The sequence below is a fragment of the bacterium genome (genome assembly GCA_009926305.1).
Classification (GTDB): Bacteria; Bdellovibrionota_C; UBA2361; order UBA2361; family RFPC01; genus RFPC01.
This window is the reverse complement of record RFPC01000009.1, coordinates 1-49,913: the sequence shown is the minus strand read 5'-3', so window position 1 is coordinate 49,913 and position 49,913 is coordinate 1. Positions and strand designations below refer to the sequence as shown.

Annotated in this window: 53 protein-coding genes; 29 read left to right on the top strand and 24 right to left on the bottom strand. The window is 46.3% G+C overall.

The window, feature by feature from the left end; genetic code table 11:
* Window positions 1-4: 4 nt before the first annotated feature.
* On the top strand, window positions 5-1,258 hold the full coding sequence (locus tag EBR25_03120) for a hypothetical protein (protein NBW39975.1): 1,254 nt from the start codon (window positions 5-7) through the stop codon (window positions 1,256-1,258).
* Here the strand turns inward: EBR25_03120 and EBR25_03115 are convergent.
* The 3 genes from EBR25_03115 to EBR25_03105 all read right to left on the bottom strand — a co-directional run bounded on the left by EBR25_03115 (window position 1,230) and on the right by EBR25_03105 (window position 4,828).
* Entirely contained in the window at window positions 1,230-2,600 is a 1,371-nt protein-coding gene (locus EBR25_03115) for a hypothetical protein (protein ID NBW39974.1), read from the bottom strand. The genes EBR25_03120 and EBR25_03115 overlap by 29 nt on opposite strands.
* A gap of 52 nt (window positions 2,601-2,652) precedes the next feature.
* The gene (locus EBR25_03110) at window positions 2,653-3,351 is read right to left on the bottom strand and encodes a response regulator (GenBank protein NBW39973.1); all 699 of its coding nucleotides are present in this window, start codon (window positions 3,349-3,351) and stop codon (window positions 2,653-2,655) included.
* Window positions 3,352-3,478: 127 nt separating this feature from the next.
* The gene (locus EBR25_03105) at window positions 3,479-4,828 is read right to left on the bottom strand and encodes a hypothetical protein (protein NBW39972.1); all 1,350 of its coding nucleotides are present in this window, start codon (window positions 4,826-4,828) and stop codon (window positions 3,479-3,481) included.
* A 268-nt stretch (window positions 4,829-5,096) separates the two neighbouring features.
* Between EBR25_03105 and EBR25_03100 the strand changes: the two genes are divergently transcribed.
* The 3 genes from EBR25_03100 to EBR25_03090 all read left to right on the top strand — a co-directional run bounded on the left by EBR25_03100 (window position 5,097) and on the right by EBR25_03090 (window position 6,687).
* Window positions 5,097-5,408: a hypothetical protein gene (locus EBR25_03100; GenBank protein NBW39971.1), complete on the top strand. Its 312-nt coding sequence runs from the start codon at window positions 5,097-5,099 to the stop codon at window positions 5,406-5,408.
* A 19-nt stretch (window positions 5,409-5,427) separates the two neighbouring features.
* Complete coding sequence (locus EBR25_03095) at window positions 5,428-5,754, top strand: hypothetical protein (protein NBW39970.1); 327 nt, start codon at window positions 5,428-5,430, stop codon at window positions 5,752-5,754.
* Window positions 5,755-5,820: 66 nt separating this feature from the next.
* Entirely contained in the window at window positions 5,821-6,687 is an 867-nt protein-coding gene (locus EBR25_03090; GenBank protein ID NBW39969.1) for an FHA domain-containing protein, read from the top strand.
* Here EBR25_03090 and EBR25_03085 read toward each other — a convergent pair.
* A complete protein-coding gene (locus EBR25_03085) occupies window positions 6,684-7,112 on the bottom strand; it encodes a peptide chain release factor-like protein (protein ID NBW39968.1) in 429 nt (142 codons plus the stop codon). The two genes, EBR25_03090 and EBR25_03085, sit on opposite strands and share 4 nt — an antisense overlap.
* A gap of 257 nt (window positions 7,113-7,369) precedes the next feature.
* Window positions 7,370-7,903 carry a Co2+/Mg2+ efflux protein ApaG gene (apaG, locus tag EBR25_03080; protein ID NBW39967.1) on the bottom strand — a complete coding sequence of 178 codons (534 nt, stop codon included), beginning with the start codon at window positions 7,901-7,903 and terminating at the stop codon, window positions 7,370-7,372.
* A gap of 80 nt (window positions 7,904-7,983) precedes the next feature.
* On the opposite strand from apaG, the gene EBR25_03075 reads away from it, so the two are divergent.
* Window positions 7,984-8,100, top strand: coding sequence for a 30S ribosomal protein THX (locus EBR25_03075; protein NBW39966.1), 117 nt, complete (start codon window positions 7,984-7,986; stop codon window positions 8,098-8,100).
* A 165-nt stretch (window positions 8,101-8,265) separates the two neighbouring features.
* On the opposite strand, the gene EBR25_03070 is transcribed toward EBR25_03075, so the two are convergent.
* Window positions 8,266-9,762, bottom strand: a complete 1,497-nt coding sequence (locus tag EBR25_03070; GenBank protein ID NBW39965.1) for an HDOD domain-containing protein — start codon at window positions 9,760-9,762, stop codon at window positions 8,266-8,268.
* Window positions 9,763-9,979: 217 nt separating this feature from the next.
* Here EBR25_03070 and EBR25_03065 point away from each other — a divergent pair, with 217 nt between their 5' ends.
* Together EBR25_03065 and EBR25_03060 are read left to right on the top strand one after the other, a co-directional pair.
* Window positions 9,980-10,528 carry a hypothetical protein gene (locus EBR25_03065; protein NBW39964.1) on the top strand — a complete coding sequence of 183 codons (549 nt, stop codon included), beginning with the start codon at window positions 9,980-9,982 and terminating at the stop codon, window positions 10,526-10,528.
* 186 nt (window positions 10,529-10,714) lie between these two features.
* Window positions 10,715-11,368 carry a DNA-3-methyladenine glycosylase 2 family protein gene (locus EBR25_03060; protein NBW39963.1) on the top strand — a complete coding sequence of 218 codons (654 nt, stop codon included), beginning with the start codon at window positions 10,715-10,717 and terminating at the stop codon, window positions 11,366-11,368.
* A 64-nt stretch (window positions 11,369-11,432) separates the two neighbouring features.
* Here the strand turns inward: EBR25_03060 and bioA are convergent, their stop codons facing one another.
* The 5 genes from bioA to EBR25_03035 form a co-directional block, all read right to left on the bottom strand.
* A complete protein-coding gene (bioA, locus tag EBR25_03055; GenBank protein ID NBW39962.1) occupies window positions 11,433-12,746 on the bottom strand; it encodes an adenosylmethionine--8-amino-7-oxononanoate transaminase in 1,314 nt (437 codons plus the stop codon).
* Between the two features lie 22 nt (window positions 12,747-12,768).
* Window positions 12,769-13,398: a dethiobiotin synthase gene (gene bioD / locus EBR25_03050; protein NBW39961.1), complete on the bottom strand. Its 630-nt coding sequence runs from the start codon at window positions 13,396-13,398 to the stop codon at window positions 12,769-12,771.
* Window positions 13,395-14,579: a pyridoxal phosphate-dependent aminotransferase family protein gene (locus tag EBR25_03045; GenBank protein ID NBW39960.1), complete on the bottom strand. Its 1,185-nt coding sequence runs from the start codon at window positions 14,577-14,579 to the stop codon at window positions 13,395-13,397. Before EBR25_03045 ends, bioD begins: the two co-directional genes overlap by 4 nt.
* A complete protein-coding gene (bioB, locus tag EBR25_03040) occupies window positions 14,569-15,570 on the bottom strand; it encodes a biotin synthase BioB (GenBank protein NBW39959.1) in 1,002 nt (333 codons plus the stop codon). Before bioB ends, EBR25_03045 begins: the two co-directional genes overlap by 11 nt.
* A 100-nt stretch (window positions 15,571-15,670) precedes the next feature.
* Window positions 15,671-16,876, bottom strand: a complete 1,206-nt coding sequence (locus tag EBR25_03035; GenBank protein NBW39958.1) for a hypothetical protein — start codon at window positions 16,874-16,876, stop codon at window positions 15,671-15,673.
* On the opposite strand from EBR25_03035, the gene EBR25_03030 reads away from it, so the two are divergent.
* Window positions 16,875-17,081: a hypothetical protein gene (locus EBR25_03030; protein NBW39957.1), complete on the top strand. Its 207-nt coding sequence runs from the start codon at window positions 16,875-16,877 to the stop codon at window positions 17,079-17,081. The two genes, EBR25_03035 and EBR25_03030, sit on opposite strands and share 2 nt — an antisense overlap.
* A 19-nt stretch (window positions 17,082-17,100) precedes the next feature.
* Window positions 17,101-17,316, top strand: coding sequence for a hypothetical protein (locus tag EBR25_03025; GenBank protein ID NBW39956.1), 216 nt, complete (start codon window positions 17,101-17,103; stop codon window positions 17,314-17,316).
* A gap of 272 nt (window positions 17,317-17,588) precedes the next feature.
* Here EBR25_03025 and EBR25_03020 read toward each other — a convergent pair whose 3' ends face one another.
* Window positions 17,589-18,101, bottom strand: coding sequence for a response regulator (locus EBR25_03020; GenBank protein NBW39955.1), 513 nt, complete (start codon window positions 18,099-18,101; stop codon window positions 17,589-17,591).
* A gap of 156 nt (window positions 18,102-18,257) precedes the next feature.
* Here EBR25_03020 and EBR25_03015 point away from each other — a divergent pair, with 156 nt between their 5' ends.
* The 4 genes from EBR25_03015 to EBR25_03000 are packed head-to-tail and all read left to right on the top strand — an operon-like array spanning window position 18,258 to window position 22,457.
* Complete coding sequence (locus EBR25_03015; protein NBW39954.1) at window positions 18,258-19,448, top strand: isovaleryl-CoA dehydrogenase; 1,191 nt, start codon at window positions 18,258-18,260, stop codon at window positions 19,446-19,448.
* Window positions 19,429-20,460: a tripartite tricarboxylate transporter substrate binding protein gene (locus EBR25_03010; protein NBW39953.1), complete on the top strand. Its 1,032-nt coding sequence runs from the start codon at window positions 19,429-19,431 to the stop codon at window positions 20,458-20,460. The genes EBR25_03015 and EBR25_03010 overlap by 20 nt, the downstream gene beginning before the upstream one ends.
* Before the next feature lie 42 nt (window positions 20,461-20,502).
* Entirely contained in the window at window positions 20,503-20,952 is a 450-nt protein-coding gene (locus EBR25_03005; GenBank protein NBW39952.1) for a hypothetical protein, read from the top strand.
* A complete protein-coding gene (locus EBR25_03000; GenBank protein NBW39951.1) occupies window positions 20,946-22,457 on the top strand; it encodes a C4-dicarboxylate ABC transporter permease in 1,512 nt (503 codons plus the stop codon). The genes EBR25_03005 and EBR25_03000 overlap by 7 nt, the downstream gene beginning before the upstream one ends.
* Window positions 22,458-22,464: 7 nt before the next feature.
* Here the strand turns inward: EBR25_03000 and EBR25_02995 are convergent, their stop codons facing one another.
* Window positions 22,465-23,454 carry a hypothetical protein gene (locus tag EBR25_02995; protein NBW39950.1) on the bottom strand — a complete coding sequence of 330 codons (990 nt, stop codon included), beginning with the start codon at window positions 23,452-23,454 and terminating at the stop codon, window positions 22,465-22,467.
* A gap of 130 nt (window positions 23,455-23,584) precedes the next feature.
* A complete protein-coding gene (locus tag EBR25_02990; protein NBW39949.1) occupies window positions 23,585-24,313 on the bottom strand; it encodes a methyltransferase domain-containing protein in 729 nt (242 codons plus the stop codon).
* Window positions 24,314-24,343: 30 nt separating this feature from the next.
* Here EBR25_02990 and EBR25_02985 point away from each other — a divergent pair, with 30 nt between their 5' ends.
* Entirely contained in the window at window positions 24,344-25,546 is a 1,203-nt protein-coding gene (locus tag EBR25_02985; GenBank protein ID NBW39948.1) for an aminotransferase class I/II-fold pyridoxal phosphate-dependent enzyme, read from the top strand.
* Between the two features lie 147 nt (window positions 25,547-25,693).
* Here the strand turns inward: EBR25_02985 and recA are convergent, their stop codons facing one another.
* Window positions 25,694-26,803: a recombinase RecA gene (recA, locus tag EBR25_02980; protein NBW39947.1), complete on the bottom strand. Its 1,110-nt coding sequence runs from the start codon at window positions 26,801-26,803 to the stop codon at window positions 25,694-25,696.
* 167 nt (window positions 26,804-26,970) lie between these two features.
* On the bottom strand, window positions 26,971-27,744 hold the full coding sequence (lexA, locus tag EBR25_02975) for a transcriptional repressor LexA (protein NBW39946.1): 774 nt from the start codon (window positions 27,742-27,744) through the stop codon (window positions 26,971-26,973).
* 226 nt (window positions 27,745-27,970) lie between these two features.
* On the opposite strand from lexA, the gene EBR25_02970 reads away from it, so the two are divergent.
* On the top strand, window positions 27,971-28,369 hold the full coding sequence (locus EBR25_02970) for a DNA-binding response regulator (protein ID NBW39945.1): 399 nt from the start codon (window positions 27,971-27,973) through the stop codon (window positions 28,367-28,369).
* A gap of 9 nt (window positions 28,370-28,378) precedes the next feature.
* On the opposite strand, the gene EBR25_02965 is transcribed toward EBR25_02970, so the two are convergent.
* Entirely contained in the window at window positions 28,379-29,326 is a 948-nt protein-coding gene (locus tag EBR25_02965; protein NBW39944.1) for a hypothetical protein, read from the bottom strand.
* Window positions 29,327-29,373: 47 nt separating this feature from the next.
* Window positions 29,374-30,588, bottom strand: a complete 1,215-nt coding sequence (locus tag EBR25_02960) for a hypothetical protein (protein ID NBW39943.1) — start codon at window positions 30,586-30,588, stop codon at window positions 29,374-29,376.
* Between the two features lie 211 nt (window positions 30,589-30,799).
* On the opposite strand from EBR25_02960, the gene EBR25_02955 reads away from it, so the two are divergent.
* Both EBR25_02955 and EBR25_02950 read left to right on the top strand, forming a co-directional pair.
* Window positions 30,800-31,387: a glutathione peroxidase gene (locus tag EBR25_02955; GenBank protein NBW39942.1), complete on the top strand. Its 588-nt coding sequence runs from the start codon at window positions 30,800-30,802 to the stop codon at window positions 31,385-31,387.
* 395 nt (window positions 31,388-31,782) lie between these two features.
* Window positions 31,783-32,535 carry a sigma-70 family RNA polymerase sigma factor gene (locus tag EBR25_02950; GenBank protein NBW39941.1) on the top strand — a complete coding sequence of 251 codons (753 nt, stop codon included), beginning with the start codon at window positions 31,783-31,785 and terminating at the stop codon, window positions 32,533-32,535.
* Window positions 32,536-32,592: 57 nt separating this feature from the next.
* Here EBR25_02950 and EBR25_02945 read toward each other — a convergent pair whose 3' ends face one another.
* From EBR25_02945 to EBR25_02935, 3 genes are all read right to left on the bottom strand, one after another.
* Window positions 32,593-33,066: an arsenate reductase ArsC gene (locus tag EBR25_02945; protein ID NBW39940.1), complete on the bottom strand. Its 474-nt coding sequence runs from the start codon at window positions 33,064-33,066 to the stop codon at window positions 32,593-32,595.
* A gap of 8 nt (window positions 33,067-33,074) precedes the next feature.
* Window positions 33,075-33,551: a glyoxalase/bleomycin resistance/dioxygenase family protein gene (locus EBR25_02940; protein ID NBW39939.1), complete on the bottom strand. Its 477-nt coding sequence runs from the start codon at window positions 33,549-33,551 to the stop codon at window positions 33,075-33,077.
* A 90-nt stretch (window positions 33,552-33,641) separates the two neighbouring features.
* Window positions 33,642-33,932: an oxidative damage protection protein gene (locus tag EBR25_02935; GenBank protein ID NBW39938.1), complete on the bottom strand. Its 291-nt coding sequence runs from the start codon at window positions 33,930-33,932 to the stop codon at window positions 33,642-33,644.
* Between the two features lie 228 nt (window positions 33,933-34,160).
* On the opposite strand from EBR25_02935, the gene EBR25_02930 reads away from it, so the two are divergent.
* The 6 genes from EBR25_02930 (at window position 34,161) to EBR25_02905 (ending at window position 39,465) form a co-directional block, all read left to right on the top strand.
* Window positions 34,161-34,844 (top strand): sigma-70 family RNA polymerase sigma factor, encoded by a 684-nt coding sequence (locus EBR25_02930; GenBank protein NBW39937.1) that lies wholly within the window; start codon window positions 34,161-34,163, stop codon window positions 34,842-34,844.
* 327 nt (window positions 34,845-35,171) lie between these two features.
* The gene (gene fliS, locus EBR25_02925; protein NBW39936.1) at window positions 35,172-35,636 is read left to right on the top strand and encodes a flagellar export chaperone FliS; all 465 of its coding nucleotides are present in this window, start codon (window positions 35,172-35,174) and stop codon (window positions 35,634-35,636) included.
* Between the two features lie 444 nt (window positions 35,637-36,080).
* Window positions 36,081-37,073 (top strand): hypothetical protein, encoded by a 993-nt coding sequence (locus EBR25_02920; protein NBW39935.1) that lies wholly within the window; start codon window positions 36,081-36,083, stop codon window positions 37,071-37,073.
* Entirely contained in the window at window positions 37,073-38,071 is a 999-nt protein-coding gene (locus EBR25_02915; GenBank protein ID NBW39934.1) for a hypothetical protein, read from the top strand. The genes EBR25_02920 and EBR25_02915 overlap by 1 nt, the downstream gene beginning before the upstream one ends.
* On the top strand, window positions 38,068-38,874 hold the full coding sequence (locus EBR25_02910) for a hypothetical protein (protein ID NBW39933.1): 807 nt from the start codon (window positions 38,068-38,070) through the stop codon (window positions 38,872-38,874). The genes EBR25_02915 and EBR25_02910 overlap by 4 nt, the downstream gene beginning before the upstream one ends.
* 36 nt (window positions 38,875-38,910) lie before the next feature.
* A complete protein-coding gene (locus tag EBR25_02905; GenBank protein NBW39932.1) occupies window positions 38,911-39,465 on the top strand; it encodes a hypothetical protein in 555 nt (184 codons plus the stop codon).
* A gap of 187 nt (window positions 39,466-39,652) precedes the next feature.
* Here EBR25_02905 and EBR25_02900 read toward each other — a convergent pair whose 3' ends face one another.
* Window positions 39,653-40,168 (bottom strand): hypothetical protein, encoded by a 516-nt coding sequence (locus EBR25_02900; GenBank protein NBW39931.1) that lies wholly within the window; start codon window positions 40,166-40,168, stop codon window positions 39,653-39,655.
* A 311-nt stretch (window positions 40,169-40,479) separates the two neighbouring features.
* On the opposite strand from EBR25_02900, the gene EBR25_02895 reads away from it, so the two are divergent.
* The 6 genes from EBR25_02895 to EBR25_02870 all read left to right on the top strand — a co-directional run bounded on the left by EBR25_02895 (window position 40,480) and on the right by EBR25_02870 (window position 47,734).
* Window positions 40,480-40,944: a hypothetical protein gene (locus tag EBR25_02895; protein ID NBW39930.1), complete on the top strand. Its 465-nt coding sequence runs from the start codon at window positions 40,480-40,482 to the stop codon at window positions 40,942-40,944.
* Between the two features lie 20 nt (window positions 40,945-40,964).
* Window positions 40,965-41,789 (top strand): molecular chaperone, encoded by an 825-nt coding sequence (locus tag EBR25_02890; GenBank protein NBW39929.1) that lies wholly within the window; start codon window positions 40,965-40,967, stop codon window positions 41,787-41,789.
* Between the two features lie 55 nt (window positions 41,790-41,844).
* Window positions 41,845-43,191 carry an AMIN domain-containing protein gene (locus tag EBR25_02885; protein NBW39928.1) on the top strand — a complete coding sequence of 449 codons (1,347 nt, stop codon included), beginning with the start codon at window positions 41,845-41,847 and terminating at the stop codon, window positions 43,189-43,191.
* An 8-nt stretch (window positions 43,192-43,199) separates the two neighbouring features.
* Window positions 43,200-45,749, top strand: coding sequence for a hypothetical protein (locus EBR25_02880; GenBank protein NBW39927.1), 2,550 nt, complete (start codon window positions 43,200-43,202; stop codon window positions 45,747-45,749).
* Between the two features lie 331 nt (window positions 45,750-46,080).
* Entirely contained in the window at window positions 46,081-46,701 is a 621-nt protein-coding gene (locus EBR25_02875) for a hypothetical protein (GenBank protein ID NBW39926.1), read from the top strand.
* 487 nt (window positions 46,702-47,188) lie between these two features.
* Window positions 47,189-47,734, top strand: a complete 546-nt coding sequence (locus EBR25_02870) for a DUF4402 domain-containing protein (protein NBW39925.1) — start codon at window positions 47,189-47,191, stop codon at window positions 47,732-47,734.
* Between the two features lie 55 nt (window positions 47,735-47,789).
* Here the strand turns inward: EBR25_02870 and EBR25_02865 are convergent, their stop codons facing one another.
* Complete coding sequence (locus EBR25_02865) at window positions 47,790-48,749, bottom strand: D-hexose-6-phosphate mutarotase (protein NBW39924.1); 960 nt, start codon at window positions 48,747-48,749, stop codon at window positions 47,790-47,792.
* A gap of 37 nt (window positions 48,750-48,786) precedes the next feature.
* Window positions 48,787-49,830, bottom strand: coding sequence for a protease modulator HflC (hflC, locus tag EBR25_02860; protein ID NBW39923.1), 1,044 nt, complete (start codon window positions 49,828-49,830; stop codon window positions 48,787-48,789).
* Window positions 49,831-49,913: the final 83 nt, after the last annotated feature.

Genomic DNA, 49,913 nt, shown 5'->3' with positions numbered 1-49,913 from the left:
AGATGTGTATAAGAGACAGATATATGCTTTAGGAAGAATCCTTGGATTGTCTGAGCCAGCACAAGAGCAGGAGAGAGAATCCATTCGTGAGACTCTTCAGCAAATATATAAAAGCCCGAATACAATTCCTACTGAGTTTCGCTCCAGTATTACGGAAGAAAGACAGGACGAAGATAATGATAACCGTTTATTTTCGGCTGAGGATAGTGATGCACTACGGAGTGCGGCTTTGATTGCATTGACTCAGTTTCCGGATGATAAGCTCAAGCCTCCAATTTTGACGCTCTTATCGATGTATGGGCAATTAGGGGAGAGCACGCTGAAACAGGGAATGTTGTCAACGATAAACGAGAGCGTGGAACAAACCCCCGACATATTGATGAAAGCAGCCCAAATAAGAAATTTGATAGATCACGTAACTACTCTATCTCTTTCTGATGGGAAGAGTCTCTGTAAAATGTTAGCAAGGCATGAGCCCGCAGTAGTAGAGAGTCAGCTTTGTGCCCTTTTGTCGCAGTGTGGGGGACAAGAAGGGGCTAAGCTTCTAGATATTTTCGTCGAAGTGTCCCAGAATCCGATCGAAACGCAGGAATATTTAGATCATCTCTTTCTGAATCATGCTTCGCTGGATTTACGATTCTACGTCGTTTCAAAGGGAATTAGTGAAAGCGCTTTATTAAAAGGACTTGAAAGTGGAATTGAGAGAGTGCGCGAGATTGCATCCAGTGCACTTGTTGCTCAAGAGATATCTCAGCAGGGCTTGCTCGGATTAATGAGCAGATTGCGTGGTTCTTATGATCCACATACCCAGTTAGCAAGTGCAGAAGTTTTACGGCAAGTTGAAGACACCACGATCATTTCGGAACAGTTAGTTTTAGCGCTTGAGCATCGAAACGACCTCGTAGCGAAGTACTGTGCTCAAGCATTGGCTTCTTCAACTGATTTATCGGAGGCCTTCAGTGTAGTAGAAGACACACTAAGAAATCCATATAAGGAAAATAAGGCTCCCTATCTCCATTTTTTGACTGCTCTTCATCCTGAGGAAGTTTTTATTCAAACCTCTATTCTTGAAACTGTCGGAATGGTAGTAAAGGATTCTTCATGTCACCTCAACCTTCGAAAAGAAGGTATTGTTTTTATTGCAAATCATGCTCAAGAATTTGATCGAGAGCGACTGTTACAAATACTTCGAGAGCAAGTAGGTCTCTCTCTTCAGCAGTTCATTGATACTATCTTGGAGGAGCATGAGGAGAGGTAGCCACCTCATACTCTTGCCATTTTTCTTTTCGCGTAGCGAGCGGAAGAACTATCTCAAAGCGGCTGCCTCGATGTATGGCGCTTTCTACATGAACACTACCGCCGTGGACCTGCGCTATATGTTTGACGATAGCAAGCCCTAGTCCAGACCCACCCATTTGACGTGATCGAGCTCGATCGACACGATAAAAGCGCTCAAAAATTCTTGGGAGGTCTTCCTCAGCGATCCCTATTCCACTATCTGAGACGGAGAATGATACGGTTTGTCCCGCTCGGCGCGCCTCCAGTAGAATCTCACTGTCGGGACTACTGTATTTAATAGCATTACTCAGCAGGTTCATGAGAGCCTGCTCCATGAGATTAAGATTAAGACTTACAAAGAGGTCGTGATCGAAGTTTACATTCAATCGAACTTGTTTTTCGTCTAGTTTAAATAGGCATCCCTGGTAGCAACGCTCAAATAGGGTGGCTACAAGAATGTCTTCCCGTGAGAGCTCATGGTCTCGTCCCTGTCGTTCAAGCCTCGAGAGCGCAAGAAGGTCCTCAATAATAGTGGAGAGTCTATCAGCTTGTCTCGATACAATAGCAAGAAAGCGCTCAGCATCTGCTCTATTAGCGAGTGCACCATTCAGGAGTGTTTCAACGAATCCTTTAATAGAGGTAATTGGTGTCTTTAATTCGTGGGAAACATTAGCGACAAACTCTTGGTGAATGGTCTCCAGTTTTCGAATGCGACTAATATCGCGGAATACAATTACCGCACCATTGCTTAATTTCTGTTTATTGAGCAGTGGGGTTCCATGGATGAAAAGAAGCCTCTGTTGATCGTCTTCCAGTCTTATCTCGTTTTCAATCTGACCCCCTGTTTCTAAGACTATTTTTGCAATTCTATGAAAGGCGTCCTCTTGAACCACTTCTTGTAGACGTAATCCAGGAGAAATATTATCTGGAAGATTCAGCATCTTTCTCGCTGAAGCATTTATAGAGAGGAGGGTATAATCCGCATTAACCGCTATTACCGCCTCGCTCATACTTGATAGCACCGCATCTTTCTCATCTCTTGCTTCTAAGGCCGATTTTAGCTCGTCTAAAAGTGGAGAATTCAGATGGGAGTCATCAGGATCTGTTTGTTCAGCAGTTTGCTCCATCGGTTCTGAAGAAAGACTCCTTTTCTCCTTTCTCCATAACAGGAAGAACATCAAGGAAAGAAGCGTGATGATTGATGCGGTAAGAGCAGGATTCGCATCCGCCGCAAAAATGACAAAGATGAAGATAGAGAGATGCAGTATTACTCCAGTAAGCACTGGGTTGCGTAGCCGAGATTGCATCTGAGGCCTTGCCATGTGGGATCCACTCTTCGTATTTGTGAAAGTTTTTCTTTCTTCCAAAGGAAACTTACTCCTTAAGCCGATAACCTATCCCTCGCACTGTTTCGATATAATCAGAGGATGGCCCTAACTTTTTTCTGAGCCCAGCTATTTGCACATCGATTGATCGCTCTGTTACAGGATAATTATCGCCATGTAAGTTCTCAACGAGTTGTTGGCGAGTGAACACCCAGCCAGGATTCTGTGATAAAAAGTGCAGGATTCGGAATTCGGTGCCCGTGAGCATGAGTCGCTTTTCATGTAAGTGTACCTCATGCTTTCGAGCGTCAATCTTTAAGCCGTGAACGAGAACAGATTGCTCGTCAGAGTTCGATTGCGGAGTTGGTGCTGACCCTCTCCGTCGGAGAATAGCTCGAGCTCGAGCGATGAGCACTTTGGGGCTGAAGGGTTTCGTGATGTAGTCATCAGCTCCCAACTCAAGTCCAGTGACGATGTCTGTCTCTTCACCCTTTGCGCTGATGATCAAGACCGGAATAGAGGATAGAGAACTATTTCCTTTCAATGTGCGACATACATCAAGACCATTCATTCCGGGCAACATCAGATCGAGACAGACAAGCTCTGGCGGATTCGTGGCCACAAGAGTTAGGGCTTCTTCGCCAGAGTCGGTTGCGATAACCGTAAACCCTTCTTGCTCGAGGTTGTATCTGATGAGCTCTCTCAGATCATCTTCATCTTCGACCACTAAAATCTTTTCTTTTGCCATCAATCATTTCCTACTGTAGTCAGCAGACACACCAACGGTTTCCCTGGGAATCTATCACAAAACAAGAGGGAAGTTTATTTCCCCGAGGCGGTAGAGCGACCTTTCCAAAGTTTATGGGTAAATTCAACTAATTATCAGGCTTGGCAGCATGAAGGCGTCGCTTCGGGTGTTTCTTCTTCTTGTTGCTCGTTTTTAGGCTGGTGTGGTTTTGGGGCCGCCGTTTGGGAGTCCGCTCGGTTTTGTCAAAGAGTGAGAGAATTTCTCGCTTTCTATTGATAGCAAAGATCCATTTTCCATGAGCACGATAGTTGGTATCTGGTGTTTGTTGCTCAGCATAGTGGCGGGGCACATCGCGAGCATCAATCCAGATAGAGGACTCTACAATTGCAATCAGTTGTTTAAGAGCATCACCCAAAGTAAAACGAGGGGGTAATTTTTCAGTGATATCTCTGTGAAATCCGAGGCGGAGTAAGAATGTTCTCACGAATATTGGATGGATTTGGTAATGAGTTTTCTCCAGTTCAACCTCCCCGTAACCTTTGGTTTTTGAGCCGAGGTGTAAAGTTCCAGTTTTGAATCGTCGCTTATCATTTTTCAGAGCATAGAGTTCATGTACGAGGAATTCATGCAGATTTTTCCCTCGAAGGCCATAAGCCTTGGCGAGTTGCCCCTCTTTTCTTTGGACAAAGATTAAGTCTTTATAGCTCAGATACCAGGCATCTTTCTCATCACTAAGCTCTTTGGGTATGAGAACTGACTGTTTAGAACGAATCACCCTTGCTTGTTCCCAGATTTCACGAAATGCAGGGACTGCTTGCCGCAAAGACTGCTTGATTTCTCTATATTTTTTGGGAATTGCCTGGGAGCGTTGCAAGGTCAGAGCAAGCTGTTGTAGCGAAGTATTATCAAGTTTCACAGGATGTTTTCTCGATGAAACAAGCATTCTTAAACCGGCATTGCCTATCTCAGTCGTTATATCTGGGGTATTAAAAAGAATGGGATCCCGCATGTGGATAAATGAAGAAGTTTCAAGGAGCGAGCCGTTGAAGACAGGAATATCGCGGAACGTGGCTGTGCCTTTTGCCAGACATAGTTCATAGCCAAATAATAGCGCCTTCCCGTCAAGAAGATACTTCGGTACTGAACTCAGTGAATTTCGATAGTATTTTTTCAGCTTTTCAGCCGAAATCATTTTTTTTGACTCTGGCAGCAGGGGATGCCAGTCGCATAATAGCAATTCTATTTTTTCTATCACGCTCTCTTCGATAAACAGGCCCCTCGGCAGGAGTCTTAAGTGCTTAAAGCGAATTTCTTCCGAGATAATTTTTGAAGAGCTTTCAAGAAATGTCAGGATTAGGTGTTCAAAGGCATGAGATCCAGAAGCAGAAGCAGGGGAGAGAGTAGAGTCCTGTGATTCCGTGGAACCTAAAGATTCGATTTTATTCTCCTCCTGTTGTATCGCCTTCTCGCGTACCATGACTTGACGCCTCCCATAATTGCAGCTTCGGATCTCGAGCAGTTCAAGACATTTGCAGGATGCTCGTTGTAACAGGGCATTCTGAAGCGCGAATCTGGTCAGAAGTATACCAAACATCCAATACGGGCTGAAGTATGTTCTGGCTGGCAAAGAAAATAGTGGTTACTGTCTTCAGCATGTTTCTAATCCTGACTTATGCTCTTTCTCTCCGTGAGATGGTATGGGACGCTAGAGCATGGTAGCAGCAAGAGAGTGAGGGCCCACGAGTATGATGAGCAGTGTGAAGGCGAAGCGAATTTTATATGCGTGTCTTGTTTGGGGACTGGTGGCAGTAGCGGGATGTGCCTATGTCGATGTCAAGGCGCCGCTTGATAAAGATGTGAATAGAACTGAGCTCGGCTCAAAAGTCGGAACCTCTTCATCCCAGTCAGTTTTATGGTTATTTGCATGGGGGGATGCTGGGACGGATGCTGCTGCGAGGAATGGAGGTATTACGACCATCATGCATCTTGATGTGGCTTATCGTTCGTATCTCTTTGGACTCTATTCCGAACGCAAGACAATCGCCTACGGTGATTAATCGGTAAGTGATGCATATTATGCTCTTCTCCATCCGGACGATAATACTCATAGTCGCTGTTTTGTTTTTTTCAGGATGTTTTCGAGGATTTCTCTATACAAATACGGTAGAGCCCTACTGCACAAATATGCAAAGCACGCCGATAGGGGAACGACGTAGTGATTCAGGGATAGTCACTGTATCTATTCCTCGCTTGCCTGGTGCCCGAACTATATGGAATAGCAATGCGATTGGGGATGCAGTAAAGCAGGCGGATTTAGAGGAAGTCTTTTATTGCGATCGAGAACGCTTCTCAATTTTAGGTGGTATATATGGCAGTGATTCACTTGTTGTCTATGGTCGTTGAGATTATAGGTTGAGGAGAGATGTTAAGTATTAGAAGATTCTTGGGCTGAACAGAAAGGATGAAATCATGGCAAGAGAAAAGGTAGCAGTTGCATTGGTTACCCAATCGAATGGGATGCAAGAGCGAATCATTCTTTGTGATCAGGATGAGATTCGTCTTGGGCGAGATAAAGGGAATGAATTCGTCATCTCAGAGCCTGGAGTATCGCGGGTTCATGCTTCCTTGAGTGCCTCAAGAAGTGGTGTTGTGATTACGGATTTTGAGAGTCTGAATGGGACTTTTGTTAATGGTGTACGCATACACGGGATGCGTGATGTGAGTTCTTCTGAAGAAATTCAAATAGGGAAAGTTCGAATAGTAATTGAACTTGCATCGGACTATGAACCTGAGGAAATTCGTTCCACTCGTGCAAGAGCCATGACAGCTCAAATGAGACCCATAGCAGTATCTGTCCTCGTATTTGAAATATCAGTGAACGATAAGCATGAGGGAGATTCTGAGAGAGAGACCACGCTAAAGGATACTATTGAAGAATTTGACGGAATAATCGATCGTCAGATCGGAGAGAAGACTGTGGCGCTTTGGATGGGTGGAGATGGCAAAAATCAGTCCCTTCGAGCAATCAGGGCATTTCAGCGTATCTATGAGAAGCTCGAGGTGAAATCGGGCAGAGACCTCGTGCTTCGAGGAGTGATTTCATCAGGGACAGGTCTTCAGGCGACCACTGGAGCGAACGCATCTGGCGGTGAAATGAATTTAATTGGCGACCCGCTGAACATAGCGTTTGCATTATTTGGCTGTCTCGATATGGCTGGCGAGACCCTCTTATTTGATGGAAGAACAGCGGAGCAAATTCAAGACTCCGTATCAGTATGTTCGGTGGAGGGGGTTAGCACCGATACAGAGCAATTATTTCGCCTTGCTGACTTTTAATCTGTATCATCTGAGTCCATCTTAATTTTCTTTCGCCCCGACTTTTTATCAGATTGCACACGCTTCTCCGCTAATATCTTTTCCTTTGCTCGTTTAGAGCGTTTTCGTTTTTGTCTTCGAATCTTCTCTCTTTCCCTTTCTTTTTTACTCTTCTCGCCTTCACTCTGTTCTTCAAATTTTTCGCAGAGCATTCTTCTTGCCAAAAAGCGGTTCATTGCAAGGGATCGCGAGGTTTGGCAGCGCACCTCAATTCCAGACGGAGCATGATAAAGGCGAGCACAATTGGAAGTTTTATTAATTTTTTGCCCTCCGCTGCCACTCCCACGGATAAATGATTCGTCTATGTCATCCTCGAATATTCCGAGTTTGAGCATACGCTCAAGTAGCTCGCGTTCTTTCTCTAATGTGACCGGATATTTTCTCATGATACAGATAGCCGAGATGATATGCGATTAAATTATCGGCATGGAGACCAGTGTAATTCTCGTTTTCAGAGAGCGAAAGTGCTCAGTAGGAGGTTTTCTATCGGATAAAGAGAGACTTCTTTCACCGTCAGAGCGTTCTTCAGGCGTTCGTCTCTATTCTCTTACTTCAGAGTCTTACGAGAGAGCAGTCTTACCCGAGTAGTGTCCTGCTCGTGTACTGTCTTGCTAATGTACTGTCCTGCTAATGTACTGTCCCGCTAATGTACTGTCAGATCATCTAAATGTATCAAGGAAAATTCTGGTATGTTGACGTCAAAGAAAACACCGAATTCGTCAACGAATGTGAATGTTCCATCCATCGCACCAATTGGATCGTGGATCAACGTGCCACTTTCATACTCAAAAGCTTCACCTGGTTGAAGGATCGGCTGTTCTCCAACTACCCCCTCGCCTTTGACATCAGCAATCTGGCGTCCACCAGAAAAGACTCTCCAGTGACGATTCAAAAGCTGAGCGGTTACTTTTCCTTCATTGACGATTCGGATTGTGTAAGAGAATGCAAAGAGTGCTTTTGTTGTCTCACTCTGGTCCGGTAAAAAGTCTGTGCTGACAGAGATGATGATTTCAGGTGCCAATGAGTCATCATCTTCTCCGATATGCTCATCGTAATTGTCTTCTTCATAGCTCTCATCATCACGGAGAGCCTGCCCTTTGATATCCTGTTTCTGTTGGATGGCATCCTCCTGCTCTCGCTTCTCGACGCCTGTTTTCTCCGTTCTTACATCTTTCATGGCTTAGCCTTGCCTTTGTTTGTAGATCAGGTACGTTACATACCATAACACTGAACCATCATGTATAGAAAGGAGGTACTGTGGGTAGAGGTGATCTGAGATCGAAAAAGGGAAAAACGAAGCGCGGCAGTTATGGTAAATCTCGTCCAAAGCCGGCAAAGGTCAGAGCAGAGAAAGCAAAAAAAGCTTCTGAATAACAAGTGAGCAGTGTTCTCCTCATACTGTTCATCTTTTGAGTAAGAGGGATAGTGCTCTTTGTGCACCAGGTGGGTTACTCACCCAGCCTATATCTGAACTCCGATGTGGAGTTCGCTCGTCCTCTGTTTGAAATTGAGAGCATGTATTTCTATTAGGATTCCCTGTTAGTAGAAGCTGATACGCCAGAGGTCATCTTGGTCGAGATGTTTTAGGCACTCAGCGATGCTCGCTCGAATGATTCGAAATGAAAGTTTTGGATCAGCATCTACCTTTCGTTTTTCTTTATCTATTTCTAAGTAAAGAACCCCCTTTATTTCCTTATCATCCATTCCACCTCGAACTTGGATTACCGACTCTCCGGTTACTCCTCTAACTTCCCTTATGAACGGGCCTTTTTGGGGGATTGTCTCGAAGATTCCCATTCGGGGATTTTTGATAAGTTTGCTGTACTCTGGAAGGGAGACTTCACCAAAACGTAAAGCGGGCCTCACCGTCCCGTCGATTTCGATAAAAAGACATCCTCGTGAGATTCCAGTTTCGGGAATCCCTTTTTCGAGAAGGGCTTTGATTGCATACAGAGCCGTTTCAGACCTTTCGAGTTCTCGGTGAACTTCAATGAAGGCACGCTGAACATGTTCTGGACATCGTGCCAGATGTGGATTCGATGGCGGAATAAAGCTCTTAGCTGTCTCTCTATCTGAGCGATCGTGCTCTGCCAGCTTTAAGTCCCCAAAGTCCGTTGCTTCGGATTCGAAATCGTCAAATATTGCTATCTCTTCCTGAAGTGAATCAAAAAAATCGCTCGGAAAATGGGAAGCGATCAGTTTGTATTTAGAATCCCAAAGTGCTTCAGCATCTGGAAAGGAGGCATAGTAGTATGCTCGAGAGAACAGCTCTGCAATTTGACAAACGTCATTCATCCGAGGGGCATATGCCTCACGTTCCTCTGGAGTGTCGTAGTCGTGATCCTTTCTAATAATCAAAGCCTGTTTCACTTCGCGATTCAGTTCGTACTGGCGCGCGAATCGCGCTGCTATTTGATGATGAGGCATCTGAAAATAAGTCGTTATCTCTTGGTCAAAGTCGACTCCGTTGTTACGGTGACGGGCAAGCGCTTGAGAAAAAAGCTTTGCATAGTTCCAACAGAGGAGATAAAGACCGAACTGGCGAAAGAGAGTCCCTGTATAGGCAATAGATGGAGATAAGCCAAGGTGTTGGGCAATCCGATGAGCAGCCTTTGAGGAGCTCATACAGAGTTTCCACATAAGGCTTTGACTTTGTGAGGTTTCGCCAAATCGATGAATTGAGGCACTGCCAGGCTTAAACAGGAATACTTCTTCAAGTTGGGCTTGCTCAAGTTGTGAGAGAAGAAGAAGCGGTTCAAAACCACTTTGCTCAATACTTGAAAAAGGACGGAGCCTCTTTACGATAGTGAAGAAAAGGCCAGGATCTTTTTGTACATCCTCAATGAGAACCCCTGGATGGTTCGAGTAATGACCGTTTGAAATATTAAGTTGGATGCCTTTGAGAAGTGTGGGATGAACAGGAACCCAGCCATGCTCGAGATGAGCGAGTACGCCCTTTGCAAAGGGTTTCAGCTTGCCAGGGTTAGAGAGGCGTATCTTTTTGACTCTCGTTCTGGTGCTTCTCCGAATGGGCATATGAAGTCCTATAATTTTAGCGTTCTCTAAATAAAGGTCGGCATTTTAAGGGAAAAGATGAAGCTGGATTCACAGAGCAAGAGCTGCGAAAGGCTCTTTACGCTATTTGTACCAGAACCGTTACAAATAGCGTTGTAGAACAGTTAGTCTAGAACGCAGTTTCTAGCTGAATTTATTACTATTTTTATGTCGAGTTCCAAGATAGAGGGTGTTTTGATTGCTTAAGGATCGGCTCTGCATCTTACTGGTAGATAGAAAGAACGAACATCTTTCCATTGTCAGAGAGGTAGTTATGACCATTGATTATAGTGACAAAACAGGACAAAAAACAAACACAGCGGCAGAAAACAGAGAAGCAAAAAACACAGCAGCAGACCTCTCTTCGGCCTCCTTTCCAGGAACCGACTTTTCAGGAACCGACCTGCAACAATATCGTGATGATACCGTACTTGCCAGTGATGGCGTGGTTATAAAGAACACTGTACCAGAAGAAGCTGTATCAGAGGATCTTTCTGGCGCACTCTCAGCGGATTCCGTCTCTACTACAGTTATTTATCATCGAGATGGTTCAATGACATTACAAGCTGGGAGCGAACCAAACCAGTTTGGAAATAAAGAAAAAGATAGAGTTGTTGGAGAAGCTGGCGATTCGCCTGGACCATCTGGTCCCCACTCGTATTCTGGACCATTAGGCATAGAAGGTGACAACCTCGCTGGTAGAGATGCTGGTAGATCTGAAGAATTCACCATAACAGTGAGAAACTAGAGCGGATTAGGTCAGATCAGAAGCGGTTTGCCATAGACTAAAATTTTTCTTTTCAGGAAGCGGCGATCGATTCAGTGAGAAAGCATCGAGAGTTCGCTTCCCCAAGTGTACATTAATTTTATAAGCGATTATTTCTCTCCGAATCTGTTGCCCCATAGGTGTTCCCACCCCTATGATTAAAAGAGCATGGGGTATCAACGAGCAGCAAGAAAGAAGAGCGTGCCTTCTTACTGGGAGAGGGCGTGTAGAGAATTACGGCGTGAAGATCCGATACTCGCAGACCTGATTACTGCGTACCCTGATGTAACCCTACGCTCGAAGGGAACTGCTTTTCAAACCCTTCTTCGAGCAATCATCGGGCAGCAAATCTCGGTGAAAGCAGCAGCTGCTGTGTGGAAACGGTTTGAATCTGCTCTGGCAAGGAGTATCACTCCGTCAACAGTACTTTCTATTGACCAGCAAACATTACGAGATAGTGGACTTTCTCGACAGAAGATCGGCTACATAAAGGATTTAGCAGAGCACTTTGATAGTGGACTGCTACGACCTCAAACGTTTCGTTCGCTTGATGATCAGGAACTTATTCAGAATCTCACTGCTGTAAAGGGAATTGGGCAGTGGACAGCAGAGATGTTTCTTATTTTTCAACTTCAAAGGCCTGATATATTCCCGGTGCAAGATATCGGATTATTACGTGCAATAGAGCGACACTATCTGCCAGATCAATCACGCATTATGCCCTCCGATGCCCTTGAATATGGCGAACGGTGGCGTCCTTGGCGAACGGTAGCGACATGGTATCTGTGGCGAAGTTTAGATCCATTTCCGGTGGAGTATTAGCTATCAATCAAGAGTCCTATCAAGGCTCTTTTGAATTTTACTCTGAACGAAAGTCTTACGTGTATCAGTAAGTAGAGTTATCGGAAGAGAAGTGCCTTCCAGCATCGAGGAGAGCATCATAACATAGAGTGAGTTCGTTCGGAGTGATGCAATAAGGTGGCATTAAGTAGAGTACATTGCCGAGAGGACGGATAAGGAGTCCCCTTTCGAGAAAAAACGAGTAGAGGCGGTCTCGTAGAGGATTTTGATAGTTTGTCGCCTGAGCCGTTTCGATATCGAGCGCAAAGATGGTTCCTTGCGAACGGACTCCCCCAATCCCTGGAGCATTCCTGAAAGACTCAATCGCTTGCTGATGACTCTTCATAATACTCGCTCTCTGTTGGGTGCAGTGAGAGGATTGTAGAAGTTTTATGCTCGCTATCCCAGCAGCGCATGCCAATGGATTTCCCGCATATGAATGTCCATGAAAAAAGAATGTTTGACGGTCTGGATGTTCAAATGATTCATAAATCTCCTGGGTACAACTTGTAGCTCCAAGGGGTAGGAAGCCTCCTGTAATCCCCTTTGAGAGGCACATAATGTCAGGCTGAATTTCAAGCAATGAGCTAGCAAATAGAGCCTCAGTTCGCCCGAAGCCAGTCATGACTTCATCAGCAACGCATATGACTCCATAGCGCTTTGCAATGGAAAGCAAAGTATTGAGTTCTTCAGCTCGATAGATATTCATTCCGCCTGCTCCTTGGACGAGAGGCTCATAAATAAATGCTAAGACTGAGCCATCTTTGCAGTATGCTTCCAGTGCATGACAGAGCTGCGAGCAGTTCTCAACGGTTGGTATGGGGAGATGTTTAACGTCGAAGAGATAATCAAAAAACGGAGCGGTAAAGGCTCCGCGTCCGCTTACTGACATCGCACCAAAGGTATCCCCATGGTAGCCGCCTTCAAGAGCAATTATTGTTTTTCGCTTTGATTCACCCTTAGTCCGTATGAGATCAGCTTGAATAGCCATTTTTAGAGCAACTTCAACAGCAGTTGAGCCGTTATCCGAGAAAAAGATCTTCTTTTGGTTTGGTGGAAGAGCTTCAAGCACTAACTCAGAGAGCTCAATGGCTGGCTCATGCGTAAAACCGGCAAAAATACAGTGCTCTAGCTTGTTAGCCTGCTCAGCAATGGCTTCCGCAATATACCGATTACTGTGACCATGTAGGTTCACCCACCAGGAGCTAACGGCATCAAGCAGATGTCTTCCATCCTCTGTGACAAGCCATGTACCCTCACCACGTTTGATCGCCATCCGAGCAGGCTCTAAAGAATGGTGGGAAAAGGGATGCCAGAGAACATCTTCATCTCGTTGAATCAGAGACCTGCGGAGGTGCATTTCAATGGGCTCTCGCTTCACGTTAGAGAACCTCTTTCAGAAGCCGTGCATACTGAGAAACAAGACTCGGCGAAAATCCATCTTCCCAGCTTACCCGCCCCAACATTTTTGCTCTTCCCATCCCAACGATGACCGTCTCACTTTCTGGCTCAGGATCTCCGACGAATATCACCCCGAGAATCGGAATTTGCCTGTCTTTCAGCGCTTCGATCGTAAGGAGTGTGTGATTGATAGAACCCAGATAGTGGCGTGATACAATCAGAGCTGGTGACTTGAGGTGAACCGCAAGGTCTCGCATCGTCTTCTTTCTATTAATGGGACTGAGAATACCACCAGCACTTTCGATAATCAGCTGTCTGGAGGTCTCAGGCGCTACAATAGATTCAATCTTAATTTCTATTCCTTCTCGTTCGGCCGCCGCGTGTGGAGAAATTGGCTCTTGGAGGAGGTATGCCTCGGGATGGATTTTTGATTTATCGTTGCTCACCAGTCGAGAGACAATATTCGAATCCGAGTGCTCAAGGTCTCCGGCCTGTATTGGCTTCCAATAATCAGCTTGAAAGGCTTCGGTAAGAATCGCGCTTACAATAGTCTTTCCAACCCCGGTATTGTTTCCGACGATATAGATCCGCTTTTGATCTGCAATTTTCATGCGCTTCCTTCTGCTATTATATCTGTACTCATTGCAATGTTGTCCACCAGTTGTAATAGAGTACGCACTTCCGCGGGAGAATTAAAGGCGTGAAGTGATATTCGAATACGTTCACTCCCTCTTGAGACAGTTGGTGAGTAGATGGGAACTACATTCATTTTGTGAGCGAGTAGGATAGAGCTGAGCTTGTGGATGAGAGCTGTCGCTTCAGCTCTTGGTTGGGTCGGTTGTAGTATCTGAATGGGAGTAGCATTGTTTGAAATAGTAATGAGGTCGTTCGACGGATGTGTGTTCCATTCGTCAATCAGGCGTTTCATCTTGGCTCTCTCGGTGCGCGCCCTTTGAACAATCCTGTAAGAGCACTCAGCTGCGATAAGCATAAGATGAGATATGCCAGTTGAATAAATAAACGGTCTAGAGAAGTTAATAAGAAATTCCTTTGTTTGTTGTTCCGCAATAATGACGGCTCCTTGAGAGCCATGCGCTTTTCCCCAACCACAGACTCGAGCAAATACTCGGTCACTAAGTCCTAGGGACTGAACAAGTCCTTCTCCTGAAGCTCCGTAAAGCCCAACAGCGTGAGCCTCATCGACAATAAGCTTTGCTCCATACCGTTCGATAAGTTCAACCATGTCAACTAAAGGTGCTCTATCTCCTTCCATCGAATATACAGCTTCAGCGAAAACAATTACCTCTTTTTTTTGACGTTGTAGGAGATTTTCTAGGTGATCCAAGTCATTATGTTGAAAGTGATGTGATTTTGCGCGACTGAGCCGAAATCCATCTCTCATGGATGCATGAATCTGTTCGTCATACAGAAAGACTAAATCGTTAAGAGTACCCAGAGCGGAAATCAATCCGAGGTTTGCGTTGTAGCCAGAGGTGAAAATAAGCGCGGCTTCGCCTCCGTAGAAAGTAGAGAGCCATTCTTCAAATGCTTGGACGTGCTGATTGTTTCCAGCGATAAGCCTCGAACTGCCGGCGCCAGCCAACCGACTACTTGTTGGACAGGCAGTGGTAATTGCCTCTTGAATGGAGCGTTCAAGATCACCTGAGCGTATGAGCCCAAGGTAGTCATTTGAGCAAAAGTCCACATGGTGCGAAGGAAGTATTCTCAACTTCCGAAGTTCGTTTCTTGACTCTCGGTTTTCCAGTTCTTTCGAGAGGAGCTTAGCAATCATGACTTGGGGTGCAGTCCGGCTCTTTTGCAGTGAGACCCAGATGATTCAAAAAATTCATATCTTCATCAAAGTCAGGATTCGGAGTGGTGAGGAGTTTTTCACCAGCAAATATAGAATTCGCTCCAGCAAGAAACGCTAGGGATTGCGCTTCAGCAGAGAGCGAAAGTCTTCCTGCTGCTAGCCTCACCATCGCCTGCGGCATAGTAATTCGCGCTACAGCGATAGTTCTGATGAAGTCCCAGACGCTAACATCAGGGTTCCCCGCAAACGGCGTGCCTTCTATCTTTACGAGAGTATTGACCGGTACTGATTCAGGGTGGGTCGGGAGAGTCGCGAGGGTATGAAGCATTCCCACTCGATCCTGATTACTCTCTCCAAGACCTAGGATGCCACCACAACATACGGTCAATCCTGCGCTTCGCGCAGCTTCCAGCGTATTGAGGCGGTCTTCAATCGTTCTTGTAGAACAAACAGAACCATAATTCTCAGGCGAGGTATCAATGTTGTGGTTATATGCATGGAGACCAGCAGCTTTGAGTTTAACAGCTTGCTCTTCGGTGAGCATTCCAAGTGTACAACAAACTTCAAGATCCATATCGTGGACAACGCGAACCATTTCAAGCACCCGATCAAAAGCTCTGTTATCCCGCACTTCTCGCCAAGCAGCACCCATGCAAAATCGAGTTGCTCCAGCTTTTTTTGCTCGAGTAGCTGCCTCGATGACTTCATCTACTTCAAGGAGTGGCTGAACCTCAACAGCAGTCTCATGGTGCACCGACTGAGAGCAGTATCCACAATCTTCAGGGCAGCCCCCGGTCTTAATAGAGAGTAGGGAGCAGACCTGAACCTCGCCAGGATTATGAAACTGTCTGTGAATGGAAGCAGCTTGGTATACGAGTTCTAGAAATGGAGTATCATATAGTGCTTGAATTTCATCGCGAGTCCAATCATGCCGAATAAGCTCTTTGCTCTGTTCGCCATTCGCACTCATGCAATTGTTATCTCGTTCTCCTGTTCCTGATTGAATGCTCATAAATGCTCTCCTGAGAATACGCGATGTCTATTACCCCATCACTACCTGCCTCGTAACGTCAATACTTCGAGATCATGATAGAGGTATTGAACCCTCCGAATCCGCTTGAATTTATCATTATATTCCTGATCCTCCCAGACTTAGCCATAATTCTCTTATTATGTGGTGAATCATAGGGCAAAATAGGGAGCTCTTCGCTTCTTAGGAGTTCAAGTCCAAGGAGTAGCGAGAGTGAACCCGAGGCTCCGAGCGTATGACCAAGCAGCCATTTGGGGGAATAAATTGCAGGTAGAGTCTCTTGATGAAACGTTTTCTCAATAGCGTTTACTTCCGCAGTATCGCCCGTGATAGTCCCAGGTGCGTGACACAGAATAACGTCTGGAATAATTCCCCCGCTCATATTCATCGCTTCTTTCATCGACTGCTGCAGTCCTTGACCCTCGAGAGTGATACCAGTGGGGGAGGGCGTAGTTTCAATAGCAGTTGCAAATCCACTGATAATCGCCAGAGGTTGAGTACTAAAATGTGGCTGATCGTTTTTTGCTAAGAGGAATGAAGCAGCGCCTTCTCCGAGCATCATGCCACTGTTTTCTGGGTAATTTGTGCTCAGCGGCATGCATGGAAAGGGTTGATTCCAATTGGAAGTAAGCACATTAGCAGCCCGTAAAGCAGCGTGAGTAAAGGGGGTCAAAGGGGCTTCTGTTCCCACTGCGATACAAACATCCACTTGACCAGAGTTCAAAAGAGCAGCTCCCTGAATGATGGCAGCTAGACCAGAAGTACACGTTGCAGAGAGTCCGAAAGATTTCATCGGTACGATATTCTCTCCACTAATGCATGAGACCAGCGCTCCAAGTGTCGTTGTTGGAGAAGTAAGCGCAGATACTCTTCCGTTGGAGAGGAAGTTCTTCATTGCTGATTCCAAGCTGGAGGTCGGGCCACGTGAGCTGCCCACCAACAGAGAGATGTTAGGAATATGCTGAAGTGAATCATGGAAGTTTCTTATGGTTTTATGGGTAGCGAATGCTCCGAGTTGTGCAACCCGGTCCGCCCGTAAGCGGAGTTTCGAATGACTTGCCCATTCTTGCATCTCACTATTGAGTGATTCATTTACCTGTGCAGCTTTGTAGACCACTCCTTGCTCTTCAATAAGCTCACTGAGTTGTGGTTTTCCGCTTTGAAGATGATGCAGTAAATTACCATCTGGGGAGTGCCCAGCAGATACGCCTTCAGCTGAATAGATTGCGATGAGGTCCTTTTTCATGATCCTCCAACGTGTAGCACGATTGGCAGGACTTTCGAATACCACCTCCTTCTTTGTTGGTTCTTGGGGTTCGGAGGCGGATGAGGTGCCATTTTATCGCAGAAGAGCCGAAAAAGATAATTATCATGCCCGTGATTTCAGCTATTTAGGCCAAGCCTATTTCTTTCTCTTTCAGTGTCAGGTAATTCTCTACCACCTAAATTGAGAATCACGGAGGCAAACCCATGAGTGATAAGGAAGTACTAGTAGTAGTTTCGAAGCTAAAGAACTACATCAAGGATGCAGCTGGTATGAATACGTCTGGAAACGTTCCAGCTCGTTTAACAGAGATTGTTCAGACGCTTTGCAACGAGGCTATCGAAAATGCTCGTAAGGATGGTCGAAAGACAGTAATGGATCGCGATTTCCAAGCTCCTTACTCAGCACAGGAAGCTGCTTAGTAAGCTTGCCCTGCCCTTGAGTGGGTAGGTACTTTGGTGGGGGGGAACCGAAAGTCCCCCCTGCACCATTTCGGTCTTCGGACTGTATCAGAACGAACATTGCCAGTGGTATTGTTAAGCATCGTGTTGTGCTTTAAATGCGTGCGGGCGTTCTGAATCGACCATCCCACGGTATCGGACTCCCCTTCAGACAGAGGGCGTTGTCTACTCTGAGTTTTTCAGTCAGGCGAGGTCTAAGTTCTAGCCCTTTTTAACTAGGGTTCAGGGGATATTCAAAACTCTTCATAGCCCTCTGTTGGGGCACCGGGTGTTTTTGTTTTGGGTTTTTCTCCGCTCATCGTGAATTCATTTGTGGAAGGACTTGCTAGAGTTTCACCTGGGGGCTTTGAGACTACACTCCGCTCAACTCGTTGCAGGAGTTCAATCAATTTCTCGGTTTTTACGGGCTTCATCAGATAGTCAATCGCCCCAGCAGCCATGGCTTGGTACACCTCTGAATTGTCTTCTAGGGCAGAGGTGATAACCACCGGAACTCCCTCAGTCTGAATGATGCCATTTTGTTCCTCGTATGCACGAATCGCTTGAAGAACCTCTTGCCCATCAGCAACGGGAAGCATGAGGTCAAGAAAGACGAGATCGAATGGCTCGTTGGCTTCAAATGCATCGCAGAACTTATCGAACGCTTCTTCACCATCAACGGCATGGTCGTACTCCGCATGTCGACCTACGACATATTTCATCAGATGCCCCGTAGTAGGGTCATCTTCTACTATCAGTACCCTCATTGTGACTGCTCCTGAGAGGTAGAGTCGGAAGATAATCTTGGACACTTAAGTTCTGGGCGCGGTCTATGGCAAAATGTCTACTAGGATTTCCTAGTTTCTCGACGGTTATCATGCTTCATGCTAGCATTTGGTCCGAATGAACTGGAGTCGAGAGTTATGATGTTTTCAGAAGAAGAGCGCATGCTTCAGGAAACCGTTCGTGAGTTTGTGAAGCGAGAAGTAGAGCCTCAGGCGCAAAATGCGGATATGAAAGAGAGCTTCAATATTGAACTCTTTCGTAAGCTCGGAGATATCGGGCTGCTTGGAGCGTCTGTAGATGAAGAGTTTGGTGGTTCGGGCTTGAGCCCACTCTCCATTGTTATGGCACATGAGGAATTATCCGCTTCAGACCCTGGATTGTGTCTCGCCTTTCTCGCGCACTCGTTGCTCTGCGTGAATAATATTGGAATCAATGGAAGTGCTGAGCAAAAAAAGAAGTATCTTCCGAAATTGTGTTCTGGTGAATGGATTGGTGCGATGGCCATGTCGGAGCCAGAAGCAGGCACCGACGTTCTTGGTATGCGAACGTTAGCGCAGCGTTCTGAGGATGGTTACGTTCTGAATGGACGGAAAATGTGGATCACAAATGGTGTTATCGATCAGCAGAAGACTCCTTGTGATGTTCTCTTTGTGTACGCGAAAACGGGTGAAGATCAGCAAGGTAGAATCGCTCTATCAAGCTTCATTGTTGAAGGTGGCCTGAAAGGCTTTTCGGTTGGGCAGCGTATTACTGAGAAGCTAGGAATGCGAGCTTCAAATACCGCAGAACTCTGCTTTGATGATTGCCAGCTCGCTTCAGATGCCCTCGTTGGGAATGAAGGAGAAGCGTTGTTGCACATGATGCGGAATCTTGAAATAGAACGATTAGGGCTGGCGGCAATGAGTCTCGGCATTGCTCGAAGAGCATTGCAGGTTATGGTTCGCTATGCGTCTGAACGAAAAGCATTTGGCAAAGAAATCAGTCAATTCGGTCAAATCCAGCAGTATATCGGCGATAGTTTTGCAGAATTTCAGGCAGCGCGTTCGTATGTTTACCAGGTAGCCCGAACACTGGATCTCAATGCTTCGGGTGCACGACTTGATTCGGATGGAGTAAAGCTCTTTGCAGCGCCAGTGGGAAAGCGAATTGCAGATCGAGCGATTCAAGTGCTTGGTGGTTATGGATATGTCGGAGAGTATGTCGTTGAGAGGTTATGGAGAGATGCGAAGTTGCTAGAGATTGGCGGAGGCACACTGGAGGCGCATCAAAAGAATATTACGAAGGATCTGTGTCGAGATTCTACTCCAATTGATAACGCTAGATTTTGATTTCATGCGAGAGAATACCGAGCGCAAATCCCATTATTTCAAAACGCATCGAAAGGCGTCGACGTTCATTTTTGTGGCGATGCTCTTTTTTGTACTTCCTCATCTTGGGCAAGCGGAACAATATCCGACGAAACCAATACGTTTCGTCGTTTATACGAACCCAGGAGGATTGATTGATGTAACAATTCGAAAACTAGCCCAAATTATAGAAGAGAGTTTAGAAAGTGAAGGAATCAGCACTCCAGTTATTGTGGAGAATAAAAGCGGAGCGGGGGGATTGGTTGCGATTCAGTATGTGCTCCGTCAGCCAGCCGATGGCCATACGATCTTTGCTCTTACCAGCTCTGTGATCTCTAAGGCTGTCCAGAGTAAGAGGACGCAACAGTTACATAAGCTCGCCATGCTCGTCAGGCTCGTTGATGACTACGAGTGTTTGATTGTGAAGCGTCAGGGAAGGTACCTGAAGCTAGACGATCTGAAAAATGTGATGAGAGAGCCTGAATCACGAGTCTTGTGGGTAGGGCCAGCTATTGGCGGAACTGACCATTTATTTGCGGTACGATTTTGGAATGCTATCGGTTCACGTGGCACATGGATTCCATACAAGAGTGGTGGGGAGGCAATTGGGGCTCTTCTCGGAGGACATGCAGATGTTTATGTCGGCAATCCTCAAGATGTTATGGGAAGGAATGATCTTCAGATTTTAGCGGTCGCTTCCCCAAAGCGTCTTCCACAATTTCCAGCGGCAGTAACGTTTGAGGAAAGCGGAGTAGGAGAGCTAACGGGTTCAAGTTTATGGAGAGGCTTAGCCATTCATCATGATACCCCCAATAGTATCCGTGAGCAGATATTAGGTCTCATTAAGAAATCAACAGAGTCTGTCGTATGGCGGAATTTTATCGAGCAATCAGGAGCCGAGGTGATTTTTGAGAGTGGGAAGCCTTTTGATGATTTGGTAGCCCTGCAAATAGAAAGGGATGCTAAACTCCTTAATACGCTTCCAAGAGGATAAAACAGTGGATGTTCTAAAAAGACTTCACAAGGAGAATGCGGATTGAAGAAAATACCAGTCGCTTCCTGTATTTTGTGGGCCAGTCTCTTCGCATTTGCGCTTTTCCCAGTGGTTGAGGTGCTGAGGCATGACACAGCGGGTGTTGCGAGTGCGCTGATGATGCCGCTTCTTATGGGATTCGCGATGGTCATAGCCATGTTTCGAGGAGCGATGAATAACCCCCAAAAAAATATGGTCATGATTCGCGATTCTACAGGAGCCAAGAGTGTGGTGCTGCTACTGATTGGCGTGACCATAACGTTATGCATTACGGCGTATGTTGGCTTTGTGGTGGCATCACTATGGCTGCTCTTTTTAGGTCTTTTTGCACTGGGAGAGCGTTCATGGTGGTATTATCTTGCTGCAATTACTGGATGGCTCTTTACGTTAGAGGTGGTTTTTAAGCTTCTACTGCGAGTTCCGTTGCCCGAGGGTATGTATCAGTTATGGTAGACGTATCAGGTCTCATTGGTGGTATCGACGTTGTTTTTTCGCTCTCTGGATTTCTATTTGTTTTGTTAGGAGTCTTCCTCGGGATTCTTATCGGAGCGACACCTGGCTTAAGTCCTTCTATGGGAGTAGCGCTCTTAGTCCCGTTGAGCTTTCGTATGGAGCCAGAAGTAGCCTTCGTGTTTTTCGTCGCAGTGTATCAGGCGAGTAATTATGGTGGCTCGATAACAGCAATCCTTCTTAATGCCCCTGGAACCCCGTCATCGGTCGTTACTGCCATGGATGGATATGTTTTAACCAAGAAAGGGCTGGCAGATAAAGCGCTCTCTTATGCAGTATTCTCTTCTGCTTTAGGGGGGTTAATAGGTGGAATTGTGTTGCTTCTCTTTACGGCACCGATAGCCAAGGTGGGGCTTATGTTTGGTCCGGCAGAATATTTTGCACTCGCTCTCCTCGGGCTTTGCACCGTTATTGGATTTCATAAGGGTTCAATGAGCAAGGCTTTCATCGCACTTTCATTTGGACTTTTATTGAGCACAATTGGAACGGATCCAATTACTGGCCAGGAGCGAATGACGTTTGGACTGATTGAGTTATACGATGGGGTATCTTTCATACCAGTAATGATCGGTTTCTTTGCTTTAGGGGAAATTTTCTCCAGAATTGAAGAAAATCAATTGGTCCTAGCCGCTCCGGCACGGCTTGAGCGAGTGGTATCACAGGTAAGATCTATCTGGGATAACAGGCGGCTGATCCTCCGCCCCCTTTTTCAGTCTTCAGTTATGGGCACTTTCATCGGTGTCATTCCTGGTGCAGGGAGTGCCGTTGCTTCATTTCTCGCCTATGGTCAGGCAGCGACTTATGCCAAGGATAAAGAGGAATATGGAGACGGTGCACTGACCGGAGTAATAGCGAGTGAGGCAGCAAATAGTAGTTCAGTAGGCGGTGCTTTGGTGCCCCTTGTTTCTTTGGGAATTCCAGGAAGTGCTACGGATGCTGTCTTGTTGGGAGCACTTGCTCTTCATGGTCTGGCTGTCGGACCTGAGTTAATGACCACAGAGCCACGATTAGTATATGGAATTTTTATCGCAGTGTTATTAGCGAATGTCATGATATTTTTATGCGGTATGTATGGAAATACACTTTTTGTTGCTGTTACTCGCATCTCTCCAAAGGTTCTCTATCCCATTATTTTATGCCTTGCGATGACCGGTAGTTTCACCATTCGGAATGCGATGATTGATTGTTGGGTATGCCTGATTGCAGGAGGATTAGGCTGGCTCGCAAAGCGTCAAGGGATACCTGCTGCTCCAATTATTTTAGGACTCGTATTAGGATCGCTTCTTGAAACAAACTTTCGCCGTTCGATTTTAATGGGAGGTATAGAGTTTTTCTTCACGAAGCCACTTGCCTTAGGGCTTTTGACATTATCACTTTTGTGCCTTATTACGCCCTTTACTCGTTCCCGGATGAATCGTTCTAAAGCGGTGCAGTGTAGTGGAAATTGATGAATATTTAGTGAAGTTCACTCCGCATTCTTTCTGCTTCTTCAGGAGACGTAATCCCCCCATATCGACAGAGAAACGCCTCTGACGCATCGAATCCTTGTATTGCCCATAAGTGAGCTGCTTCTGGGTCAAAACCACGAGCTTTCCATGCTCCAGCTATGCGTGCCTCGAAGAATCCTAAAGAGATCCAGTCAGAAAACTCTAGGGGAGAGATATCATATGCTCTCCAATAACCCGCTTGTTCTGCATTAAGGCCTAGCTGAATCCATTCACTTTTCTCCTCCTCAGAAAAGAGATTCGCATCATCAAATGAGAAGTGATCCTTGTTGAGTGAGAGGATGTGACGCATATCGTGTGCCTGGCACTGAAGGCTAGCAGGAATCAGAACGCATGAGTCATATATGCGCTGGAGAAGATACGCTGAAAACTCCTCAATGTCTGAAACCTCGACCAGGAGTTCTTTAGAATCTTCAATCAGATCAAGCGTTCCGACCAGGTGTGAGTGCCAGTGCTCATACATTTCTTTGAGACCAAAACTATCTGCATAGTAAAGTAATCCGTTGATATAGCTTTCTCTCGCTCGAAAGTGGCTTACATAGAATGCAGCCAATTCGCGAGCGGCCTGCTCGAATCCCTCAGATCGATGGGCGAGAACGGTTAGTAGCCGTTTTGCATGACGAGCTTTTGATTGCAATAAGTTTATTTGACCTTCATACAGGTCTCGAATCAAAGAATCAGTTTCATCAAAGCAGATAATGATAGTTTCTTCTTGTTGAAACCCGCTGAGTAATTCCTCGATATAGGGGAGATGTCTAGTTGTATTCTCTATACTTACCGCAGTTTCCGCAGGCAATTTCAGAAGAGTTCGGGTCAGTAGCCTCGTATCTTCTCCATTCATTGCGGCTCGGAGTGCATTGAGGACTGAGTGAGTAAAGTTTGATTCAGGGGAGGGAGTGGGATAGCTCATGATGGTCTCGCTACGAAGTGGTACTCGCACGGGAGTAATCTTGACGCTTCTCCTACTGGAGGAGGCTTCTCCTAGGAAGGGAATCGCCACGGTACCAATAAGTTAGCTCTCTGAAAGGAAAGGTCGGCTGAAAAGCAGAAAATCTGGAGTATTGGGCGCATTAAGGAGTATTAGGTATTCGGTATCCCTTTACATTAGTAATTTTATGTCCGCTTTCTACGTATTTTTTCTCGAAAAGACTCAGAGGAATGTCTACTGAATAATTTCTTTCGACATAAATCTCAGAAAAGCCAAGAATTCGCATGGACCGCGCAAACTCTATAGCAAACGTTGGCCAATTCGTCCGACATACGATCTGAGCCGTCAATTTTGGAAAGAGAGGCGCTACAGGCCATAGGTGAACTCTCCGTTTCATATGAGATTTTTTGGGCCATGGATTGGGATAGAGGAAAAATATCGAATCAAAATGAAGTTGATATTCATAGGCGAGTTGCAAAAATGCCATTAGTTCGGCTCGAAAGATCGCAAAATTTGAGGGAATAGACGAGCCGCCATCTCTTGGAATTTCTTCCGTCAGATTCCGACTATTAGCCCCTTGTTCGAGTCTTTTCGCTGACTTATCAACCCCAAGGACGAAGCTTTTTGGAAATGTGCGGGCTAAAAATTCTGTGCTGACTCCTGTCCCGCAACCTGCATCTAAAATCAGAGAAGACTTCCCACTGCTTTCATAGGCTGCAAGCGCTGTGTGAAACGAGTTTGTGGTATGAAGGGGAATTGGCTTTCGAAAGCCGACTGAGTACCTGCTCAAGATGCGTTCCACATCTCGAGAGGCAAACGTTTGCTTCGATGTTACGTGTCGTGAAGATGTTCGGTGCTCTCGGTGAGTCATATTTTAGTATAACGTTCGTAAGGTTGAGATATGGTACACATTTCTTTGCGGTCATGTAATACCCCACCATCGCCTATTCGTCGGCTGAGTTATTTGGCGAGTGCTGCTGAGCAAAAAGGAGTTACCCCATTTTATCTCAATATTGGTCAGCCCGATGTGCGCTGTCCTCAGGCTTTTTCTGACGGGGTTGCGCGATTTGCCAGTTCACATATTTCTTATGCACCATCAGAGGGGCTTTACGAACTTCGGGCAGAGTGGGCGAGGTGGGTCAATACCATTTTAGACGTGGATACTTCCCCAGAGCGTTATTTAATTACCATGGGAGCAAGTGAGGGTTTAGTTTTTTTATTTACTGCTTGCTGCGATCCTGGAGATGAGGTTCTGACATTCGACCCTACTTATGCGAACTATCTTGGCTTCGCTGCTCAGACTGGAGTTCGACTTATATCGCTAGAGAGCAGTTTTGAGGAAGAGTTTGCAATTCCTGATGATGCAATCATTACAAAACACTTAACGTCGCGTACACGGGCGATTCTTCTTTGCAATCCAAACAACCCAACGGGGGTTCTCTATGACACGAGTGAGCTCACTAGACTTCTTGAGTTATGCCGTCGGCATAATCTGTTTCTCATTCTCGATGAGACCTATCGGGAGCTTGTATTTGATGGACGGGAGCCAAGTTCAGGTATTTCATTAGCGAGCGATGATCCTCATCTGGTGGTGCTCGATAGTCTTTCAAAGCGATTTAGTCTATGTGGAGCGAGAATAGGAGCGCTGTATATTCCTTCACCAGACCTACGCGAGAAAATTCTATATCTTGCACAGGCTCGACTCTCTGCTCCGACGATAGAGCAGTTAGCTGCTATTCACATGCTGAAAGAAGTGCCGGCGAGCTATCTTCATGATGCCCGGAAGACCTATGAAAACCGCAGGGATTGCATGATCCATGCGCTTGAGAATATCGAGGGAGTATTCTGCTCGAGAGCTCAGGGAGCATTCTATCTGCTTGCGAAGCTCCCTGTTGAGGATGCAGAACATTTCGCACGGTTTCTCCTACAAGAATACGAGCAAGATGGGCAGACGTTGTTTGTTGCGCCCGCGCAGGGCTTTTATGCTTTGCCTGGAAAGGGGAGGTCGGAAATTCGGCTTGCGTTTGTCTTGGAGGAATCTTCACTACGCAGAGCGATATCGGTTCTTCAAGGGGGTCTTGCAGTTTACAACGCGTATTCGTAGCTGCCAGGGAATGCAGTTAGCGAAAGTCATGCTGACTCCTGTGCGTGAGAAAGGTGCTTAATTATTAGCGGAGAAGGCACTGCAGGGAGTTGGTTCTTTCAAAATATGCCCTGCGGTGCCTTCTCTGGATATGAGAGTTCCTTTAGCTTAAGCCGAAGCTGCTGCCTTTGATACCTCTTGAAGCTTTGGTGCTTTCTTCTCTTTTTTCGATTCACTATTCGCTTCAGTTGCCACCTCTTCAGTTTCGGCGCCACCAGTGATTCCAAGAGTGCTGAGAATCAAACCGCGAATTTCTGTTGCTACCTCTGGATTTTCTTTTAGAAAAAGCTTTGCGCCTTCTCTTCCTTGACCTAGCCTTTCTCCTTTATACGAGTACCACGCTCCGGCTTTATCAACGATGCCATGTTGAGAACCAAGATCAAGGAGCTCTCCATTTTGACTAATACCTTCATTGAAGATGATATCAAATTCAGCTTCTCTAAATGGTGGAGCAATCTTATTCTTTACAACCTTCACTCTTGTTCGGTTTCCAGTGACTTCAGCGTTATCTTTAATAGCGCCGATTCGTCGAATGTCTAATCGAACGGAGGAATAAAACTTTAAGGCATTTCCTCCTGTTGTGGTTTCTGGTGAGCCAAACATGACACCGATTTTCATTCTTATCTGATTAATGAAGAGGATGGTGGCATTGGACTTGGCAGTGAGTCCAGTAAGTTTGCGGAGACCTTTACTCATAAGCCTGGCATGAAGACCCATTTGCTGATCAGTCATTTCGCCATCTATCTCTGCTCTAGGCACAAGAGCCGCTACGGAATCGATTACAACGAGGTCTACAGACCCTGAACTAATAAGGGCTTCACAGATTTCAAGTGCCTGTTCCCCGCAGTCAGGTTGGCTAACTAAAAGCTTGCTTGTATCGACACCTAGTTTTCGAGCATAAGAGACATCGAGGGCATGTTCAGCGTCTATAAATACAACGGTGCCTCCCTGCCGTTGACATTCGGCGGCGAGATGGAGTGCGAGAGTCGTCTTCCCTGATGATTCTGGCCCATAGACTTCACAGATCCGACCTTTTGGAAGTCCGCCGGCACCGAGAGCAATATCCAGTCCGAGGCTCCCAGTAGGTATAGACTCGAGCTCCTCGATGGCGTCACTTGCGAGGTTCATGATGGCGCCTTTACCATACTTTTTTTCCAGTTGGCCCAGAGCTGCTTCAAGGCCCTTGTCTTTGTCGTTGTTATTGTTTGTTTTTGGCATTTTACTTTCCTTCTCGATGTGAGAGGACTCCGCTCATGGAAGTCGTCTCTTTGATATCTTTAAATAATCGCAGTGTACGCTGTGGATGGTTCCTTCACTTTCCTTTTGATACTTGGGGTCATGACGAGTAATAAGCCTACAGTGGATGATAATCTAACTGATTAATGTTAGTGAAGTTCTCGAATCACTCCGATCAGGCGTCCCTGTACGGCAACATCATCGAGCGTCATTGGATTCATCGACGCGTTGGCTGGAATCAGCATTACTTTTCCACTCTTGAGCCGTCGATACGTTTTAAGTGTTGCAGAACCATCTTCTAGTAAGGCAACTACTATCTGACCATTCTCTGCATATTCTTGTTTTTTGATAACTACTAAGTCTCCGTCACAAATATGAGCATCGATCATTGAGTCACCGCTTACCTCCAAACAGTAAACTTCTCCACGGCTATCAATCATACTGGCTGGAATTTCTACCATCGTTGTATTTTCAATTGCTTCTATCGGTAACCCAGCTGCAATCGTTCCGACAAGTGGAACTGAGGTCGGAGCGAGTTGAGGAGTAGAAATATCAATAAGTTCAATCATGCCGTCATCCCCTCGGCGGATGAATCCCTTATTCTCCAATCGCTCCAGGTGAAAGTGTGCAGTAGAGAGTGATTTGACTCCTATGTGGTGGGCGATATCCTTGAGGGTTGGACCGTATCCATTCTCGGCGAGAAAATTTCTCAGAAATTCAAGAGTTTGTCGTTGTACAGGGGCAAGGGTGCTGCTTTTGAACGTGTCAGAACTAGAGCCCTCAGCAGCCCTAGAGCCCTCAGCAGCCCTAGAGCCCTCAGCAGCCCTAGAGCCACTTGATTTCGCTTTTACGGCACTCTGACTCTGTTTTGTGGCATTCTTTCTATTCTTCATAAATTCACTCTCAAGATGCCCAGCTCTCATACGTTGTAGTGGGTCTGTGTGGTAGCCTGTTGGAACCCCAAATAACTATACTATTGGTATATCGAAAATAACTAGAAGCGCAAGGGGTTTTCATAAATAATTTCACCAAAGACTATTGGTTAGCCCCAGGGAGGACTTGTACAGCTCTACTCTAAACCTTTCCCGAGAGACGTCCGATAGTTGCAACAGTGTGTTCCCTAACGATTTTTAGACATCCTGAGTTTCTATGCGAAAGCAGATACGGCTATTAATAGTTGATGATAGTCCTGGGTATTCAGAGCTATTGAAGGATTCCTCTGATATTTGGAATGAGTATTACGAGGTTCTTGTCACTCATGTGGCGACAGCAAGTGAAGCCGTTCATCAGATTGCGGCAGGCGGGGCACACGTTGTCATGGTAGATGCACATCTTTCTTGCATCAATACTCTAGAGTTCGTGAAGGAGGTTTCTTGCAGCAGTTTACCTATCGTCGTGATGAGTGAGGGGTGTTCTACAGAGTTAGACGTGACTGTGCGTGAATGGGGAGCAGCAGATTACATCGCAAAAACGGCTGATCCAGACGAGGTAGAAAATACATTGATGAGGTTAGCCGAGCTATCGACTGATACATTACATGTACATTAATTGTGTCGGTTAATCCTTATGCTCTTTTCCAAGCTCGATGCTACGCTGCATTGCTCGTCTGAGACATTCTTGGATAGTAGCTTGTGCAGTGTCTCTTTTCAGTATCTCTACTCCAGCAGCCGTCGTCCCTTGGGGTGATGTCACCTGTGCTTCAAGCTCAGGAAGCGAGATTTCTGCATTTTCATAGAGAAGAGCTGAGCCTTTTAATGTTTCATGAATCAGCTCTTTGCCTTGAGCAGCCGTAAATCCAAGAGCGCATATTTCTTGGAATGCGCCTTCGAGAAGGTGAAACAAAAATCCTGGTCCAGAGCCAGAGATGGCAGTTGCAGCATCAACAAGTCTTTCTTCAGACGCTACAATTATTCTCCCACCGAGACCAAGCAGCCAGCGAGCCTCTTGTACGCTTTTAGATGGCGTCTCACCCGTGAAGAAGATGGTCGTTATTCCACCACCATACTGGACTGCAAGATTCGGCATGGCTCTAATAATTGCTAATCTCGGCGCATGAAGGAGTTGATCAATCCGAGCACAGGCAACACCTGCCATTAATGATATGACCGTACTCTCTTTATCAGTTATGGGGGAAAGAGTAGGCAGAACTTCTGCAGCAAGCTGCGGCTTGACAGCGATGACAACTATATCAGACTTGTTACTGACGTTGTGTGTGACAAAGTCTTCGACAGAAGAGTAGCTGGCTATCGTACTTTCTGGATCGGTAGCAGCAGCGGCTAGTGTGTCTTTTAGGGAGGAGATACATTGATCTCCAACATCTGGAACCGCTCTAAACATTGGGTCGATCAGATTCAGCTCAATAGGGATATCTCGAGTCGAGGAAGAAAAGAGAGAAGCAGCGAGCGCTTTCCCCATATTCCCTGCTCCAACAATTGTAATGCTTTTTTTATCGGTGGTATCAGCCATGATATGCGCAGTATTGCAAAGAAGAGAGGAGAGAATCAATCATAACTGGCGTAGCCTGCTCTCACCGCCGCCTTATAGAGTTTTCTCTAATCGACTGGCAGGAGTATCCAGAGATGAGGTCTTCCACAGTTGCAATGTACTGAGCGAGAAAGCAGGCTTAAACCGCTCCATGAGAGGAAAAGCGTGAGCCGATTGACGTTCCATGTTGGTAGTCGACGACTCATCGCTTGTCCAGTCAAGGCTTGAATGCGCCGTATCGGACTCGGGATCGGATGAAAGACGGATTCAACCATTCGACTCCGCTCATACTCCGCATCTCCTAACTGATCAGCTTTCACGAGGGCCGTCTGTAGTGCAGTGTCCTGCTTCTCACTCTCTGCGCTTTTGTCGTCTACAAAATATACTCCAGCTCGGCTCAGGCTCGGTAAGAGAAGGAGTCCCACGAAACTCCAGAGAGTAAACCACAGGCTCATAGTGGCAACGCCTGAGACCGTGAGCAGTGAGCTTTCATGGGGAACAAGGCTGATTGCTATACCCCCTATCATCCAGAGCATACTTGCCATAATTCCTTTGATGCGAGCCCCCGAGAGAATCGCAATTCTCCTTCGAGCAATCATGACACTGAGCTCTTGCTCGCTCAGGGTCGCAATCCATCGCTCTGGAATAACAATTTTCTCATTCCCCGGTAATCCGATAATCCCACCAGTAAATGATTCTCCCGGGTCGCTTATGAATTCAACGGGAACAAAGTCATGTCGAGATTGTGCGGACCCTCTTTTCTGACTGGGAGTGAAAAGCGAAAAGAGTGCTCCCTGAAGAGCGAGCTGTAAGAATCCGAAGACAGGAAAGAGTACGAAAGCTCCTAAAGGACCAACAGCTCTCGCAGTTACGATAATGGAAGTGCCGAACAATGCGTAGAGCAGGACATGGAAGAGGCTTGCTCTTCCGAGTCTTTTGAGAAATTGAATCAAATCGGATGGTACTCTGCGATAAGCGAGAGGAAGAAGATAGCCACCAGCAAATTCGAAGGGAAAGAGGAAGAAGCTTACAACGCCGAAAAAGAGAAAAAGTTCAACGAACACCCTCTCTACGGAGGCACCTACGCCTGAAAGCGTCATGAATGGAAGTCCAGTGATGAGCGCGAGGCAGCTAGCCACTACCATCCACCCGACGCAGGTAATACCAATAAGGAGACGGGCTCGAGCGTAGGTTAACCCTTCGGTCTCAGTGGACGTGTGATTGGCGGATATGAGGTTGGGGGTACCGGCATGGTTCGTGTCGTGTGCAACTGCAGTTTTCATGGTTTTCGCCTCCTTTCGATTTCCATGCTGACAGCTTGATAGTCGCGAGAGACCTCCGATACTTTCAGAGAAGATCCGAAAGAGGGGTAACGTGTTGAAATAGGGTATTATATAGTGCCTTAGGTCGCTTCATCGTAAGGATATGCCATTGTTTTCAACTAACGAGGGTTGCCTTGGATGAATCGAACCCTGTGATAAATAGAACCCTGCGATGAATAGAAAACGAGTCTTCTGTCAACGTTCTTGGCAAGTGATCATCTTGCTCCTCTTTGGATCGCTGTTTTTCTTTCCCTGCCTCGGAGGTGCACAAGAGAGAGCCTTTCATCAGATTACGGTCACGGATATCGATGGCAATCTGGTTCCCCTCAGTAATTACCAAGGTCATGTGGCACTGGTAGTGAATACGGCTTCTCGATGTGGTTATACTTCGCAACTTGCGGGACTCCAAAGGGTCTATGAAAAGTATTCACCGACTGGATTTGTTGTTCTTGGTTTTCCAAGTAATGATTTCGGAGAGCAGGAGCCTGGGACAAATGAGGAGATAAAGGCATTCTGCAGCAGGAGCTACCAGGTCACCTTTCCTCTGTTCGCAAAGTCTGTCGTAAGGGGGAGTGAGAAGAGCGAGCTTTACACCTTTCTTACCCACTCTACGAATCCGATTCGAGAGGTTGGATGGAACTTCGAGAAGTTTCTTGTCTCAGGTGAGGGTATCGTTTTGGCTCGTTTCCCATCTCGAGCAGAGCCTGAATCAAGGACCGTGATTGAGAGTATCGAAGCGGCTTTGAAGTCTTCAGGGTGATTCTCTTCTAAGGTTGTTCTGATCGAGTTGTCTTGCATCCTCGTAGCCTGTAGTCATTTTCTCATCTCACTGAGCAAATGACCTGAATCAGATAGCACAAAGCGCTCTTACCTCTCCTCATCTACGTAGGAGATCAGGGCTGTTACGGGTTAAGAATACGGTGAACAAGGCCAGGGCGCTTCAGTTCGATACGGAGTATGCGTGATGGGCTGGGGACGCAAAGCACGTGTCGTATTTCAGGCAATAAAATGAAAGAAGGGGGGGTCGCCTGTTAAGTATCTATTTTGCTTAAAGATTCGAATTTTCAATTTTCTCTAAAACTAGGCCGAACTCATTTAGTTCAATTTTAAGAGATGATATCGTGCCGTACCCTCGAGAGGAGTTAACTGATAAGAATGAAGAATATGCCGAGTTATAATAGAGAACCATCGACCGAAATGGATTTCTCACAAGTCAAGCTACCAAAACGTCCATCCTCTCCTTCCTCAGAAACGTCAGATTGCCGCGAGACATTCTACCGAGAGCAGGTGCTCCCTTTTGCCGAAAAGCAGGCAGACCAGTTTTGTAGAAACATTTCTCTTAACCCATCTGAATGGGATGATATGGTGCAGGACTTTCGAGTAAAGGCATATGAACTTCTTGATAGGAACTTTGATTCAGACCAAGGGAGTTGGAAGGGATACCTTGGCAAGTCTCTGAAATTTAGAGTTATTGATACGCTCAGGGTAGAGAGAGGGAGGGCGGTTTATAAAAATTATCAGAAACTAGAGGAAGCCCAAGATGAGCACTTGAAAGACTCAGGGAGGCATCTACCGCTGCATGACGACCGTATTATTGAGAAAAGCCAACTCGAACCGAAAAAAGCGCAGGACGCAATTCAGAAATGGAGGGTTGTGCGACCTTCTTCTCTCTCAGGCGAAACTGAGGGCATTGCTTATGAGGAAAGTATAGAAGTCCAGGAGGAGCTTGATAGCTTTCAGTTTATGATTCGAGACCTTCCCCACCGGCACCAAGTTGTCTTGGAGCATCGCTTTGTAGGGGATGAGACTTTCAAAACGATTGGTGAATCTTTAGGGGTTACTGAAACTCGTGCGTGTCAGATATGTAAAGAAGGTCTCCAGCGATTAAGAAAGCGGTTGTCGAAGTAGGGCATCCATGACTTCTGCCACAAAGAGTTCTCTCCTCGTCTCTTCCTTGCTCGCCGCCTAGAGCTTTCCTATTGCGTTTAACTCTATTTCAAGCTCTTTGCGAGACAGTTGCTCGATGGGGAGTTCAAGAAAAAGCGTAATTCGTCTTTCAAGAGAATGAAAAACATCATCGAATACTGACTGAACCTCTTCCTCTGTTCCTTGCGCGAGTGCTGGGTCTGAAACACCCCAGTGAGCTTTCATTTGTGAGCCGAGGAAAACTGGGCAGGGTGTTGAGGCCGCGTTGTCACAGACGGTAATAACAAGCTCGATGGGAATTTCTTGAAAGTCATCCCAAGACTGGCTCTTGTAATGTGATGCAGCTATGCCGTTCTTTTCCAGGGTTTTTATAGCAACTGGATGAACAGCCCCCGTCGGTTGGCTGCCCGCACTGTATACTGAGAATCGACTTCCTGCGAGATGATGAAAAATAGCCTCAGCCATGATGCTTCGGCACGAATTTCCAGTGCAGAGGATTAGAATGTTTTTCATGAATCCGCTTATTTTTTTGTGCTATCACATCCACCAGAGGCGCCAATCGACATGAGAGATGGGGAACAGCAGGAGTTTTCTTCGTTCGAGGCATCAGCTGATAGTGAGTTCCGCGAAAAAATCTGAGCATCTTCCATCGTGTGATAGGCCTCCCACGGAATTCCATCAGGATCTTTGACCCATGATTTATCCGAATTCGCATAGCAGCATGTCGTTTCTCCCTCATCGAATAGCGAGAGGTCTGCACTTTTCATCTGTTTTCTCAGAGTCTCTAGCTCGTCCAAGGAGTCAACTTGAAGTCCAAGATGATCGAGACCAGATCTTTCTCCTCTCGTTGAAATTGCGAGGTTCATTCTCGGATCCTCAATCATCCATTTTGCGTAGTCGGGCTTTTGTTTTGTGGGACCTATCCCGAGCATCGCTGTATAGAAGCGAATTGAAGCCTCTAAGTTCTCTACCGTGATATGAAGATGTAACCGTTTCATTGTGAGCCCCTCTCAAAATTAGAGAATTCATTTACGAGATTCTCAGTGAGTTGAATTGGCAGTAAGAGCATGGATGAGATGCTCTCTTAATTACTCGCCTCTTCCCCGCTCCTCATTTTCAACCTCTGCAACCTGCTCGTCGGAGAGCTGTAGAAAGGCCAGCATTTGGCGAATGAGCATCTCGTAGTCTTCTTTCTTCCCCATGTTCAGGCGGTATTCATTAATGACCTTAATTTGCATGTCCTTTTCCCACATATCCCAGGCCTGTTGAGAGATACATTGGAAAATCCGCTCACCAGTTTCTCCAGCGAAGGGCGCTTTTGAGAGCCCAGGAAGCTCTGCTCCGAGCTTTTTACACATGACCAATCGTTGTTCTGACATATTTTTCCTTTTTTTCACGAATTTTCACGAGTGAATGAAATAAAATATTCATCATAACCACATGAAAACACTAGAAGAATTAATTTTTTCTGCACTCTCTCTCAATAGTTACATATTTGGGGCGGAATTTATACAAAACCGTGACAAGCCCTCCTTTTACCTCTGCCAGACTGCTCAACATCAAGGTTTTCCCGAAGTGGAGGTATTTCTTCGGGTCTTTTAAGGAGGATGGGAATGGAACAGGCGAGTAACTTTACACAAGCAGAGAGAAAGAGTGATTTAGACCTCGTGCGTGCATGTCAAGCTGGGTGTCAGGAAGCATTTCTTGAGCTGGTTGAGCGTTATACAGAGAAAGTCCAGCGTCTTGCCATGAGAATAACAAGAAGTGAGCAAGATGCTGAGGATGTTGTCCAAGAAGTTTTCATTACATTATATACGAAAATTAAGTCATTCCAGGGAAAGTCGGCATTCTCAAGCTGGTTATTCCGAGTCACCTCCAATGCTGCTTTCATGAAGCTTCGAAGTCGTCGTAAGCACGCTGCATCATCATACGAAGAGATGGTAGAGGTAGGAGCTCCTATCAATAATGTAAGAGAGCGGAGTGATGCTTCCGATGTGGATTATCTTTCTGTACGACATGAATTACGGAGTTTTATTAATCAAGCAATAGAAGGGCTCCCGTCCGAGTACCGGTACATTTTTGTTCTGCGTGATGTTGATGGCTTGTCGAATCAGGAAGTTGGGGAAGTTCTCGGTATAACAGTGCCGGCGGTTAAATCTCGTCTTCATAGAGCAAGGTTAATGCTTCGGAAGAAGTTAAGCCGTTATTATCAGGAGTACTCAACGAGTGAGCTTCTTGCTGCTCCTCTCGCTCGAAATGGTTGGGAGAGTGAAGAACGACAAGCAGCTTAGTGTTATCTTTGCACATTGGTTCATCTAACAGGCGGAAGCCCCTGTTTGAGGCGATTGAGGAAGGATGTTCATAACGAGCAGCCTGTGCTCGGAAAAACAGGAGAGAGTTCCGCAGAAACCGCCCGTTACGGCACTCGCTCTAGAGAACTGAGAAGAAAGAGGTTCGAAGAAAAGGATACAATAATAACTATATAACCTATTGATAATAATGAATAAACCATTTTATCCTTAAGGCGTACAGCCCCTTCGTCGATATCTCCTATAAGTCCGGGAGTATCGAATAGCACTCCTGGTTATGTGAACACGGAGTAATTTAGACGGGGTTTCATGTACGGAAAAAATGCCCACAATCAATACCAAGCGGTCCAAGTAACCATGACTGACAGGGGACGACTCCTGTTGATGATGTACGAAGGGGCCTTGAAATTCCTCCGTCAAGCGAAAGCTGGTTTGGAAGAGCAGGATATCGCAAAATTTTGCAGGTTCCTGAGTAAGTCGCAGGCGATCATTGCAGAGTTGATGAATACGCTTGATTTCGATAAGGGTGGGAAGATCGCTAAAGACCTCGATCGTCTTTATGATTTCATGTTGTTCTACCTCACAGAAGCGAATCTCCACCGAGATCCAGAGCGAATTGGGAAGGTAATCGGATTACTTGAAACGGTCTACAAGGCCTACAAAGAGATAGTGGAAGAGGAGAAAGCACAAAAATCCGCTTCAGAGTCTACTACTGAATCTCGAGACAAAGAGGAAGGGAAGGAAACTCCTCGTCGAGTACAGATCAGTCTCTAGTACGCCCAGCAACCATCAGTCGCCCTCCCAAGAGTATTTGCCGATTGAGGCGCTCATACTTCAGTCGGTTTGCCAGAGTGATAACTGGCATAGTGTGATTACTGGCACTGCTAAAAACCTCCCCAGAGCTCCCCTCCTTTCGCCATCAATTTTGCGGGCACAATTTCTTCTTTCAACATGAGCTTCCTAAGGGTCTGCATATTGTCGGTGTAGTGAAATCCGTACTGCTGCGGTGCTTTGCCTCGTCGATTTCTGAGAAGTGGGACGAGTGAGCGTGTAACCCCATCTTTTGTTTAACTAAGTTAAAACAAGCTCTGGCGGAATTTGTCATTTTCCTGCTAGCCTGTCCAAGACAGTGTTTGGTGCTCCAACTTGGTCAGTGCAGGAGCTGATGTGGCACCCTTCGGTAGAATAGGGAGAGGCGGAACAGGAGAGAGTCAGGGTATGGCAAGGGATGAAGCGGCAACGTGTTCAGCGATGTCTGTAAGCAAGACTTCTTTGGATGATGCTTCTTTGGAGGACGGCACGGCAGAGGGCCGCAGCAATACAGGTATGAGCAACGATCAGGATCGCATCAGTCAGGACTTGGCTCGCGTGCCGTTAGGGTGGACCTCTCGAGACTGGCTCAGTTACTGGACGAGAGATGACGCAGAGCATGAGAAGTCCCACCACCTTCACTTTTGGGCTCCTGTAGAGCCGCTTGATAACTCAACCCTCATAGTCTCACCGCTCAAACGGAGTGAGGGAATTACTGGTCTTCTGCGATTTTACAACTCGAATGGAACTTTGGTGAGCGAGAGCTCTATTGCCGCTCGACATGGTCAATTAGCGCAGCTCCCCTTGTCGGCATTTCTCGACGGTTGCGAGACCGATCAGGGTTTTCGTCATTCTCATTTAGAGCTCATTACGTCTTGTGAGTGCCAGGGAGAGATTCAATTCTCATCGCGTTTGAGGTCCTCTTTTCTCACCGCTGCTCACCGGCTATCCGAGCGTGAGTCTAGGGCTGTTCCGTTAACTCTGTCGACAAATTCTCGTCATGTGGTGGCACTGATCAATCCGCACGATGTGCAGTGTGTGGTGAAGTGTCGACTTTTCGTCGGCACACGGAGTCCTGAAGAAGTCTGTCTATTGCCTCCCCATGGAACGGTGCTGATCTCGCCAGAGGTTCTTTATGCGTCAGTGATTAACGACCTGAATAAGAAAAAGAATACAGAGCGATCAGTGGGTGGACAAGGAGCACAAAAGCGAAGTGGGTCCCGTGATGCCTCCAAGCGTGCGCCGCACGGGAGACATTTTTCTGGTCCCATGCAAGGGAGTAATGATGCCCTTCAGGCGTATTTAAAGCTGACTACACGCTCTGGAAAGTCTTTGGGGTATCAAATTCTTGAAGAGCGCAGTTTTGGGCAAGATGGGCGAACGTATGGAGTGTTAAGCTGATGAGTGTGTGGAGTTGGACCGGATTCGTTCCATGTGGTGGTAGTGCAGCTGCATCTGTGGGAAGGAGCACTCCAGATGTGTTACTTCATTTCTTCCCATTAGCAGAGGGTGTTACGGCCCCGCATCCCGTAGAGGCCGTTGTTGATCTCTTTGCTGCGGGGCGATTATTAGGACGACGGTCTTTTGATGGTCTGAGGCTCAATCAACCAGACGGAGTTGATCTTGCTGATGTATTCCCCGAACTCTTCCGTTCTTTAAGAGAGACCGCCTCGCGGTCTATCTCTAAGGGTGCTATCACGAAAGACCCTAGAGCTCGGGAGTTACGTGAAACTCAAAATGAGAATGTGCAACGACAGCAGGGGGCGAGCCCTCAGTGGAATTTAAGTCATCTCACTGCGGTGCTGAATAAAAATTCAGAAGATGGTGAACATTCGGCTCATGAAAATGAGAGAAAAGAGATGCTTCCCAGCGGAGATTTTGGAATTTCAATTCAGCTTGGTGCAAGTCAACCTCGGGTCGATCTCTCTCGTTCTCGGATAGTCATTGAGATACGCTATCCCTCTCATACGCTTCGGTATCACGCTGTTCAAGCGGGACAAGAGCTTGGATTGAAAAGCAAAGATGTTCTTCTTTCCGATGAAATTTCTATTTTTGCGCAAGATGGCTTTGAGACTCGAGTGGTCGAAATCAATGCGGACCCAGTTGATGAGGCAGTTCGACAAACATCAGCGCAGGGCGAAGAGGGTGAGGCTCAGAGTGCGGAGGAATTTGCACAGAGCTCTGCCGGATACAGTCTGGCTTCGTATGAAGTCTCCAGAGGGCACCTTCCAAATTCAGGAGGACGCGTCTCTCGCTTCGGCTTCGAGTCAGCGGGTAGGCTTCCAAGGGCAGCCCCTTTTGAGAGTGATTCAGGTTTTGAGGCTGGAGATGGAATATCTCGTTTCTTAGTTCGTTATGAGTCGGCCTCGTCTCTGCCAATTTCTGTGAGGTGTTTATGAAGATTACGATCTTTTCCCCGCACGGGGAGCTTTCCCCAGCGTATGCTACTACCTACATGATGGTGCACTATCTCCACTCGCTCTGTATGGATGTCACTCAGCTGCAATGTAATGGTGCTTTTTCGGTCTGTGATAGAGATGTGGAAGCGGATGGCGGAAGGACGATTGAGCATTGTCTGCGGTGCAGCGCCGAACAGCGAAGCTTTACCGATTTTAGTGGAGCACGGGTGCGGAAAGTCACCGATTTTCTGGCCGTTGATGACCTTCAGCAGAGCCGTCAGTGGGTTCTTCAGCGAAGTGCGGAGGAGCTCTGGAAGGGCGAATGGTTTTCGATTCCAATCGTCGAGCTCATCGAAGCAAGCTTTCAGAATGTCTCTGGCGATTCGCGTCCTCGCTTTGAAAGTCAAAGGCACGCTGCCCTCATTAGGCGATTGGCCCTGGCTGCAATCCGCATGACAGTTGCTGGAGGGAAGTATCTGAATCAGCAGCGCCCCGACTGGCTCTGGGTCTCATCAGGGGAAGACATGCTCACGAAAGCACTTCTTTCTTCAGCGCGGGTGCAAACATCCGCAAAAACAGGAATGCAAATTGTTCGTTTTCAGTCTGTTCTTGAGGGCCAGATGGTTCTTGCTCATCGTGATGGGGACCATCAGCCATATCGAGTTCAGAATATTGTTGATTCACTTATTGATGTTCGCTCTGATATTGAGACTTGGCCCAAAGAAGTGTTACATGAATTCGATGATTTCTTCGGATATCTTGGGATCTCATGCTCTCAGCTGAGTCTTCCAGTAGCTCGCTAGTAACGGTAATATCAGATTTGTAATCATACTGACGCTATGAAATTTTCTTCAAAGCACGAAAATATTCCTGAAGATGAATGGGTATGGGGACGAGAGACCCTTGTGTGGGGGTATGAAGCAGACCATGCGTATACGCTGAAGATATTAGCTCCCAAGGTCGGTCGAGAAGGCTGCCTCAGCCTTCAGTACCACCATCAAAAGAGCGAGACGTGGTTCGTCCTTTCAGGCCAGATTTGGGCTCTGATGATTCAATCCGGTCAAATTATTACTCGAGTTATGAGCAAGGGCGATTTTCAGAATCTACCGACTGGGACGGTGCACCGCATGATGGCGATTACGGAAGATGCCAAGGTGTTGGAGAGCTCTACTCCTGATAGGCATGCAGCAGATAAGTCAGTTCCAAAAGATGTTGTGCGATTGCACTGTGTTCACGGCCGTGATTGTGAGGAGTATGAGGCTCCCGAGGGGAGACTTCTTGTCGAAAAAGCAATTCTCGTTACCGAGGAGGCAATCAGGCAAGTAGAGCTTGGGCACATTCCCATTGAAGATGGATTAGATCTCTTGGAGGGTGGGAGCAAGATAAATTTTTAATCTTTCCTTCGCCTTAAAATATGACCTTCCAAGGATTGTGCTGTCGTTAACAGGGAATCTTAGACTGTGACTCTTATCGCAGTGACTCTTATCGCGGGTACATGCCCAGCTAGTCGGAGTGCAGATAGAGCGAGCTTGTGTATGAACCATTAGACTGGCAGGTGGCTTCCCGACTTTGAGTTCACTACTATGTTTCTGGGATAAAAAGCACTACGTTTTTGTCATCTGGCAAAGTCGGGTATCGACTAAGGTTTAATGGCTTACATGTTCTTGTTTTGAACATATCTGCTGTCATTCGTGAGATGATTCGGTGTGGTTTTGCGCCTCGCTGAGGAATGGCAATCTGATAAAGAATTCCTGGATTGTTTGACCAGATGCACTGAATATTTGGGTCAGCCTTCTCGTGAGGCTTGTCAGCGACCCGTAAAAACGAGAATCCGTTATTCCTAGAACCGAACGAGCGTAAGGCGGCTGGAGAGAATGTCCCACTTCGAGAGCTGGTAAGAGGCGTAAGGGTATGCTGCACTTCTAGCGTGATTTCAGCATGTCCCGTTGATGTTGGCCCCACTGCTCCATCACTCGCAAGTGCTGCTGTGGGAGTGCCCGCGGTCAAAGCAAGAAAGACGCAGAGAGTAAGCAAACGCTTGCTGGTGGTTGATTGGCTTTGATGGGTGGTTCGGGGATAATGGGGTCGTCCTGACATACGATATGGCTCCTTGCGTCAGCTACTCCGAGCAGCAGCTATTCATTATTCGTTCTCGCTATAGTCTTCCCCCTTCTAGAATCCCCTCGACTTTGTAGCGAATATGTTCTCTCCCGCTTGTTCGGAGGAGATATTTTGGATGACACCACTCCTTGAGAGGGTTCTTTCCCCCTCACACTATAGGGTTTATGCCTCAAATCGCCAGAGGCTTTCTTGAGGGTGAAAAGAGAGGATCTGAACAGATGATTCTGCAATATTTTGGGGAAGATATCGGGTTTCGGGCAGTCGATACAGCATGTTAGACTTCCTGCATGGTGCGAGCTTGTCAAAAATCGGTCTGGCTTTTCTTCCCGCTGCTGCTGGGTTTTCCATTCCTTGCATTTGGCGATGTTATGATCACCCTCTCTTCTGATATTTCTCTTGGAACGTGGTCTGGGACAGGGGGAGTCAGCGGGACGTCGTCTGTCTGTGTTTATCGAAGTGATAGCTCTAGTTATTCAATCACGCTAACAAGTTCCTCGGGGGATTTTGAACTGCAAAAGGTTGGTGACACCATTCCGTATACTCCTTCTTTCAGTGATTCAGGCGTATCGGGAACGTATGTCACCCTTTCTTACGGCACCGTGCAAGACTTTAGTGGTGCAAACACTTCAAGCAGTTCGTGTTCGGGAACTTTTAATGCTGGATTTCGGATAGAGATATCAGAGGCAAATCTATCAGCAGCTACGCCAGGCTCATATTCTGCAACTCTGACTCTTATGTTGACACCAGGATAGGTATAGATTTGGAGGAATTGATGGGAGAGTTCGAGCATGGAGGTTCGGTGAAAACAAACAAGAATATCCTTGGTGGAGGATTGCTATTGAAGTTTGGATTATTTCTCATCCTCAGTACAACGATATTTTCTTTCTCGGTTGCCACACCCTTGCATGCTCAAGTCACGGTCAATAACGTGATAGTTACTTTTCTTCCAACAAAGCGACCGATACAAAATGTTCTTGTCGGAAACTCCTCTGAAAATCCCGCCTATGTTCTTGCGCACGTAGAAGTAATCTTAAATCCAGGAGAGCAGGGGGATAAGGTTGAGCCTTCTAAGGATATACTGGTGTCCCCGAAGACATTCTCAATCGAGCCCTTTGGAGAGAGGGCTGTTCGTATGCTGTTAAGAAAGGTGCCGACTGAAAAAGAAAAAGTTTATCGCGTTCTCTTTACGCCGCAAGACAGGGGATTCGGGCAAGAAGTGAAGGAAACGGTCAGTGGGCGAACAGCAAGCATCCGTGTTCTTACCGGTATGGGGGTGCTTGTATTTGTGCAACCCAAGAATCCACTGGGGCATTTAAAGTGGAAGCGGACAAAAAACAAGATTACTTTTACAAACGTCGGGAATGTTCATGTCGAACTTGGGGAAGGGAAAATGTGCGTCAATGAAGACTGTAAAGAGGCGCCGCGTAAGAGAGTTTATGCGGGACAGACCTATGAAATTCCTGTCAAGGCAGATCGGAAGATTGAATACTTAATGAGAACGGGATCTTTAGCGGGATTTGAGGCGGTAGAATTACCAGCGTTAGAGGGAGAGAGCATTGATGGAGAATTTATTCCGGGTAAGCGAGTTGCAGACTAGCTGTCTTCAAACAGCTGTCTTCAAACAGCTGTCTTCAAACATGGGTAGTTAAGTTATGATTCAAAAACGAAAACAAGGAAGCTGTTTTTTGTTTGTGTTTCTCATGTTCCTCGCAGTTGCAGCAGGTGCTCAAGATGACGTACGCACGGATAGTGAGGTCATAGAGGTAACACATGATCGTATTCATGTTCAAATCGTTGAAAGAGGTGTGGGGGAGTCTTGCCGCATGGAGGTACAACATCCGGCTTCCCTAAGTACACGTTCCTTTCGACTGGCAAATCATGAGCGACTGGTGGTTGACTTGAAGGGAGTGGTATTGCCTCGAGGACGAGTAGTGAGGGTTAAGGATTCCTCCTGTGTATCAGCAGTCCGTTTTGGTATCCAGCCGAAGGCCTCCCGAATCGTATTCGATTTATTCGACACCATTCCGAAGAAGTATGCGCTAACACCCCGGGATAAGAGCTTCTCACTTGTCATTGGAGGCGATTCAGAGAGTGCTCCTCTTGATGAGGTTAGCGATCGGGGTTCAGCGGTGAAGGATGCGAAAGAGATTCCTGCTCCTCGGTCAACTGATGAGGTGGTGTCTCAAGTCGCTACTTTGGAGACTGAGAAAGCTCAATCCGTCGTTGCGACGGATGAGAAGATGAATCGAATGGAAACCACAACTGTGATAGACAGTGAACTTCCAATTCCGAGGGTAGCTGAGCTCACTGATGAAATGGATGAGCATCTCACCGGTGTTGAAGCCCCATTTGCTCTCGATACCCCGGTGATCGAGTTTTCGCGAGGGGATAGGAGGGTAGCAAATGTTACTATTTCGAACACCAGTCAAGTTCCACTGACGTTCTCTACGGGTAGTTTTAGGATTCGAGATCCAGGACTTTCAAGTGAGGAGCGCGTTGCTGATAGTAAGATGCTGGTTTCACCGAAGATGTTTTCATTGGAGCCTGGGACGCGTAGGCAGGTTCGAGTTGTTCTCACAGGACCTCCCTCCGCAGCAGAGGATGTGTTTCATGTTGTGGTAACAGCCTTGGAGGGGTTTGAGAATATCAAGGTAGCTTTAGATCGGGAGGAGTGGGCAGAAGGTGCCATTCAAGGGAGAGCAACCGTTTTAGTTCTCGCTAGTCGTACGGATACGCTGCCAGAGATGACAGTACGCAATGATGACTCGGGCGCTGTTATCGGAAATAGTGGCAAGAAAAGTTTTCTCCTCGATGGTATTTCTATCTGCCCATTGGATGGTAAATGTACCACCATTGCCAGTCAGAGATTGTTTCCACGGATGGAGGTGCAATTTGATGTGCCAGAAAAGGGATATCTTCAGTTCTTGAAAGTTGCTGGAACGAATGTTCAGCCACATCGTATTGAGGTTCCCCTCGAGAATATTGAGGGTAAGGAGTAGCGCCGGCGATGTATTCCCTCACACTACATCCACAGTACTTAGGGTTGTTCAGGAAGAAACTTCCTCTGAAATGGATTGCATTGAGTCTAATGCTATTCATTTTCTCTGTGGCCTCGGTGCGGGGGCTTATTGCGCAGGAGAAACCATCCTTAAATGAACTTCAGGAAGTAACTGATGAGAAACCTGAGGCTGAGCAAGACGATATGCTCTTTGATGATCGAGAAGAAGAGGGTGTCGAGCGTACCTTATTTGACTTATATGCATCAGACTCATTTACTGGAGGCATCCTCGCTAATTACACCGATGCTTGGTGTGAAGTTGATGATCCAATAGGAGCGCTTGAACAACTTCCAAATATTCGTACTCAGCGGCTTGAGGATGCAAGAAGCCTTCTTCTTGGGCGGATAGAAAAAGAGCGGTCTATAGAGGGTATTGGAAGAGTTCTCTGTGATATCTATACGTTCCGTCTTGTTATTGAACTCGAGCCGCAGTTTTTTACTGCTGAAACAATGGGTTTACCAGGGTATCTTCCTTCTCCTGAAGGTGGTTTTTCTTTTCAGCAAAATCTCGGTGTTGCAGCAACTCGTGAGGTGAGTGGTACTACTCAATCTGCGTTTACTCACCGTTCTGTTATTGGCAAGGGGCGATATTTTGGACGCTTCACCGGTGCAACTCGGCAAGATGGAAGTTATGAGTTGCTTGAGGCATCAAGTTACGGCTATATCGGAGATTTCGAATTCGGAGCAGGCTTTATAGAGACAACGGGGCAGACGTTTACCAATAGCTTACAGTTTTTAGGTCTGCGCGCTAAAACGTCCGATAAAGTTTTGTTGGATCCCCAGGATGGACGAGGGAGTGTTTTGCAAATCTTTGTCCCATCTCGTGCCCGAGTTGAATTCTATCGAGCTGGTCGTCTGTTGACGGTGCAGCTGCTTGATTTTGGATTACAAGAGATAGACACCAGTCGCTTCCCACAAGGAAGTTATGATGTTGATGTGGTAATTACCGAAACAAATGGTGATGTTACGACAGATAGGAAATTTTTCACGAAGTCAGGTTATTTAACGATTCGTGGACGTCCTTCGTATGACTTTCAAGTAGGGGTTACACGAGAGGAGTTTTCACTGGAACAAACGCCTGTTGCTTATGGTGGGGTACAGTGGAGAGCGAGTGATTACTTTGATCTTGGCGGTTCAATTTATGGAACAGATCGATTAGCTGTTGCTCAAGCTCAGATGAACGGAATTTACCGTGATACCTTTTTCGAGGGGAGTTCCTCGCTCTCTACCCGGGGAGATGCTGGTATTAATGGAAATATCTCCTATACCTTCTTAAATGCAATGACTCTCAGCGTAAGTGGAGCAAAGACCATCAAGATTTCTAACAAGTCTCGACTAGCGAATCCTTCTCCGGCCCCGTTGCCAGAAGAAGAAGAAACACCGAACTTCATTGCAGATAGACAGCGTTTGCGAGAACTCTTGTTTCAGGATCGCTCCTTTTATAGTGTCCGCCTTCGGAAGGGAATTGGGGCGCTAAGCTTTAATTACCAAATGCAGGGGGAGCGAGTTGGAAATGGCTTGCTGAGGCGCTCGCGTGGTCCGGCTGTTGGATGGCAGGTTTATGAGGATGGAAAAAACTTCGTTCGCCTCAATGCGCAAGTGTTTGAAACGGAAAGAGGCGGTGCGAGAAGTGGGACTCTGAGTTATAGACGCCGATTCACGCCAGAATGGAGCTTCAATTCTCAAGTCGGTTATTATGATCGAGAGGAGCAGGAGGAAGTTGTCGGGTTGTTGACATTAAACTATGTACAACAAAAGCGAGCCATGTATGACACAAGGCTATCTCTTAGCTCTGAAGCGCGTAAGCGGAATGGGAATCTCGGTGAAGACGGAAATGGAATGGTATATTCCCATCAGCTGACAGCCGATTACGGTGGAGATTACTTGTACGGACGAGGATTTATCCGAAATCAGCAGGGTGGAAGTGCAGGGAGTAGCTCTTTCGGTATTAATGCCGAAACTGCTGTTATTGTTGGTAATGGTGGGACAGCGGCACTCTCCTATCCAATGGCTCAAGAGGCGGTGTTCATTGCTAATTTAAAGGGGAACATTCCAGGAAGGAAATTTGAGCTTCTTTTGAATAATCAGAGGTATGATACGATTACGAGTGGTAAGCGCTCGGCAATTAGTGTACCACCCTTTCAAATTTATAAAGTTTCAATCAGACCAACAAATCCAAATGAATTGATCGATTATGATACCACTTCCTATAGGCTTACCTTTTATCCGGGTAATGTCATCGAGAAAACCTGGGAAATGGTGAAGATAACGATTATACTCGGGCGGCTCGTTGATGAGGATGGGAACCCTATTGCGCTTCAGAGGCTAAAAGGGACTCGTGAATATGTTGCTACTGATTCTGAGGGGTACTTTCAGGCTGAGCTGGCTGGTGATGAAGAATTGAGTGTAGAAGTCAATGGAAAAACCTGCATACCTGAGATGCCCTCATATCAAGAAGAAGACTTCTTTACTGACCTCGGAGATGTCATTTGTAAGTAGTATTTTCTAGTCATCTTTATCACTCTGAAAAAATGGAGAAACTTCGTAGTTATGACTAGTAATTTCAGAAATATTCTCTCTACGGAGAAGCACTCGCGTTCTTCGCAGGTTTACCTAAAAAACGTGCTTTTCATTGTGGTGGCTACTCGATAAGCATAGTTAAATCATTACCTTATGTCGCCTCAAGCACCTCTCGAGGTTGGTTCGCTACCATTCGTAAAGAGTTCATTCAGCTGCTCCGATCCCTTACCTTGAAGGTTGGGGTATAGACCTTCATGAGAAAGCGAAGGGACGTTTCCTCATTAACAAACTGGCTAGGAGCCCTTAGAGAATGGAAGCTGTACGGAAAATAACTTTAGTACTAGGAATGGTACTTTTCATGAATGGAACGGCGCTTGCCGCAACCAACCCTTCAACTGCGACTGAAAATTCATCGACAGGAACTTCAGACCTCAGTGTTGGTATTCCCGTCTTGTATCGCATATCAGCGATTGATGATTTAACAGAGGCTACTTACGTAGACAATACAAGCTCACCCGCATTATCAATGAACGATGATGTCTGTGTGTATACGAACCACGCAACGAGTGCAAACTACAACATTCAGTTTACAGGAAGTTCGACGGCTACAACTACTGCCGTAAACACTGGTAATAACTCGTCAGGAAATATTTTTGCAATTTCCAACGGTTCAACCGACCAGCACATTCCTTATAAAGTCTATTGGAACGATGCTACTGGAACTACAGGACGTACTCAAGTAGGAACAGAGGGGGGATCACAGGCATCTACTGGCTCCAACCAAACATCAGCTTCTCGAGATTGGCAGTGTAGTACTGAAAGTGGTACGAACGCTAACTTCTCAGTAGATTTTGACCGCGAAGATATACTCGATGTACTGGCAGGAACGTATACAGGAACTCTAACCATCACCCTGTTACCTGGAACTTGATTGGTAGTGTAGTACCGGAAACGGTCCTAAGGGGACAGGTACGAGTACGAGGAAATTAACAACACCGCCAGTCATATTACCCAAAGCTCTCTTGAGTTGCGTGTCTGAAAAGATACTGACTCAAGGGAGCTTTTTCCATTTCACCTGTTTCGAGTAAGAGGATAGCACTTTTGATCTGGAGAGAGATTCTGTGTCCGTTACTTAGAGCTTGCAACTATCACAACAAAAGCCAAGTGTAAGCCACGTTTTCGTTTTGGCTTAGTTCGGTTTACTCCTTTCACTCCCAATGTCTTCCTCGCTCCTTTGGGAGGAAGACAAAATCTTCAAGAATGTTTAGTGATTACATAATTTTAGCAGGATAACCTGCTAAAATTATGACTTTTCCTCGTGTGAGCGCATCTAAATCTCTATGGAGAGGGACTATTTCCACCAGATCAAACCGCGACGAAGAACGGTGCGTTTAGTGCTGCTAGCTATGCTGTGGGGTATGGCGGCTGTTTATGCCCTTTTTCATCCAATCTGGCTCTATTCCCTTTCAAATCCTTCCGGCCCTGGAACTTCATCCTCTTCTGCGTCGTTAGATGTTGATATCACTATTCCAGTCTTATTTCGAATCAGTGATATCAGCGATCTGAACTTCGGTAATTTTACTCAAACTGGAGCATCGAAGATTACTCTGGATGATGATGTATGTGTTTATACGAATGATTCCAGTGGTGAATATCGGATTACGGCGTCTGGTAATGGAACAGCTTCAGCATTCACTCTTTCGAAGTCTGGGGATGAGTCTGCTCTTCTCTCTTATGTCGTGAAATGGAATGCTCAGTCAGGAACGAGTGGCAACTTTGATCTCACTGCAGGGGTTACGTATCCAAGTAACCTGAGTGGTGCTAATACGAGTTCTTCATCCTGCCTTACCGGACTTTCATCAACGGGGAATTTTCAGGTATCAATCTCTGTTGATGATATTCTTGGTAGTAACTCAGGAACGTACACTGGAACTCTGACGATAAACATCTCAGCTGCTGTCTAGAAGTAGCATCCGAGCAATTATTGCGATTATAGGGAGGGCTCTTTATCTATCTCCGTTAGAGCACTTCAATCTCCATCTTCCCTGACCATTCAGTATGGGGTGTAAGCGATACAACTGATGCAGCAATCGCTGGTTCAAGACAGACAAACGTGCGATAGTCGACGGCCTCCATGTCTTCTTTCTCCAAGCAATAATTGGGTTCGGGACTCCAGAGTACAACCTCTGGAAAGTTCTTCTTTGATATTTTTAATGAAATATTTTCTAAAGTGTCTCTTATGTGAAAGGTGTGTGGAGCCCCCAAGTATACTCTATTCATTGGTTCCCCAAGCCGCAAGATCGCCTCATGCTCTGACTTGATAGTGAAGTTATGAAATGCATCTTCGTATTGTAAGTTATGAAACCCAGTAATTTCAGCGGAAGAGATATCTCCGATATGAAAGTATGGATGAAATCCTCCTCGAAAAATCAGATCGGAGGCACCAGTATTCAGCACAGACAGCTCGCAGTGCAGCGCTTGCTCTAAGAGTGTGATATGTAAACGAAGGGCAAACTTTTGATCCGGCCAACAGCCAGTTGTTATTTTCTCTTCAGAGAGTTCGAGAATAATCTTCGCGCTGTTATCTTTCCTGACAGAAGCCTCAATCACCGTCCAAGGCAAGTGTCTTGCAAAACCATGAGCAAGCATAGAATCGAGCGGGGGACTTTGTGTTAGCTCTCGTCCACCAAACTTTGGGAAGATTATCGGTACGCCACCGCGAATGCTGTCGGCTTCAAATTGACTCTTCCGACTGAGATAGAATACCTCATTTTTCCCACGTGGTCTCCAGGAGGTGATGTGGGCACCCTTTAAGAACATTTCAAATGCGCCAAGAGCTTCATTGCGAATGCACAGCTTTGTTAGGCCATCAACGCCTTTTTGAAAAGAGAGGGCAGGGCACTCTCTGCTAAATTGCTTGTTGAGTAGCGCTATCTCACCCTCAGAATCCCCATTATACGATGCGTTTCGATCTAGCACAGACCTCCGATATCAAGAGCATTCTCTGGTTGAAATCTCACTTTTTTCGGAAGAAGTCCTCCGGCCCATCTTTCAAAAGCTGCATGAAGTCCGCATCCGATGAGAGAATGAGCGTTGAATCATTACCGAGCCCTTCGCGGTATGCTTCAACAGTTCGATAAAAGTCATAGAACTTTTCATTCTTCGAGATGGCATCAGCATAAATCTTTATAGCTTTTGCCTCTGCTTCCCCTTTTATAGACTGAACCTCCCGATACGCCTCGGATTGAATGGACTGCAACTGTTCGTCGGTCTCCCCACGAATCTCCTCACGTCGACCACTTCCAACCGAGCGGATTTTTGCTACAATTCTATTTCGTTCAGTAATCATTCGCGTAAAGACGTTTTCTTCTACTGATTTTTCAAGAGCAACACGCTTTAATTGGATATCAACCAGGTCAATTCCATATTTTTTAAGATCCTCTTGTGTTTGGTCAATTATTCGCTGGGTAAGAGCTTCTCTTCCGAGCGCAATTTGCTCAAGATCCCCGGATATTTCTTCATCTGCAATTTGCTCAAGTGCCTCTTGGGCTGCAAGCGCATCACCTGAAAGCTCACTATTATCTTGGGACAGAGCTTTTGGGGAGTCAGCTTTGTCTTGCGCAAACCGTTCAATGATATCATTGGTGTTGCGGACGGTCTCAACCAGGTCATTTTCGGCAATTACTTTGTTAGTTGCACCAATGATGACCTTACCCAGACGTCCGTTCACTTCATCCATATCAGAAAAGGTTCTTCGGAGGAGTATCGGATCGGCTATTCGAAACCGTGCTGTCGTATCGACAATAATATTGTTCTTTTCTTTCGTGGTAACCTCTTTCGGCCTTCCGTCCCAGTTGATGATGCGCTTCTCGAAAAGCTCAACGTGTCGCCACGGCAATTTGAAGAAGAGTCCTGCGTCTTTCTTCGCAGGCTCAATGATCCGTTGGAATTCTAGAACTACAGCCTGCTTTCCTTCTGGAACGATGAAAAAGCAGCTGTATATAAGGCCGCCGACTATAAGTACGAGCAGCGCGAAAAGTGGTCCGAATCTTTGTATCATGATGTTTCTTCCTTCTTGGTCCAGAGACTAATTCTTCAAGTGCCTTTTAACGTGTCTGTGCTGTTGGAGAGCGTCCTTCATTT

Excerpts from the sequence above, each read along its gene's own strand:
- EBR25_02955 (NBW39942.1), top strand. The coding sequence starts at position 30,800 with ATGAATAGAAAACGAGTCTTCTGTCAACGTTCTTGGCAAGTGATCATC.
- EBR25_02875 (NBW39926.1), top strand. The coding sequence starts at position 46,081 with ATGGAAGCTGTACGGAAAATAACTTTAGTACTAGGAATGGTACTTTTC.
- EBR25_02890 (NBW39929.1), top strand. The coding sequence starts at position 40,965 with ATGGGAGAGTTCGAGCATGGAGGTTCGGTGAAAACAAACAAGAATATC.
- EBR25_02880 (NBW39927.1), top strand. The coding sequence starts at position 43,200 with ATGTATTCCCTCACACTACATCCACAGTACTTAGGGTTGTTCAGGAAG.
- EBR25_02870 (NBW39925.1), top strand. The coding sequence starts at position 47,189 with ATGGCGGCTGTTTATGCCCTTTTTCATCCAATCTGGCTCTATTCCCTT.
- EBR25_03020 (NBW39955.1), bottom strand. The coding sequence starts at position 18,101 with ATGAGGGTACTGATAGTAGAAGATGACCCTACTACGGGGCATCTGATG.
- EBR25_03105 (NBW39972.1), bottom strand. The coding sequence starts at position 4,828 with ATGGTACGCGAGAAGGCGATACAACAGGAGGAGAATAAAATCGAATCT.
- EBR25_02990 (NBW39949.1), bottom strand. The coding sequence starts at position 24,313 with ATGACTCACCGAGAGCACCGAACATCTTCACGACACGTAACATCGAAG.
- fliS (NBW39936.1), top strand. The coding sequence starts at position 35,172 with ATGTACGGAAAAAATGCCCACAATCAATACCAAGCGGTCCAAGTAACC.
- bioA (NBW39962.1), bottom strand. The coding sequence starts at position 12,746 with ATGCACCTCCGCAGGTCTCTGATTCAACGAGATGAAGATGTTCTCTGG.
- bioD (NBW39961.1), bottom strand. The coding sequence starts at position 13,398 with ATGAAAATTGCAGATCAAAAGCGGATCTATATCGTCGGAAACAATACC.
- EBR25_03110 (NBW39973.1), bottom strand. The coding sequence starts at position 3,351 with ATGGCAAAAGAAAAGATTTTAGTGGTCGAAGATGAAGATGATCTGAGA.
- EBR25_02905 (NBW39932.1), top strand. The coding sequence starts at position 38,911 with ATGAAATTTTCTTCAAAGCACGAAAATATTCCTGAAGATGAATGGGTA.
- EBR25_03045 (NBW39960.1), bottom strand. The coding sequence starts at position 14,579 with ATGATTGCTAAGCTCCTCTCGAAAGAACTGGAAAACCGAGAGTCAAGA.
- EBR25_03035 (NBW39958.1), bottom strand. The coding sequence starts at position 16,876 with ATGAAAAAGGACCTCATCGCAATCTATTCAGCTGAAGGCGTATCTGCT.
- EBR25_02915 (NBW39934.1), top strand. The coding sequence starts at position 37,073 with ATGAGTGTGTGGAGTTGGACCGGATTCGTTCCATGTGGTGGTAGTGCA.
- lexA (NBW39946.1), bottom strand. The coding sequence starts at position 27,744 with ATGAGAGCTGGGCATCTTGAGAGTGAATTTATGAAGAATAGAAAGAAT.
- EBR25_02950 (NBW39941.1), top strand. The coding sequence starts at position 31,783 with ATGAAGAATATGCCGAGTTATAATAGAGAACCATCGACCGAAATGGAT.
- EBR25_02885 (NBW39928.1), top strand. The coding sequence starts at position 41,845 with ATGATTCAAAAACGAAAACAAGGAAGCTGTTTTTTGTTTGTGTTTCTC.
- apaG (NBW39967.1), bottom strand. The coding sequence starts at position 7,903 with ATGAAAGATGTAAGAACGGAGAAAACAGGCGTCGAGAAGCGAGAGCAG.
- EBR25_03100 (NBW39971.1), top strand. The coding sequence starts at position 5,097 with ATGATGAGCAGTGTGAAGGCGAAGCGAATTTTATATGCGTGTCTTGTT.
- EBR25_02960 (NBW39943.1), bottom strand. The coding sequence starts at position 30,588 with ATGAAAACTGCAGTTGCACACGACACGAACCATGCCGGTACCCCCAAC.
- EBR25_02910 (NBW39933.1), top strand. The coding sequence starts at position 38,068 with ATGAAGATTACGATCTTTTCCCCGCACGGGGAGCTTTCCCCAGCGTAT.
- EBR25_02900 (NBW39931.1), bottom strand. The coding sequence starts at position 40,168 with ATGTCAGGACGACCCCATTATCCCCGAACCACCCATCAAAGCCAATCA.
- EBR25_02935 (NBW39938.1), bottom strand. The coding sequence starts at position 33,932 with ATGTCAGAACAACGATTGGTCATGTGTAAAAAGCTCGGAGCAGAGCTT.
- EBR25_03070 (NBW39965.1), bottom strand. The coding sequence starts at position 9,762 with ATGCCCATTCGGAGAAGCACCAGAACGAGAGTCAAAAAGATACGCCTC.
- EBR25_03015 (NBW39954.1), top strand. The coding sequence starts at position 18,258 with ATGATGTTTTCAGAAGAAGAGCGCATGCTTCAGGAAACCGTTCGTGAG.
- EBR25_02985 (NBW39948.1), top strand. The coding sequence starts at position 24,344 with ATGGTACACATTTCTTTGCGGTCATGTAATACCCCACCATCGCCTATT.
- EBR25_03025 (NBW39956.1), top strand. The coding sequence starts at position 17,101 with ATGAGTGATAAGGAAGTACTAGTAGTAGTTTCGAAGCTAAAGAACTAC.
- EBR25_02895 (NBW39930.1), top strand. The coding sequence starts at position 40,480 with ATGGTGCGAGCTTGTCAAAAATCGGTCTGGCTTTTCTTCCCGCTGCTG.
- EBR25_03115 (NBW39974.1), bottom strand. The coding sequence starts at position 2,600 with ATGGCAAGGCCTCAGATGCAATCTCGGCTACGCAACCCAGTGCTTACT.
- EBR25_03095 (NBW39970.1), top strand. The coding sequence starts at position 5,428 with ATGCTCTTCTCCATCCGGACGATAATACTCATAGTCGCTGTTTTGTTT.
- EBR25_02920 (NBW39935.1), top strand. The coding sequence starts at position 36,081 with ATGGCAAGGGATGAAGCGGCAACGTGTTCAGCGATGTCTGTAAGCAAG.
- EBR25_03085 (NBW39968.1), bottom strand. The coding sequence starts at position 7,112 with ATGAGAAAATATCCGGTCACATTAGAGAAAGAACGCGAGCTACTTGAG.
- recA (NBW39947.1), bottom strand. The coding sequence starts at position 26,803 with ATGCCAAAAACAAACAATAACAACGACAAAGACAAGGGCCTTGAAGCA.
- EBR25_03030 (NBW39957.1), top strand. The coding sequence starts at position 16,875 with ATGATCCTCCAACGTGTAGCACGATTGGCAGGACTTTCGAATACCACC.
- EBR25_02930 (NBW39937.1), top strand. The coding sequence starts at position 34,161 with ATGGGAATGGAACAGGCGAGTAACTTTACACAAGCAGAGAGAAAGAGT.
- EBR25_03090 (NBW39969.1), top strand. The coding sequence starts at position 5,821 with ATGGCAAGAGAAAAGGTAGCAGTTGCATTGGTTACCCAATCGAATGGG.
- bioB (NBW39959.1), bottom strand. The coding sequence starts at position 15,570 with ATGAGTGCGAATGGCGAACAGAGCAAAGAGCTTATTCGGCATGATTGG.
- EBR25_03000 (NBW39951.1), top strand. The coding sequence starts at position 20,946 with ATGGTAGACGTATCAGGTCTCATTGGTGGTATCGACGTTGTTTTTTCG.
- EBR25_02970 (NBW39945.1), top strand. The coding sequence starts at position 27,971 with ATGCGAAAGCAGATACGGCTATTAATAGTTGATGATAGTCCTGGGTAT.
- EBR25_03060 (NBW39963.1), top strand. The coding sequence starts at position 10,715 with ATGGGGTATCAACGAGCAGCAAGAAAGAAGAGCGTGCCTTCTTACTGG.
- EBR25_02940 (NBW39939.1), bottom strand. The coding sequence starts at position 33,551 with ATGAAACGGTTACATCTTCATATCACGGTAGAGAACTTAGAGGCTTCA.
- EBR25_02945 (NBW39940.1), bottom strand. The coding sequence starts at position 33,066 with ATGAAAAACATTCTAATCCTCTGCACTGGAAATTCGTGCCGAAGCATC.
- hflC (NBW39923.1), bottom strand. The coding sequence starts at position 49,830 with ATGATACAAAGATTCGGACCACTTTTCGCGCTGCTCGTACTTATAGTC.